Annotated in this window: 48 protein-coding genes and 2 riboswitches (1 of these 50 running past the window's edge); of the genes, 36 read left to right on the top strand and 12 right to left on the bottom strand. The window is 66.6% G+C overall.

The window, feature by feature from the left end:
• The 12 genes from U4Y88_RS32950 to U4Y88_RS33005 form a co-directional block, all read left to right on the top strand.
• Positions 1–563: the 3' portion of an ATP-binding cassette domain-containing protein gene (locus U4Y88_RS32950; protein WP_321789043.1), read on the top strand. The gene continues 283 nt to the left of window position 1, outside the view; 563 of the gene's 846 nt are visible here — the last part of the coding sequence; its start codon lies beyond the left edge, outside the window; it ends in the stop codon at positions 561–563.
• A gap of 11 nt (positions 564–574) precedes the next feature.
• Entirely contained in the window at positions 575–1,855 is a 1,281-nt protein-coding gene (locus U4Y88_RS32955) for an ABC transporter permease subunit (protein WP_321789045.1), read from the top strand.
• 20 nt (positions 1,856–1,875) lie between these two features.
• Complete coding sequence (locus U4Y88_RS32960) at positions 1,876–2,604, top strand: SDR family oxidoreductase (protein WP_321789046.1); 729 nt, start codon at positions 1,876–1,878, stop codon at positions 2,602–2,604.
• A 53-nt stretch (positions 2,605–2,657) separates the two neighbouring features.
• Complete coding sequence (locus U4Y88_RS32965) at positions 2,658–4,280, top strand: FGGY-family carbohydrate kinase (protein ID WP_321789048.1); 1,623 nt, start codon at positions 2,658–2,660, stop codon at positions 4,278–4,280.
• 178 nt (positions 4,281–4,458) lie between these two features.
• Positions 4,459–5,511 (top strand): deoxyribose-phosphate aldolase, encoded by a 1,053-nt coding sequence (deoC, locus tag U4Y88_RS32970; RefSeq protein WP_321789050.1) that lies wholly within the window; start codon positions 4,459–4,461, stop codon positions 5,509–5,511.
• 52 nt (positions 5,512–5,563) lie between these two features.
• Positions 5,564–7,945, top strand: coding sequence for an aldehyde dehydrogenase family protein (locus U4Y88_RS32975; protein ID WP_321789051.1), 2,382 nt, complete (start codon positions 5,564–5,566; stop codon positions 7,943–7,945).
• A gap of 84 nt (positions 7,946–8,029) precedes the next feature.
• Positions 8,030–8,518, top strand: a complete 489-nt coding sequence (locus U4Y88_RS32980; protein ID WP_321789053.1) for an RbsD/FucU family protein — start codon at positions 8,030–8,032, stop codon at positions 8,516–8,518.
• Entirely contained in the window at positions 8,515–9,453 is a 939-nt protein-coding gene (locus U4Y88_RS32985; RefSeq protein WP_321789055.1) for a ribokinase, read from the top strand. The genes U4Y88_RS32980 and U4Y88_RS32985 overlap by 4 nt, the downstream gene beginning before the upstream one ends.
• Positions 9,454–9,493: 40 nt before the next feature.
• A complete protein-coding gene (locus U4Y88_RS32990; protein WP_321789056.1) occupies positions 9,494–10,525 on the top strand; it encodes an ABC transporter permease in 1,032 nt (343 codons plus the stop codon).
• A gap of 143 nt (positions 10,526–10,668) precedes the next feature.
• Complete coding sequence (locus tag U4Y88_RS32995) at positions 10,669–11,673, top strand: autoinducer 2 ABC transporter substrate-binding protein (RefSeq protein WP_321789057.1); 1,005 nt, start codon at positions 10,669–10,671, stop codon at positions 11,671–11,673.
• A 138-nt stretch (positions 11,674–11,811) separates the two neighbouring features.
• A complete protein-coding gene (locus U4Y88_RS33000) occupies positions 11,812–13,332 on the top strand; it encodes a sugar ABC transporter ATP-binding protein (RefSeq protein ID WP_405044983.1) in 1,521 nt (506 codons plus the stop codon).
• 76 nt (positions 13,333–13,408) lie between these two features.
• The gene (locus U4Y88_RS33005; protein WP_321789059.1) at positions 13,409–14,449 is read left to right on the top strand and encodes an ABC transporter permease; all 1,041 of its coding nucleotides are present in this window, start codon (positions 13,409–13,411) and stop codon (positions 14,447–14,449) included.
• 57 nt (positions 14,450–14,506) lie between these two features.
• Here U4Y88_RS33005 and U4Y88_RS33010 read toward each other — a convergent pair whose 3' ends face one another.
• From U4Y88_RS33010 to U4Y88_RS33030, 5 genes are all read right to left on the bottom strand, one after another.
• Positions 14,507–15,286 (bottom strand): DeoR/GlpR family DNA-binding transcription regulator, encoded by a 780-nt coding sequence (locus tag U4Y88_RS33010; protein WP_321789061.1) that lies wholly within the window; start codon positions 15,284–15,286, stop codon positions 14,507–14,509.
• Between the two features lie 177 nt (positions 15,287–15,463).
• Positions 15,464–17,692: a GAF domain-containing protein gene (locus tag U4Y88_RS33015; RefSeq protein WP_310630838.1), complete on the bottom strand. Its 2,229-nt coding sequence runs from the start codon at positions 17,690–17,692 to the stop codon at positions 15,464–15,466.
• Positions 17,693–18,034: 342 nt separating this feature from the next.
• Positions 18,035–19,369 (bottom strand): chloride channel protein, encoded by a 1,335-nt coding sequence (locus tag U4Y88_RS33020; RefSeq protein ID WP_321789063.1) that lies wholly within the window; start codon positions 19,367–19,369, stop codon positions 18,035–18,037.
• A gap of 156 nt (positions 19,370–19,525) precedes the next feature.
• The gene (locus U4Y88_RS33025; RefSeq protein WP_321789064.1) at positions 19,526–20,527 is read right to left on the bottom strand and encodes a helix-turn-helix domain-containing GNAT family N-acetyltransferase; all 1,002 of its coding nucleotides are present in this window, start codon (positions 20,525–20,527) and stop codon (positions 19,526–19,528) included.
• 106 nt (positions 20,528–20,633) lie between these two features.
• The gene (locus U4Y88_RS33030) at positions 20,634–20,900 is read right to left on the bottom strand and encodes a hypothetical protein (protein ID WP_310630841.1); all 267 of its coding nucleotides are present in this window, start codon (positions 20,898–20,900) and stop codon (positions 20,634–20,636) included.
• A 193-nt stretch (positions 20,901–21,093) separates the two neighbouring features.
• Between U4Y88_RS33030 and U4Y88_RS33035 the strand changes: the two genes are divergently transcribed.
• The 5 genes from U4Y88_RS33035 to U4Y88_RS33055 all read left to right on the top strand — a co-directional run bounded on the left by U4Y88_RS33035 (position 21,094) and on the right by U4Y88_RS33055 (position 24,586).
• Positions 21,094–21,348 carry a DUF2934 domain-containing protein gene (locus U4Y88_RS33035; RefSeq protein ID WP_224014734.1) on the top strand — a complete coding sequence of 85 codons (255 nt, stop codon included), beginning with the start codon at positions 21,094–21,096 and terminating at the stop codon, positions 21,346–21,348.
• A 61-nt stretch (positions 21,349–21,409) separates the two neighbouring features.
• Positions 21,410–21,486, top strand: a riboswitch (Fluoride riboswitch).
• Positions 21,487–21,575: 89 nt separating this feature from the next.
• Entirely contained in the window at positions 21,576–21,908 is a 333-nt protein-coding gene (locus tag U4Y88_RS33040) for a DUF190 domain-containing protein (protein WP_224014732.1), read from the top strand.
• Between the two features lie 140 nt (positions 21,909–22,048).
• Positions 22,049–22,444: a DUF190 domain-containing protein gene (locus U4Y88_RS33045; protein ID WP_310630843.1), complete on the top strand. Its 396-nt coding sequence runs from the start codon at positions 22,049–22,051 to the stop codon at positions 22,442–22,444.
• An 83-nt stretch (positions 22,445–22,527) separates the two neighbouring features.
• Positions 22,528–22,599: riboswitch (Fluoride riboswitch) on the top strand.
• A gap of 79 nt (positions 22,600–22,678) precedes the next feature.
• Positions 22,679–24,007, top strand: coding sequence for a voltage-gated chloride channel family protein (locus tag U4Y88_RS33050; protein WP_321789066.1), 1,329 nt, complete (start codon positions 22,679–22,681; stop codon positions 24,005–24,007).
• 99 nt (positions 24,008–24,106) lie between these two features.
• Positions 24,107–24,586 (top strand): pyridoxamine 5'-phosphate oxidase family protein, encoded by a 480-nt coding sequence (locus tag U4Y88_RS33055; RefSeq protein WP_321789068.1) that lies wholly within the window; start codon positions 24,107–24,109, stop codon positions 24,584–24,586.
• A gap of 33 nt (positions 24,587–24,619) precedes the next feature.
• On the opposite strand, the gene U4Y88_RS33060 is transcribed toward U4Y88_RS33055, so the two are convergent.
• On the bottom strand, positions 24,620–25,918 hold the full coding sequence (locus U4Y88_RS33060) for a gallate dioxygenase (protein ID WP_321789070.1): 1,299 nt from the start codon (positions 25,916–25,918) through the stop codon (positions 24,620–24,622).
• Between the two features lie 105 nt (positions 25,919–26,023).
• On the opposite strand from U4Y88_RS33060, the gene U4Y88_RS33065 reads away from it, so the two are divergent.
• Together U4Y88_RS33065 and U4Y88_RS33070 are read left to right on the top strand one after the other, a co-directional pair.
• Positions 26,024–27,040, top strand: coding sequence for a LysR substrate-binding domain-containing protein (locus tag U4Y88_RS33065; RefSeq protein WP_321789072.1), 1,017 nt, complete (start codon positions 26,024–26,026; stop codon positions 27,038–27,040).
• Between the two features lie 96 nt (positions 27,041–27,136).
• Complete coding sequence (locus U4Y88_RS33070) at positions 27,137–27,424, top strand: DUF4148 domain-containing protein (protein WP_224014720.1); 288 nt, start codon at positions 27,137–27,139, stop codon at positions 27,422–27,424.
• 34 nt (positions 27,425–27,458) lie between these two features.
• Here U4Y88_RS33070 and U4Y88_RS33075 read toward each other — a convergent pair whose 3' ends face one another.
• The 5 genes from U4Y88_RS33075 to U4Y88_RS33095 form a co-directional block, all read right to left on the bottom strand.
• The gene (locus U4Y88_RS33075) at positions 27,459–28,640 is read right to left on the bottom strand and encodes a porin (protein WP_321789074.1); all 1,182 of its coding nucleotides are present in this window, start codon (positions 28,638–28,640) and stop codon (positions 27,459–27,461) included.
• 184 nt (positions 28,641–28,824) lie between these two features.
• A complete protein-coding gene (locus U4Y88_RS33080; RefSeq protein WP_415774530.1) occupies positions 28,825–31,257 on the bottom strand; it encodes a membrane-bound PQQ-dependent dehydrogenase, glucose/quinate/shikimate family in 2,433 nt (810 codons plus the stop codon).
• A 444-nt stretch (positions 31,258–31,701) separates the two neighbouring features.
• Positions 31,702–32,016: a high-potential iron-sulfur protein gene (locus tag U4Y88_RS33085; RefSeq protein ID WP_321789076.1), complete on the bottom strand. Its 315-nt coding sequence runs from the start codon at positions 32,014–32,016 to the stop codon at positions 31,702–31,704.
• A gap of 59 nt (positions 32,017–32,075) precedes the next feature.
• Positions 32,076–33,326 (bottom strand): c-type cytochrome, encoded by a 1,251-nt coding sequence (locus U4Y88_RS33090; RefSeq protein WP_321789078.1) that lies wholly within the window; start codon positions 33,324–33,326, stop codon positions 32,076–32,078.
• 79 nt (positions 33,327–33,405) lie between these two features.
• A complete protein-coding gene (locus U4Y88_RS33095) occupies positions 33,406–35,133 on the bottom strand; it encodes a methanol/ethanol family PQQ-dependent dehydrogenase (RefSeq protein ID WP_321789110.1) in 1,728 nt (575 codons plus the stop codon).
• Positions 35,134–35,469: 336 nt separating this feature from the next.
• On the opposite strand from U4Y88_RS33095, the gene U4Y88_RS33100 reads away from it, so the two are divergent.
• The 17 genes from U4Y88_RS33100 (at position 35,470) to U4Y88_RS33180 (ending at position 56,267) form a co-directional block, all read left to right on the top strand.
• On the top strand, positions 35,470–37,803 hold the full coding sequence (locus U4Y88_RS33100; RefSeq protein ID WP_415774531.1) for a TonB-dependent receptor: 2,334 nt from the start codon (positions 35,470–35,472) through the stop codon (positions 37,801–37,803).
• A 304-nt stretch (positions 37,804–38,107) separates the two neighbouring features.
• Positions 38,108–40,117 (top strand): sigma-54-dependent Fis family transcriptional regulator, encoded by a 2,010-nt coding sequence (locus U4Y88_RS33105; protein WP_321789080.1) that lies wholly within the window; start codon positions 38,108–38,110, stop codon positions 40,115–40,117.
• A gap of 266 nt (positions 40,118–40,383) precedes the next feature.
• Positions 40,384–40,458 (top strand): pyrroloquinoline quinone precursor peptide PqqA, encoded by a 75-nt coding sequence (gene pqqA, locus U4Y88_RS33110; protein WP_224015200.1) that lies wholly within the window; start codon positions 40,384–40,386, stop codon positions 40,456–40,458.
• A gap of 60 nt (positions 40,459–40,518) precedes the next feature.
• Entirely contained in the window at positions 40,519–41,442 is a 924-nt protein-coding gene (gene pqqB, locus U4Y88_RS33115) for a pyrroloquinoline quinone biosynthesis protein PqqB (protein ID WP_321789082.1), read from the top strand.
• Positions 41,443–41,541: 99 nt separating this feature from the next.
• Entirely contained in the window at positions 41,542–41,847 is a 306-nt protein-coding gene (gene pqqD, locus U4Y88_RS33120; protein WP_224014709.1) for a pyrroloquinoline quinone biosynthesis peptide chaperone PqqD, read from the top strand.
• 1 nt (position 41,848) lies between these two features.
• Positions 41,849–43,009, top strand: coding sequence for a pyrroloquinoline quinone biosynthesis protein PqqE (gene pqqE / locus U4Y88_RS33125; RefSeq protein WP_321789084.1), 1,161 nt, complete (start codon positions 41,849–41,851; stop codon positions 43,007–43,009).
• Positions 43,010–43,430: 421 nt separating this feature from the next.
• Entirely contained in the window at positions 43,431–43,832 is a 402-nt protein-coding gene (locus U4Y88_RS33130) for a TonB family protein (protein WP_321789086.1), read from the top strand.
• 13 nt (positions 43,833–43,845) lie between these two features.
• Entirely contained in the window at positions 43,846–44,541 is a 696-nt protein-coding gene (locus U4Y88_RS33135) for a MotA/TolQ/ExbB proton channel family protein (RefSeq protein WP_321789088.1), read from the top strand.
• The gene (locus U4Y88_RS33140) at positions 44,538–44,990 is read left to right on the top strand and encodes a biopolymer transporter ExbD (protein WP_321789090.1); all 453 of its coding nucleotides are present in this window, start codon (positions 44,538–44,540) and stop codon (positions 44,988–44,990) included. Before U4Y88_RS33135 ends, U4Y88_RS33140 begins: the two co-directional genes overlap by 4 nt.
• A gap of 141 nt (positions 44,991–45,131) precedes the next feature.
• Positions 45,132–45,941, top strand: a complete 810-nt coding sequence (locus U4Y88_RS33145; protein WP_321789092.1) for a metallophosphoesterase — start codon at positions 45,132–45,134, stop codon at positions 45,939–45,941.
• A 200-nt stretch (positions 45,942–46,141) separates the two neighbouring features.
• Positions 46,142–46,663, top strand: a complete 522-nt coding sequence (locus U4Y88_RS33150) for a sigma-70 family RNA polymerase sigma factor (RefSeq protein ID WP_224014701.1) — start codon at positions 46,142–46,144, stop codon at positions 46,661–46,663.
• Between the two features lie 79 nt (positions 46,664–46,742).
• A complete protein-coding gene (locus U4Y88_RS33155; RefSeq protein WP_321789094.1) occupies positions 46,743–47,846 on the top strand; it encodes a FecR family protein in 1,104 nt (367 codons plus the stop codon).
• 268 nt (positions 47,847–48,114) lie between these two features.
• Entirely contained in the window at positions 48,115–49,233 is a 1,119-nt protein-coding gene (locus U4Y88_RS33160; protein WP_321789096.1) for an efflux RND transporter periplasmic adaptor subunit, read from the top strand.
• A 17-nt stretch (positions 49,234–49,250) separates the two neighbouring features.
• Positions 49,251–52,529: an efflux RND transporter permease subunit gene (locus tag U4Y88_RS33165; protein ID WP_415774532.1), complete on the top strand. Its 3,279-nt coding sequence runs from the start codon at positions 49,251–49,253 to the stop codon at positions 52,527–52,529.
• A complete protein-coding gene (locus U4Y88_RS33170; RefSeq protein ID WP_321789099.1) occupies positions 52,526–54,043 on the top strand; it encodes an efflux transporter outer membrane subunit in 1,518 nt (505 codons plus the stop codon). The genes U4Y88_RS33165 and U4Y88_RS33170 overlap by 4 nt, the downstream gene beginning before the upstream one ends.
• Positions 54,044–54,133: 90 nt before the next feature.
• Positions 54,134–55,594 carry an ATP-binding protein gene (locus tag U4Y88_RS33175; RefSeq protein WP_321789102.1) on the top strand — a complete coding sequence of 487 codons (1,461 nt, stop codon included), beginning with the start codon at positions 54,134–54,136 and terminating at the stop codon, positions 55,592–55,594.
• Entirely contained in the window at positions 55,587–56,267 is a 681-nt protein-coding gene (locus tag U4Y88_RS33180) for a response regulator (protein WP_224014692.1), read from the top strand. The genes U4Y88_RS33175 and U4Y88_RS33180 overlap by 8 nt, the downstream gene beginning before the upstream one ends.
• A 25-nt stretch (positions 56,268–56,292) precedes the next feature.
• On the opposite strand, the gene U4Y88_RS33185 is transcribed toward U4Y88_RS33180, so the two are convergent.
• The gene (locus U4Y88_RS33185; RefSeq protein ID WP_321789104.1) at positions 56,293–56,976 is read right to left on the bottom strand and encodes a TetR/AcrR family transcriptional regulator; all 684 of its coding nucleotides are present in this window, start codon (positions 56,974–56,976) and stop codon (positions 56,293–56,295) included.
• Positions 56,977–57,220 lie beyond the last annotated feature (244 nt).

The raw sequence follows: 57,220 nt of genomic DNA on the forward strand, positions 1-57,220 counted from the left end.
TGTTTCAGGATCTCGCGCTGTGCGAAAACCTCGACGTGGTCGCCAATATCTTTCTCGGCCGCGAGCTGAGCCCGCTGCGGCTCGACGAGGTGCAGATGGAAGTGCGCGCGTGGACGCTGCTCAACGAATTGTCCGCGCGCATTCCGAGCGTGCGAGACGTGGTGGCTTCGCTCTCGGGCGGCCAGCGTCAGACGGTGGCGATCGCGCGTTCGCTGCTGCTCGACCCGAAGCTGATCATGCTCGACGAACCCACGGCCGCGCTCGGCGTGGCGCAGACCGCCGAAGTGCTGAACCTGATCGAGCGCGTGCGCGACAGAGGCCACGCGGTCATCATGATCAGCCACAACATGGAGGACGTGCGCGCCGTGGCCGACCGCATCGTGGTGCTGCGGCTCGGGCGCAACAACGGCGTGTTCTATCCCGATTCCTCCAACGCCGAACTCGTGGCCGCGATCACGGGCGCGACCGAAAACGCTGTCTCGCGCCGCGCGGGGCGCCGCCAGATGCAGCCGCCGCAAGCGCCACAAACGCCACAACAGCACTCGCAACAGGACGTTCAGTGAAAGGCACTCTCATGAGCAAGGACATCCATAGCGCGCCGCCTCCGTCGCCTTCGCCTTCGCAGCCTTCACCGCTGCTCGACCGCAGCGACGTGCGCGTGAAGCACGCGGCCGGTATCGGCGATACCGTTTCCGCTTTCGTCGACCGGGTCCGTTCCGGCGATCTCGGCTCGCTGCCGGTGATCGTGGGCCTCGTCATCATCTGGACCGTGTTTACCAGCCTGAATCCGGTCTTTCTCTCCGCCGACAATCTCGTCAATCTGCTGTTCGACTGCTCGACGGTCGGCGTGATTTCGCTCGGCATCGTCTGCGTGCTGCTGGTGGGCGAGATCGATCTTTCAGTCGGCTCGATGAGCGGCTTCGCCTCGGCGCTCGTCGGCACACTCTGGGTCAATCAGGGCTGGCCCGTGCTGCTCGCCATCGCTGCTGCCGTGGTGGTGGGCGGCATCGTCGGCGCGCTCTACGCGCTGCTGTTGAACCGACTCGGCATGCCGAGCTTCGTCTCCACGCTCGCGGGCCTGCTGGCGATTCTCGGCCTGCAACTCTACGTGCTCGGCACCGACGGTTCGATCAATCTGCCGTATGGCTCGACGATGGTGAACTTCGGACAGCTGATGATCATTCCGGCGATGGTCTCGCACGTGATCGCCTTGCTGCCCGGCGTGGCGATCGTGCTGATCGGACTGCGCACGCGCGAGCGTCGGCGCGCGGCGCGGCTCTCCGCACCGTCGATCGGCGGCCTCGTGGCGCGCGGCGCGATTCTCACCGTGTTTCTCGAAGTCGTCGTCAGCTATCTCGATCGCGGACGCGGCGTGCCGCTGATGTTCGGCCTGTTCCTCGGCCTCGCCGTGGCGATGGATTACGCGCTCAAGCGCACGCGCTGGGGCCGCTCGATGAATGCCGTGGGCGGCAACCGCGAAGCGGCGCGGCGCGCGGGCATCAAGGTCAGCGCCATCTACACGAGCGCCTTCGTGCTGTGTGCGAGCTTCGCGGCGCTCGGCGGCGTGCTCACGGCGGCGCGGCTCGCGTCGGCGAGTCAGCAGGCCGGGACCGGCGACGTCAACCTCAACGCCATCGCGGCGGCCGTGATCGGCGGCACGAGCCTGTTCGGCGGACGCGGCAGCGCGTGGTCGGCGGTGCTCGGCATCATCGTGATCCAGTCGATCGCGAGCGGCCTCACGCTGCTGAATCTCTCGTCGTCGCTGCGCTTCATGATTACCGGCGCCGTGCTGGCGATCGCGGTGATCGTCGACTCGCTCGCGCGCCGTTCGCGTGTCTCGCACGGCCGCGCGTAAATCAACACACCGGAGACTCCATGTCTGAATCGATCAAAGGGAAGGTGGCCGCCATCACGGGCGCGGCCTCGGGTATTGGCTTCGAATGTGCGCGCGCGCTGATCGCGCAGGGCGCGAAGGTCGTGCTGATCGACCGCGCGCAGGAGCGGCTCGCGGCGTGCTGCGCCGAACTCGGCCCGAACGCCTTGCCCTTGCAGGTGGATCTGCTGCAACCGGCGGAAGTCTCGGCGATGCTGCCGAAGATTCTGCAACTCGCGGGCGGTCTCGACATCTTTCACGCGAACGCGGGCACCTATGTGGGCGGCGAAGTGACGACCGGCAATCCCGACGAATGGGACCGCATGCTCAATCTCAACGTCAACGCGGCGTTCCGCTCGGTGCATGCGGTGCTGCCGCATCTGGTCGCGCAGAAGTCGGGCGATATTCTGTTCACGAGTTCGGTGGCGGGCGTGGTGCCGGTGGTGTGGGAGCCGATCTACACGGCCTCGAAGTTCGCCGTGCAGGCCTTCGTGCACACCACGCGCCGCCAGGTCGCGAAGCACGGCGTGCGCGTGGGCGCGGTGCTGCCGGGACCGGTCGTGACCGCCTTGCTCGACGACTGGCCGAAGGCGAAGATGGAAGAGGCGCTGGCGGCGGGCAGCCTGATGCAGCCGGTCGAAGTCGCGGAAGCGGTGGTGTTCATGCTCACGCGTGGGCGCAATGTGACGATCCGCGATCTCGTAATCCTACCGAGCAGCGTCGATCTCTGATCGTCAGGGATGCCAGGTAATTCGCCACGTTCACAATCGCTACTGAATGAACCATGACCTCTGACACCCTGAACGCCGCCACGCGTTACGCGATCGGCGTGGACGTCGGCACGGGCAGCGCCCGCGCCGGTATTTTCGATCCGGCTGGCCGCATGGTGGCCTCCGCGAAGCACGACATCAGCGTCTTTCATGAGAGCGGCGCCATCGTCGAACAATCGAGCGGCGAAATCTGGAACGCCGTGTGCCAGTCCGTGAAGGACGCGCTCGCGCAGGCGGGCGTGGAGCCGGGGCAGATCGCGGGGATCGGCTTCGACGCCACCTGTTCGCTCGTCGTGCTCGGCGAGGGCGGTCAATCCTTGCCGGTAGGGCCGTCCGAACAGGCGGGACGCGACATTATCGTGTGGATGGACCATCGTGCCGTCGAGCAGGCCGAGCGCATCAACGCGACGGATCATGCGGTGCTGAAGTTCGTCGGCGGCAAGATCTCGCCGGAGATGGAAACGCCCAAGCTGCTGTGGCTGCGCGAGCATCGGCCCGCCGTATTCGATGCCGCCTGGCAGTTCTTCGATCTGACCGATTTCCTCACGTGGCGCGCGAGCGGCGACCTCGCGCGTTCGACCTGCACCGTGACCTGCAAATGGACCTATCTCGCGCACGAACAGCGCTGGGACGAGAGCTATTTTCGCGCGGTGGGTCTGGACGTGCTCGCCGACGAAGGCTTCGCGCGCATCGGCGAACGCGTGGTCGAACCGGGCACGCCGCTCGGCCAGGGTTTGACGGCGCAAGCCGCCGCCGAACTCGGCCTGCGCGCGGGCACGCCGGTGGCGGCGGGCGTGATCGATGCGCACGCGGGCGGCATCGGCACCGTGGGCGCGGACGGCGCGCCCGAATCGTGTCTCGCCTACGTGTTCGGCACCTCGTCGTGCACGATGACGACCACGCGCGAACCTGTGTTCGTGCCCGGCGTCTGGGGTCCGTATTACTCGGCGATGGTGCCGCGCACGTGGCTCAACGAAGGCGGGCAGTCGGTCGCGGGCGCGGCCATCGAGCGGCTGCTCGGCATGCATCCGCTCGCGCCCGAGATGCAGCGCCGCGCGGCGGACGAAGGGCAGTCGCTGCCCGTGATGCTTGCCGGTCTCGCGGCACAGCAGTTCAGCGATTTTTCTGGCGCAATTGCGCTCGCAGATGGCCTGCACGTGGTGCCCGAATTCCTCGGCAACCGCGCGCCATTCGCCGATCCTCACGCGCGCGCCGTGATCGCGGGGCTCGGCATGGAGACGGATCGCGCGAGCCTGGTTGCGCTCTATATCGCGGGGATCGCGAGCATCGGTTATGGGCTGCGGCAGATCATCGAGGTGCAGGCGGCGGCGGGCGCGGCGGTCGATCGCGTGGTGATCAGCGGGGGCGCGGGGCGGCTCGATCTCGTGCGCCAACTGCTCGCGGATTCAACCGGCAAACCCGTGCTCGTCACACAGGCCGATGAACCGGTGTTGCTCGGCGCGGCGATGCTCGGCGGCGTGGCGGGCGGCTTGTATGGCGACGTGCGCACGGCGATGTCGGCGATGTCACGGATCGGCGCGACGCATGCGCCGGCCACGGGCGAGATCGCGGCGCTGCACGACGCGCGCTACGACGCGTTCCGGCAATTGCAGAGCGTGGCGCGCGCGATCCGCTGAATGGGTCGATGGGAGCTTGGCGCGAGACAGCTTGCTAACGTTAGCGATACGATTGTAACGAGTATTGTCACGATCGTTTCATCGGTATAGGATGAGTGCAAATAAACCATCACGGTTTGATGTGCATTGCACAAATTTCGCTAGACAGACTTCGCCAGCCTAATCAAGCTCAAAGCGTATGCCCACAGCGTCTGAAGCCTCCAAGCAACCTGTCGTCGCGTTGCGACACGCCACGTCCGCCGCGCCTGCTGCGTCTGTCGTGTCCGGCACGACAGACGTTCACCTCGATCGCAATCCCGGCACGGCGTTCGACACGGCGTGGATCGACGCCTTGCGCGTCAATCAATCCGCCGTCGAACGCCGCACGGCCACGCTCGGCACGCGCCGCGCCGTCAAGAAAGACGCGCAGGCCGCGTGGCTCCTGAAGGCCGTCACCTGCATCGACCTCACCACGCTCAGCGGCGACGACACCGAAGGCCGCGTGCGCCGCCTCTGCGCGAAAGCGCGCCATCCCGTGCGGGCCGACCTGCTCGCCGCGCTCGGCATGGCGCCCGAGTCGATCAAGACCGGCGCGGTGTGCGTCTATCACCGTTTCGTGGCGGCCGCCGTCGACGCGCTCGACGGTAGCGGCATTCCGGTCGCGGCGGTGTCCACGGGCTTTCCGGCGGGGCTCAATCCGCACGCGCTCAAGCTCAAGGAGATCGAAGCCTCGGTCGCCGACGGCGCAAAGGAAATCGATATCGTCGTCACGCGCGAATACGTGCTCACGGGCAACTGGCGCGCGCTCTACGACGAAGTGCGCGAGTTCCGCGCGGCTTGCGGCGACGCGCATCTGAAGGCGATTCTCGCGACCGGCGATATCCGCGTGCTGTCGAACATTGCGAAGGCCTCGATGGTCTGCATGATGGCGGGCGCGGATTTCATCAAGACGTCGACGGGCAAGGAAGGCGTGAACGCCACGCTCGACGTCTCGCTCGTGATGGTGCGCATGATCCGTGAGTATCGCGAGCGTACCGGCGTGCTCGTCGGTTTCAAGCCCGCGGGCGGCGTGTCCACGGCGAAGTCGGCGCTCGCGTATCAGATCCTGATGAAAGAGGAACTGGGGCGGCCGTGGCTCGAACCGGAGCTGTTCCGCTTCGGCGCATCGAGTCTGCTCGCCGATATCGAGCGCCAGCTGGAACATCACGTGAGCGGGCGCTATTCCGCGTTCCATCGCCACCCCGTTGCCTGATCGCGGCGAGCCGCGCGCAGTGATACGCAATCACTTTGACCAGACCACACCGATGAGCGTAGCCGAGTACTTTCGAACGATGGATTACGGTCCCGCCCCCGAGGACGATCAGCCGGTGCGCGCGTGGCTCGCGCAGCACGAAGGCGTGTTTGGCCATTTCATCGACGGCGCGTGGCGTGCGCCCGCAGGCGGCGAGCGCTTCGAAGTGCGCGCGCCCGCGACGGGCGAGCCGCTCGCGCAAGTCGCGCAAGGCAATGCCGACGACGTCGCCGCAGCCGTCGCGGCGGCCCGCGCGGCGCAGCCCGCCTGGCAGGCGCTCGGCGGCGCGGCGCGCGCGCGTCATCTCTACGCGCTTTCGCGCATGGTGCAGCGGCACAGCCGCCTGTTCGCCGTGCTCGAAGCGCTCGACAACGGCAAGCCGATCCGCGAAACGCGCGACATCGACGTTCCGCTGGTCGCGCGTCACTTCCTGCATCACGCGGGTTGGGCGCAACTTCAGGATACCGAACTATCGGGCTGGTCGCCGCTCGGTGTGATCGGCCAGATCGTGCCGTGGAATTTTCCGCTGCTGATGCTCGCGTGGAAGGTCGCGCCCGCCATTGCGCTCGGTAATTGCGTGGTGCTCAAGCCCGCCGAATACACGCCGCTCACCGCGCTGCTGTTCGCCGAACTCGCGCATCGCGCCGGGTTGCCGAAGGGCGTGCTCAACGTGGTGACCGGCGATGGCGGCACGGGCGCGGCGCTCGTCGAGCAGCCGGGCGTCGACAAGATCGCGTTCACGGGATCGACCGAAGTGGGGCGCCACATCCGCACAGCCACGGCGGGCTCGGGCAAGTCGCTCACGCTTGAACTGGGCGGCAAGTCGCCGTTCATCGTCTTCGACGACGCCGATCTCGACGGCGCGGTCGAAGGCGTGGTCGACGCGATCTGGTTCAACCAGGGCCAAGTCTGCTGCGCCGGTTCGCGTCTGCTCGTGCAGGAAGGCGTGGAAGCGCGCTTCATCGAGAAGCTCAAGCGCCGCATGAGCACGCTGCGCGTGGGGAATTCGCTCGACAAGGGTATCGATATCGGCGCGATCGTCGATCCGGTGCAACTCGAACGCATCAGTTCGCTCGTGGAAGCGGGCAAGCGCGAAGGTTGCACGGTATGGCAGCCCGCCGAAGTGGCGTTGCCCGCAGGCGGCTGTTTCTATCCGCCGACGCTCGTGACCGATGTCGCGCCCGCTTCGACGCTCGCGCAAGAGGAGATCTTCGGCCCGGTGCTCGCGGCGATGAGTTTCCGCACGCCCGAGGAAGCCGTGGCGCTCGCGAACAACTCGCGCTATGGGCTCGCGGCCAGCGTCTGGAGCGAGACCATCGGGCGCGCGCTCGATATCGCGCCGCGTCTGCAATGCGGCGTCGTGTGGATCAACGCGACGAATCTGTTCGATGCGAGCGTGGGTTTCGGCGGCTATCGCGAATCGGGATTCGGACGCGAGGGCGGACGCGAGGGCGTCTACGAATATCTGAAGCCCGCCGACTGGAGCAAGCTGCCGATGCGCGCGCCGCGCGCGGAGCGCGCACCGCGCCAGGAAGCGAGTGCCTTGAGCGGATCGCTCGATCGGACTCCGAAGCTGTTTATCGGCGGCAAGCAGGTACGTCCCGATAGCGGTTATTCGCATCCGGTCTACGCGCCGAATGGCGAGTGGGTTGGCGAAGTGGGCGCGGGCAGCCGCAAGGACGTGCGCGACGCCGTGGCCGCCGCGCGCGGCGCGCAGAAGTGGACGCAGGCGAGCACGCACAATCGCGCCCAGGTGCTGTATTACCTCGCGGAAAACCTGAGCGCCCGCGCCGAGGAATTCGCGCGCCAGCTCGTGCGCCGCGCCGGTTACGACGCCCGCGCCGCCACACGCGAAGTGGAGGCGTCCATCGACCGCCTCTTCACCTACGCCGCCTGGGCCGACAAGTTCGACGGCGCGGTGCATACACCGCCGCTGCGCGGCGTGGCGCTCGCCATGCACGAAGCGCTCGGCGTGATCGGCATCGCGTGCCCCGACGAAGCGCCGCTGCTCGCGTTCGTTTCGCTCGTCGCGCCCGCGCTGGCGATGGGCAATCGCGTGGTGGTGCTCGCGAGCGAGACCAGCCCGCTCGCGGCCACGGATCTTTATCAGGTCGTGGAAACCTCCGACGTGCCTGCGGGCGTGCTCAACATTCTGACCGGCGAGCGCGCCGCCTTGCTGCCCGCGCTCGCGAAACACGACGACGTGGATGCGCTCTGGTGCTTCGGCACGGCTGCCGATTCGGCGCTCGCGGAGCGCGAATCGGTGGGCAATCTCAAGCGCACCTTCGTCGATTACGGCAAGCAGTTCGACTGGTTCGATCGCGCGAATGCGGGACTGCCGTTCCTGCGTCACGCGGTGCAGGTGAAGAACATCTGGATACCTTATGGCGATTGATCGTGATTGATTGAGCAGATCACCGGGCGGCCCGCGAACGCATAAAACAAAGCGCGCGCCGCACACTCTACGGAGGAGACATTCATGCTGAAGAATCTGGACCCGCTGCTGAACGCCGACGTCCTGCAGGCGTTGCGCGCGATGGGTCATGGCGACGAACTGATCGTCTGCGATGCGAATTTCCCGGCCGATTCCGTCGCGCGCGCGACGGTGCTCGGCAAGCTGCTGCGCATGGACGGCGCCGATGCGCCGCGTGCCGTGCGCGCCATTCTCTCGGTGCTGCCGCTCGACACCTTCGTGGAAACGCCCGCGATGCGCATGGAAGTGGTCGGCGAACCGAGCACGATTCCCACCGTGCAGCGTGAGGCGCAAGCCGAAGTCGATGCCGCCGAAGGCCGCGCCGTGCCGTTCGCCTCGATCGAGCGTCATGCGTTCTACGCCCGCGCGCGCAAGGCCTATTGCGTGATCGCCACGGGCGAGGCGCGCGGCTACGGCTGCTTCGTGTTCACGAAGGGCGTGATCCTCGCGCCCGATGCGCCCGGTGCCACGCACACGCAGGAGCCGGGACGATGAGCGAGCGCGTCGTCATCCTCGGGATTTATGTGACCGATCTCGCGTTTCGCGCGCGTCGCATGCCGGTGATCGGCGAGACCATCGCGGGCTCGGCGTTCGCGATGGGGCCGGGCGGCAAGGGCTCGAATCAGGCGGTGGCGGCGGCGCGTGCGGGCGCGGACGTGGTGTTCTGCACGCGTCTGGGCAACGACGCGTTCGGCGAGATCGCGCGCGCGACCTGGGCCGCTGAAGGCATCACCGCGCGTGCTCCGGCCATCGACGGCATGGCCACGGGCGCGGCGCATATCTTCGTCGACGAAACCACGGGCATGAACGCGATCATCGTCGCGCCGGGCGCGGCGGGCACGATGGAAGCCGCCGATGCCGAAGCGATCGAAGCCGATATCGCGGCCTCGCGCGTGTTCGTCACGCAACTCGAACAGCCGCTCGACGCCGCGCGTCGCGGGCTCGAAATCGCGCGCCGCCATGGCGTGACGACGGTGTTCAATCCGGCGCCCGCGATGGCGCTGCCCGACGATATCTACGCGCTCTGCGATTACGTCACGCCCAACGAAACCGAAGCCGCCGCGCTCACCGGCATCGCCGTGCGCAACGCCGACGACGCGCGCCGCGCCGCCGACGTGCTGCTCGCGAAGGGCGCAGGCGCGGTGGTCGTCACGCTCGGCGAGGCGGGCGCGCTGCTGCACACGCGCGACGCCTCGGTGCTGCTGCCCGCGTACCAATGCGGGCCGGTGGTGGAAACGGCGGGCGCGGGCGATGGCTTCACGGGCGGTTTCGCGGCGGCGCTCGCGCGCGGCGACGACGCACTCGCGGCCACGCGTTTCGGTTGCGCGCTCGCGGGCATTTCGGTGACGCGTCCCGGCACCGCGCCGTCCATGCCCACGCGCGCGGAAGTGGACGCGATGCTCGCGCGCGCGCCCGTGGCGGCGCATTGAAACGCGGCGCGCGTTGACGAACTCGCACAGGATGATGTCCATGAAGGCTTCGTTTTTGGCTCGATGTTTCGGCGACCGGCAACTGAATTTTCTGCTGGCCGTGAATCTGCTCGTCGTGCTGGTCGCCATTGCGCTCTCGCACGGCCAGTTCGTCGGCATCGATAATTTGCAGTCGATGGGTTCGCAGTTGCCCGAGGTCGCGCTGCTCGCGCTCGGCATCATGCTCTCGATGCTCTCAGGCAACGGCGGCATCGATCTCTCGGGCGTGGGGCTCGCGAATCTCTCGGGCATGATCGCGGCGCTGATCGTGCCGCATGTCGTGAGCGGCGACGATTCGCCCGCGCTCTACACCGCGCTGTTCTGCGCGATCGTGGTGGGCATGGGATTGCTCGGCGGGCTGCTCAACGGTGTCGTGATCGCGCGGCTCGGCCTCACGCCGATTCTCTGCACGCTCGGCACGCAACTGCTGTTCACGGGCATTGCGGTGGCGCTCAGCAACGGCGCATCGGTGCACGTCGATTATGTCGAACCGCTCGCCGATATCAGCAACGGCACGTTCTTTCAGGTGCCGATCTCGTTCCTGCTGTTCGTCGCGGTGGTGATCGTGCTCGGCTGGCTGCTGCGGCGCACGCCGTTCGGCTTGCGCCTCTATCTGATGGGCACGAACCAGCGCGCCGCGTTCTACGCGGGTATTCCGCGCGCGCGCATGCTGATCACCACCTACGCGATGTGCGGCGTGATGGCCTCGCTCGCGGGTCTCGTGAGCGTCTCGCACACGCTCAGCGCGAAATGGGATTACGGCAATTCGTATCTGCTGATCGCGATCCTGATCGCGGTGATGGGCGGCGTGAATCCGTCGGGCGGCTATGGACGCATCATCTGCGTGTTTTTTGCCGCGACGGTGCTGCAATTCCTGTCGAGCCTGTTCAACCTGATGGGTGTGTCGCAATTCTTCGGCGATTGCGCGTGGGGCTTTCTGCTGCTGCTCTCGCTCGCGTTCGCGGGCGCGGAACGCGTGCGCTCGATCTTCGGAATCGGCGCGGCGCCGGGCGCGCGCAAGCGGCCAGGCTGAAGCCGGTTTTCGAAGGTACATCGTCGAAGGTACATCGTCGAAAGCACATCGTCGAAAGCACATCGATACAGCGCGCGGACATCGAGCCTCGGACGTCCGCCGCCAGACATTTCGGGGCGACAGCGAACAACAAAGGAGACAAGATGAAGCTCAAACGACTCAGCATCGCGCTCGCGGCTGGCGCACTCGCGGCGGGCACGTTCGCCGTGGCGCAGGCCCAGGACAAGCAGACCATCGTCACGGTGGTGAAGGTGACCGGCATTAGCTGGTTCAACCGCATGGAAGAGGGCGTGAAGGAGTTCGGCAAGGACAATCCGAATATCACCGTGTATCAGACGGGTCCGGGCCGCGCCGACGCCGCGCAGCAACTGAAGATCATCGACGACCTGATCGCGAAGAAAGTGAGCGCGATTGCCGTGGTGCCCTACGATCCGCCGACGCTCGAACCGGCGCTCAAGAAGGCGATGGATCGCGGCATCAAGGTCGTCACGCACGAAGCGGACAACGAGAAGAACACGATGGTCGACGTCGAGGCCTTCGACAACAGCGCCTATGGCGCGGCGCTCAACGACCGCCTCGCGACCTGCATGCACAGCGAAGGCAAATGGGCGACGCTGGTCGGCTCGCTCGGCAGCCGCTCGCAGGTGCAATGGGCCAATGGCGGCATCGACAACGCGAAGAAGAAGTATCCGAAGATGCAGCTCGTCGAGACCAACCTCGAAACCAATAACGACGGCGAACGCGCTTATGAAGTCGCGAAGGAAACGCTGCGCAAGCATCCCGACCTGAAGGGCTTCCAGGGCTCGTCGTCGCTCGACGTGATCGGCATCGGCCGCGCGGTCGAGGAAGCGGGCCTGCAAGGCAAGATCTGCGTCTACGGCACGGGTCTGCCGACCGAGGCCGGCAAGTACCTCGAAAGCGGCGCGATCAACGGCATCGCGTTCTGGGACCCGAAGCTCGCGGGCATGGCGATGAACAAGATCGCCAAGCTGCTGCTCGACGGCAAGACCGTGGAGAACGGCGCGAATCTCGGCCTGCCGGGTTACGAGAAGGTGACGGTGTCGAAGGGTCCGGGCAAGGGCATCATCGTGCGCGGCCAGGGCTGGGTCAGCGTCGACAAGTCGAACTACAAGCAATACAACTTCTGATCGCGTGAAGGCGTCATGAAGGTGTCGTGAAGCGCGGCGCGTGTTTTCGCCATGAAGCGAAGCGCGCGCCGCGCGATCGAAGCGGGTCACTTGATTCAACTTGAAGCAACGGAACGCACTGTCGGGATGAGTGAGGATATGGCTTCGGAACCGTTATTGCAGGTGCTCGGCGTGCACAAGCGCTTCACGGGCGTGCATGCGCTGCGCGGCGTCACGCTCACGTTCGAGCGCGGGCAGATCTATCACCTGCTCGGCGAGAACGGCTGCGGCAAGAGCACGCTCATCAAGATCATTTCGGGCGCGCAGCCGCCCGATGAAGGCGAGATCGTGATCGACGGCGCGCGTCATGCGAGTCTGTCGCCGCTCGAATCGCTCGCGGCGGGCATCGAGACCGTCTATCAGGATCTCTCGCTGCTGCCGAACATGAACGTGGCCGAAAACGTGGGCCTCACGGCGGAACTCGCGGAACACGGCGGGCGTCTCTCGCGCACCTTCGACCGGCGCGAACTCGCGCGCACGGCGGCGCGCGCGCTCAACGCGGTGGGCCTGCCCGGCGACGCCGATTTCCAGGCCACGCTGATCGAACAACTGCCGCTCGCGACGCGCCAGCTCGTGGCGATCGCGCGCGCCATCGCGAGCGAGGCGAAGTTCGTCATCATGGACGAGCCCACGACCTCGCTCACGCAAAAGGAAGTGACGAACCTGATCGCCGTGCTCGCGCAATTGCGCGCGAGCGGCGTGACCGTGCTGTTCGTGAGCCACAAGCTCGACGAATGCTATGCGATCGGCGGCGAGGTGATCGTGCTGCGCGACGGCCAGAAGGTCACGCAAGGGCCGATCACCGATTACACCAAGGCGCAGTTGAGCGAACTGATGACGGGACGCTCGCTCTCGACCGAACGCTACCGCGCGGCCTCGGCGGCTTCGAACGTGCTGCTCGACGTGCGCGGGCTGGGCCGCGCGGGCGCGTTTCGCGACGTGTCGTTCACGCTGCATCGCGGCGAGATTCTCGGCATCACGGGCCTGCTCGATTCGGGCCGCAACGAACTCGCGCGTGCGCTCGCGGGCGTCGCGCCCGCGCAAAGCGGCAGCGTCACGCTCGAAGGCCAGCCCATCGTGCTCGCCACGCCCGCCGACGCCAAACGCGCGCGCATCGGTTACGTGCCGGAAGACCGCCTGAACGAAGGGCTATTTCTCGACAAGCCGATTCGCGACAACGTGATCACCGCGATGATCTCGAGCCTGCGCGACCGCTTCGGCCAGATCGACCGCGTGCGCGCCCGCGCGCTCGCCGAGGACACCGTGAAGGAATTGCAGATCGCCACGCCGAACGTGGAGAAAGCCGTGCAGTCGCTCTCGGGCGGCAACCAGCAGCGCGTGCTGATCGGCCGCTGGCTCGCCATCGACCCGCACGTGCTGATTCTGCACGGCCCGACCGTGGGCGTGGACGTGGGCTCGAAGGACATCATCTATCGCATCATGCAGCGGCTTTCGGAGCGCGGCATCGGCATTCTGCTCGTGAGCGACGACTTGCCGGAACTGCTGCAAAACAGCGACCGCGTGCTGATGATGCGTAAAGGCCGCATCGCCGAGGAGCATCGCGCCGAAGGACTGACCGAAGCCGAACTGTATCGCGCGCTGCTTGCCGAGGCCGCGTGATGTACGCGCCGCACGTGATGTACGCACCGCACCCGATGCCGTTTCGCCCGATGACACGAACGCAGCAGGCCACCGCATGAGCATGAATCAGACCATGAGCACGTCCAATACCGTCAAAGTCGCGCGTCAATCGCCGCCGCTGAACTGGCGCGCGAAGCTCGCGCGCAATCCCGAGTGGTTCACCGGCACGCTGATCGTCATCACCTGCATCGTGGTCGCGTCGATCAATCCGCGCTTCTTTCAGTGGGCCACGCTGTTCGACCTGCTGCATTCGGCGACCACGACGTCGCTGTTCGCGCTCGGCACGCTCGTGGTGCTCGCGTCGGGCGGCATCGACGTGTCGTTCACGGCCATCGGCGCGCTCACGATGTACGCGATCACCAAAGCCGTGTTCGCCTGGTGGCCCGACGCGCCGTTCGCGCTGATCCTGGTCGCGGGCGCGGTGGGCGGCGTGTTGCTCGGCATGGTCAACGGGCTGCTCGTGCATCGTTTGCAGGCGCCTTCGCTGATCGTGACGATCGGCACGCAGTATCTGTATCGCGGGGTGCTGCTGACTTTCGTCGGCACGGTGTTCTTCATGAATATCCCGCACAGCATGGATCATTTCGGACGCATTCCGCTGATCGCCTACAAGACCGCCGACGGGCTCAACGCGGTGCTGCCCGCATCGGCGATTGCGCTTGTGCTGGCCGCGCTGCTCACATGGTGGCTGCTCAATCGCACGATGATGGGACGCGGCGTCTACGCGATGGGCGGCAGCACCGCGATTGCGGAACGGCTCGGCTTCAATCTGCGCGCGATCCGCCTGTTCGTGTTCGGCTATACGGGTTTTCTGGCGGGCGTGGCGGGCATCCTGCACGTGTCGAACACGCGGCTCGCCAATCCGTTCGATCTGGTGGGTTCGGAACTCGACGTGATCGCCGCCGTGATTCTGGGCGGCGCGCGCATCACGGGCGGCAGCGGCACCGTGGTCGGCACGCTGCTGGGCGTGGCGCTCGTCACGCTCATCAATAACGTGCTGATTCTGATCGGCGTGCCGAGCACCTGGCAGAAGGTGGTGATCGGCGCGTTCATTCTGGTCGCGGGCACGCTGTTCGCGCTGCGCCGGCGCGGCTGAATTCGTTGCTGCTTCGAGACGGGCGGCCGCGTTTTACGCGGGCCGCCCGTTGTGCATTCAGGCCTTGCTGCGCTTGCGCGGCGCGGCGCCTTTTTCGCCAACCTTTTCGACACCCTTTTCGCCACGTTGCTCGCTGCCTTTCTCAGTGATGATCGACGCGAAGTCGCCCATCTGCGCGAAACGCCACGCCTTTACAACGCCGAATTTGCTTGCGTCCACAACGAGATGACTTTCGACGGCGCTCGCCATCGCGGCCTGCTTGAGCGCCACTTCGTGGAAATTCCAGCACGTCACGCCGCGCGCCTCGTCGATGCCGCCCGCCGAAATAAACGCCTTGTTGATGCCCATGCGGCGCAGCATCTCCAGGCTTTCGTCACCCGCGAACGAGTCCGACGACGGCACATACACGCCGCCCAGCAAGATCATGCGCACGTTGGGCATGCGCCGCAGCACCTCGGCCACGTTCAGCGAATAGCACACGGCCGTGATCTGCAGATGCGCGGGAATCAGGCGCGCGAAGGCGGCGAGCGTGGTGCCGCAATCGATGAAGATCGTGTCGTTCTCGGCGATCAGTCGCGCCGCGTGCGCGGAGGCCTGCGCCTTGGCCGCCGCGAAGTGATCCTTCTCGTGTTCGAGCGAATAGCCCGCGGCGTTGGGCACGTGCTCGGCGCTGACGATATAGCCGCCGAGATAGGTGAAGCGTTCGGGATTGGCGCCGATGTCGCGCCGCACGGTCATTTCGGACACGCCGAGCAGCGCGGCCGCGTCCTTGAGATGCATGACGTTGTGTTGGGCGAGCGCGTCGGCAAGCGCTTGCAGCCGGTCGGGTTTGGCCATGTGATCGTCCGCCTTGCCGCGCCGGGGAGGGGCGCAACATCCGTTAGATTTGTATCGATTACGTGATCGGATTATAACAAAGCGCGATGGGCGTGTAACCGGCGAAGCGGACGCGCGCGGGTTTTTACCGGCGTTTTATGCGTGTTTTATGCGTGTTATGAGCTGGGCGTGGCCGTGTTACGACGTGTGTCGCGGCAGCGCGGAAGCCGCGGGCAACACGATGCGGATGCAGGCTTCGTGGTCGCTGAAGCTGCCCACGAGCGTGCCGTCGTGGCCCTTGACGATCGCGTGCGCGATATAGAGCCCGAGGCCGAGGCCGCCGCGATTGGACGGATTGTCGAGCGAGCCGCTCTTGAACGGATCGAGCAGGCGCTCGAACGGCACGGCCGGACGCTCGAGCAGGCGATTGCGGATCTCGATGCGCGGTCCTTCGGGCGTGAGCGTGGCGGCGAGCGTGACGCTTGCGCCCGCGTCGCCGTGCTTGCGCGCGTTGCCGAGCAGATTGGTGAGCGCCTGGGTGAGCCGGTCGGGATCGACGTAGGCGTTGCCGAGATCGTCGGCGAGCTGCACGTCGAGCACCATGCCCGGATAGGCGAGGCGCGTCTGTTCGGCGACCGATTCGAGCAGCTCGCGCAGCGGCGCGTCCTCGCGCTTGAGGCCGAGCCCCATGCCCGAGCGGATGCGGCTCACGTCGAGGATATAGCCGATCAGCGACTGCATGCGCCGCGTCGAGCCTTCCACGCGCTTGACCGTGTCGTTGCCGGTGGCGAGGCCGCGTCCCATCAGCAGCATCGCCATGTTGATGGTCTGGATCGGGTCGCGCAGATCGTGGCCGAGCGTGGCGAGCAGCGTGGTCCGCGCGCGCTCCGATTCGCGCATCTGCACGAGCGCGATCTCCTGGAGGATCGAACGCAGTTCGCGCGCCGCGAGCTGATCGAATTCGCTCCAGTCGCGGCAGCGGCCCGTGACGGTCTGCTTCCAGACTTCGAACGAGCCGCGCGGCGTGAGGCGCGGGCCGTTCGGGCCTTGCGCCACGACCTTGTCGGGCGGCCCGGCCCAATGAATCGTCTCGACCAGTTCGTCGCGCAGCCAGACGATCGTGATGCGGCTGTCGCCCTGCATCTGGATCGCGAGACAGCCTGCCGCGCGGTTCGCGGCGAGGCCTTGCGCGAGCGCTTCGGGCAGGGCGTCGGCGGTGCTCGCGCAGGCGAGATGCTCGACGCGCGTGCGCGCCATGTGCTGCGCGAGTTCGAGCAGCGTCTCGCGGCTCACGGTGCTGGCGTCGGCGCGTTTGCCGCGCAGCACCACTTCGTTGTCGACCACGAGCGCCACCGTTTCGCAATCGACGAGCGCGGCGATATCGGGCGCGGCGCGCACGAGTCCGGCGAGCGGCGAATCGGCTTGCGCGAGTTCGCCTGCGATATGCGTGCGCAGATCGTGGATGCGGCGGTCGGCGTCGGCGCGCTGGGTCGCCTCGATCTGGCCGATCAGGATCGACACGACCTGCGTGAGCACCGTCGACGAAAGCCGCACCGCGTGCGAGGCGCGGTAGGGCGTCACGTGATGGCAGGCGAACAGGCCCCAGAGCTGGCCGTCGCGGATGATCGACACGCTCATCGAAGCGGCCACGCCCATGTTGCGCAGGTACTCGATATGGATCGGCGAGACGCTGCGCAGCACCGAGTGGCTGAGGTCGAACGGCATGCCCGACTGCGGATGCGTGGGCGGCTCGATCGGCACCGGCCCGGCGTTGACGTCGGCGATCTGGCGGATCGGATTGAGCACGTAGAGGCGGCGCGCCTGCTGCGGAATATCGCTCGCGGGATAGCGCTGGTGCAGATAGGCGGGCAGGTCGTCGCGCTTCGCTTCGGCGATCACTTCGCCGCTGCCGTCGGCCATGAAGCGATAGCCCATCACGCGGTCGAAGCCGGTCATCGCGCGGATCGCTTCGGAGGCGGCTTGCAGCAGTTGCCGCACGTTGTCGTGGCGCGCGGCCTGCAAGCGCTGGATCGCGCGCTGCGCGAACAGCGCGAATTGCGTGGCGGCCGGCGACTTCAGGCTGATCTGTTCGAACTCGACGACGAGCGTGTCGTCGGCCCAGTGCATGATGAGGTCGAAGCGCTCGCCCGTCGCGCCCTTGCACTCGACGCTCTCGCTCGTCATCTCGCGGTCGGCGAGCGCGGCGCGAATCGTCTGGCGAGAGAGCGGGCTCAGATGGAGGTCGGTGATCGGCTCGCCGAGGCCGGGCACGGCCCCGAGCCATTCGCACGCGTTGGCGCTGCGCGCGATCAGGCAGCCTTGCGCGTCGAAGCACAGCAGCGCGCCATGCGGCTGGATGCGGCCCAGCAGATGAATCGGCTCGCGGTCGCAGTTCGCGACGATTTCGGCGATTTCGGGCTTGTTCAAGGTCGGATGGCTTCGGCTCGGACGCTCGCGCGCAGAGGGCCTGCGGCTTTCGCGTGACTTTCGCATTGTCCGCGAAGCCTGGGCGCGATGCCAAGGAGAATCGTGGCGCGAATGCGGCCGCGATGCGGGGTGGGTGGACGGCGGCGGCGGGGCGTCAGGTCGTGCCGCGATGAGGTGCGGGGCGCGAGGGTGCGTATTCGTCGTCCGCTGCGTTGCGGGTGCGGGTTCGGTGTGGGTTCGGTGTGGGTTCGATTACGTTTGCGACTGTGTGCGACTGTCCACGAATCCGCGCGAACGTGGCGCGCGTGCAGGCTCGCGCGCCTCATGCAGCCGCGCCGGAACTCAGGCGCTCGTGCGCTCCGTCTGCCGGGCGACCAGCGCCTCGGCCTGGCGCGCGGGCGTCTTCACGCGCAGCGCGAGCAGCGCGGGCAGCGCGCGGAAGGTCAGCACCGAACCGGCCACGGCGAGCAGCAGCGGGAACAGCAGGTCGTGGCTCGCGTGCGTGAACTCGACGATCAGCACGATCGCGGTGAGCGGCATCTGCATCGAGGCGGCGAGGAACGCGCCCGCGCCGATCAGCGCGCACGCACCGGGCGCCATGCCGGGCAGGAAGTGATTCCAGATGCCGCCGAGCACGACCGCGAGCAGCGCGCCATTCGTCAGACCCGGCGTGAGCAGGCCGCCTTCGGCGCCCGCGCGCAGCGTCGACGCCTCGATCGCCACCTTCAGCACGAGCAGCGCTGCCGCGAGCCCGATGCCCAGTTCGCCGCCGAACGAGAGCGACGCCGCGCCCTTGCCGTTGCCCGCGAGTTGCGGAAAGACCATCGTGAGCGCGCCGATCGCCGCGAAGTTCAGCACCGAGAGCACGACGAGATTCACCCCGCGCGGCGCATGCGAACGCGCGCTCGACGTGAGCTGCACGAAACCATAGGCGGCGAGACCGAACAGCGGTCCGCAGACGGCGGCCCAGATCAGCAGCGGCGCGCTCGACACGAACGCGGGCACGACATATTGCTGCTCGTTGCCGAGGCCGCTCCAGGCGACCACGGCGGCGACCGTCGAGGTCACGAGCGCCGCGATCAGCGCGCGCGGCGCGAAGGTGCCGAGCAGCACTTCGAGCACGAACACGGCGCCGCCGAGCGGCACGTTGTAGACGGCGGCGAGGCCCGCGCCCGCGCCGCAGGCCACGATCAGGCGGCAGTCGTCGCTGGTGAGACCGGCGCGATGCGCGAGACGTCCGGCGAACAGCGAGCCGATTTCGCGCGGCGCGACTTCGCGGCCGAGCGGCGAACCGAGCGCCACGGTCACGATCTGCAACAGCGCGTGCACGACGGTGCTCACGAACGGCATGCGCGGATCGGCCGAGCCGACCGCCTTGCGGATGCTCACGAGCGGCTTGCCGTAGCGATAGAGCGCGGCCCAGCCGAGACCAGCGACGAGCCCGCACGCGCTCAGCACGATCAGCCGGCGCAGCGGCGCGGCGGCGCTCACGCCGTCGAGAAAGCTTTCGTGGCCGACGAGCTGCCCGAGGCTGTAGCCGTAGGCGACGTGCTGGACGAAGTGCAGCAGCAGCGCGAGCGCCATGCCGCCCAGGCCCGCGCCGACGCCCGTCAACACGGTGACGAGCGCGAAGGCGAGCGGTTTGCTGGGTGCGGCGGTGGCGGGACGAGCGTTCATGGCAGCCTGCTTGAGGTCTTCGGGTTATTGATTACGGGATAACCCGAATGCTACCGGCTCGTCGCTATGTTTGTGGTGACTTATTTTGATGCATTGATGAGTTGGGCGCATGTTAGACGTCTGTTAGACGCCTGTCACATGCAAATCAGGCGCAAATCAGCTGCCGCGCAGGTTCCGGCTGAAGCGCTGCTCCGTGACCTGCGTGCCCCACTGATCGCCCTCGGCTTCGCTGACGAGGCCGAACCCGAACGACTCGTACAGATGCCGCGCGGCGTGCAGGCCTTTGAAGGTCCACAGATACGTTTCCGTGAATCCCAGCTCGTCGACGAATTGCATCGCCTGCGTCATGAGCTGACGGCCGACGCCCGAGCCGCGCAGGCTGTCGTCGACGATGAACCAGCGCAGGTGCGCGATGCCGGTCGCCGTGTCGCCGTCGATGGCCAGCGACGCCAGCGCGCGGCCGTTTTCCACGTAGAGCCAGAGCGCCTTGCCCGTGGCGGGCAGCGCGCCCGCGAACGCGGCCAGTTCGGTCGCCACGCGTTGCTCGAAAAACGCGCCGAAGCCCCAGTGCGCCGCGTAAAACCGTGCGTGCAGGCTCGCGATATCGCCGATGCAGCCGGGCTGGTAGCCCTCGACGATGGCGCCGCCGCGCGGGGTTTCGGGCGCTTTTGTCGCGAGGCTCGAATCGGGCGTCTGGTTCGGGTTGTCCTGCGAAAGCGCGTCGGCGTAAAGCGCGAGCGAGCGCACGAGGGCGTGCTGGTCGGACGGCACCATGCGCCGCAACGCGTGCGAGACCTGATCGGTGGCGAAGCGGTCGATGCGCTTGCGCAGCGTTTCGCCCGCGGGCGTCAGGTGCAGCAGCGACGAGCGCGCGTCTTCGGTGGAGGCGGTGCGCTGCACGAAACCGGCCGCTTCGAGCCGCGCGACCTGGCGGCTCGTGTTCGACTTGTCGAGACGCAGGATCTGGCCGAGATCCTTCGCGCTGATGCCGGGCGTGGCGCCGATCTCGATCACGGCGTGGACGGCCGAGGGCGCGAGGTCGCTATCGGCGAGTGTTGTGCGCATAAAGCCCAGTTCGCGCACCAATTTCCGCGAAAAATCGCGGATTTCGAGAATCGTGCTGTCTCGGGGCGTGGCGGGAACGTCGACAAAATCCATGGTGCGGCTCGCAGTGATTGGCTGAATTGCCAATATAGTTGCGAGTCGCAACCAAATCAAGACCCATGGCCGACCGTCGATGCCCAGGACGGGCGATAGCCGTGTGTCAGCTTTCGCCCGAACGGCGCAGGCGCTTGAGCACGAGCACGCAGAGCGCGGGCAGATGGACCACGCCCATGCCCGTCGCGATGACGGCCCACGGCGGCGCGGCGGGGCCGGCCAGCATCGCGGACATCACGCCGAACGCGAGGCCGACGAGCAGCAGCACCGCATGGGCGATCACGCGTTTGCGCAGCCCGGCCGTGTAGCGTGGAAGGGTCACGTGAACCCAGGCGACGATCAGCAGGGCGACGGTGGTTACGGCGGGAAACATACGATTTTTCTACCTTCGATAAAGAGGGCGGCGAGGCGGTCGCCGCGCGGCGCATTCAATGGAGCAACGAGCGCAACAATCAACGAAAACACCCACGTATAGCGTGTTCCGCGCGATGCCGCAACGCACGCAGCCGGGCATCGGGCTTGCGATGGGAGCGAATGTCGTGCGCTTTCAACGGAGGACCACCAACATGAACGACGAACGCGAAGCACGCATCCGCCAACGCGCGTATCAGCTATGGGAAGACGACGGCGCGCCCGAGGGCAGGTCCGACGAATACTGGGGCCGCGCCGAAAAGCAGGTCGCCGCCGAATACGACGCCGAGGGCGAAGTCCCGGACATCGCCACCGATCAGGCCGGCAAGCGCCGTCACCCCGGCGTGCCGCTCCAGGAGGCGGACCTCATGCCGCCCGCCGAACTCGCTCGCGACAAGCGGCGCGGCTGATTCCGGCGTCCGCGCGCCTGCCGCCCGGCCCGCGCGCGGGCGCGGGACACGAGTGCTAGACTCGAACGCGGGAGATGGCATTCCTCCTGCGGTTTTTCCAACCGCCGGCTTTGTCCGGCTGATGATGCCTACGTGTCCTGGGCCGGGACGCCGTAGGCATGTTGCTTTGGCGTTCCGCTGCCCGGTTTGTCGAGCGCGCCAACCTCGCGCACGCGGCGGAGAGAGCCATGCAAGGCAGCCAGCTGACCATTTACATCGCGAACCAGAACCATCGCGTTCATCACCGTCCCATCGCCGACTGGATTCTCGACGAGGCCCACCAGGCCGGGATTGCCGGCGCGACCGTCGTCGCGGTCGCGGAGGGCGTCGATACGCAGGGGCGCTATCACGCGGCCCGTTTTTTCGAGCTCGCGGAGCAATCGGTGGCGATCACCGTGATCGCCGAGGATGCGCGCATCGACGCGCTGCTCGAACGCCTCGCGGGCGGCGGCGCGCGGCTTTTTTATACGCGCGCGCCGATCGAATTCGCGTCGCTGGGCGGCGGCGATACGGCGCCCTGAGTGCGCGAGTTGATATGGCATCCTGAGCATTTCGGCGACGAATTTTGGCGACGTATTGAGGTAACTTAAGCCCGCGCGCCGTTGAACTAGAATGGAAACGAATCCCCGCAGGCAGTTCCGCCACGCGGCGGAGGCACGACATGCACGGCTACCAGCTCACGTTCTATACCGAACAGAATTGCCATCACGGTCATCGCACGGTGTGCGAGTGGCTGCTGCACGAGGCGAAGCAGATGGGCATTCAGGGCGCGACCGTGATTCATTGCGCGGAGGGCACGGGTCACGCGGGTGCGCATCACGCGGCGCATCTGTTCAAGCTCGCCGATCAGCCCGTGCAGATCATTCTCGCTGTCACCGAGGACGAAGCCGGGCGCCTGCTCGATGCCGTCAAGGCCGCCAAGGTCCATGTGTTCTACACGCGCGCGCCGGTTGAGTTCGGCGTGATCGGCGCAAGCGATGCAAACGATGTAAGCGATGAGCACGCGCCGCCCGGCGAGACCAGACGCTTCGCGCTGTTCGGACGCAAGCCGCACTGAGTCCGCCGATCCAGCCGATCGCGCCGCCGCTTTTGCCGGCCTTTTGAGCAGTTGCGGCGCGCAGGCTTGTCGCATAAAATCGCCGGACGTTTGGAGATGGCATTCCTCCCGTAACCGCACCGCTTCCCGGCGGCGCTGATGATGCCTACGAGTTCCTGGGTGCAGGAGGTCGTGGGCCGTCCATGCGACGTCTCCTGTCGCCCGGGTTTGACGTCGACTCAAACCTGGATCGCAATGAAATACCTGAAGTCTCTCGAATCGTTCGCGATGGTCGTGTACCTCGCGCGCTGGCTGCTGCTTTCGTGCGTGCTCGGCGCGCTCGCGGGCACCGCATCGGCGGTTTTCCTGTTCGCTCTCGATCTCGCGACCGGCACGCGCGTCGCCCATCCGTGGCTCCTGTGGCTGCTGCCGTTCGCGGGCCTCGCGACCGGCTGGGTGTATCTGCGCTTCGGCCAGTCGGTCGAAGGCGGCAATAACCTGCTCATCGACGAAATCCACGATCCGCAAAAAATCGTGCCGAAACGCATGGGGCCGCTGGTGCTGGCGGCGACCGTCGTCACGCATCTGTTCGGCGGCTCGGCGGGGCGCGAGGGCACCGCCGTGCAGATGGGCGGCGCGCTCGCCGATCGCGTCACGCAGCTGTTCGGCCTCGGCCGCGAGGATCGCCGCGTCTTGCTGATGGGCGGCATCGCGGCGGGCTTCGCGTCGGTGTTCGGCACGCCGCTCGCGGGCGCGATTTTTGGGCTCGAAGTGCTCGCGATCGGGCGGCTGCGCTACGACGCGCTGCTGGTCTGCCTGGCGTCGGCGCTGGCGGCCGATCAGGTGTGCCGCCTCTGGGGCATCGAGCACACGGTCTATACGATTCCGTTCGTGCCGCACGCGTCGGCGGCCGGGTTAGCGTCGGCGATCGTCGCGGGCATCGCGTTCGGTCTCGTCGGCATGCTGTTCGCGGATTCGACGCACGCCTTGTCGGCCTTCGTGAAGCGCAAGATCGCCTGGGCGCCCGCGCGGCCTTTCGTGGGCGGCCTCGTCGTCGCGGTCGGGGCGACCGTGCTCGGCGTGCCGCAGTTTCTCGGCCTCGGCATTCCGACCATCGTCGAGGCGTTCCAGCAGCCGTTGCCGGTCTACGACTTCGCGGGCAAGTTCGCCTTCACGGTCGTCACGCTCGCGTCGGGTTTCAAGGGCGGCGAGGTCACGCCGCTGTTCTATATCGGCGCGACGCTCGGCAATGCGCTCGGCCACGTGCTCGCGCTGCCGATGCCGGTGCTGGCCGGGCTCGGTTTCGTCGCCGTGTTTGCGGGCGCGGCCAATACGCCGATCGCCTCGACGGTCATGGCGATCGAACTGTTCGGCGCCGATATCGGCGTGTATGCGGCGCTGGCCTGCGTGGTCGCGTATCTGTTTTCCGGGCACACGGGCATTTATCGCGCGCAACGCGTGGGGCAGGCGAAGCATCCGCTGCTGCCGGCGGGCGTGCGGCTTTCGGAGATTCCGGCGCTGCGCCGCGCGCGTCGCGCAGAGGCGCGTGCTGGGAGCGAAGCGAAAGAAACGCCGGGCGTTTGAAGCGGCGGGCGGTTTGACGGCGCGGGGTTTGACGTTACGGCAAGCGTCGCGTCAAATGGCGCGTGCAATGACGCAGGACCGTCAGCAAGGAGAGACTCGATGGACAAGCAGGAAGCGCCGCAAGCCACGAACAGGCTGCCCGACGCGTTGCGCGCGCATTTCGACGGCACGCAACTCGATGCGGCGATGGGCGAGGCGATCCGCCTCTCGACGGTCTCCGCCGAGGGCTGGCCGCATGGCGCGCAACTGAGCGTCGGCGAGATTCTGGCGGTGGACGCGAGCGAGTTGCTGATCGCGATCTGGCCGCAGTCGAACACCACGGCCAATCTGCGGCGCGACGGCCGCCTGACGCTCTCGCTGGTCCACGACGGCGCGATGCTGGAAATACGCGGCGAGGCGCGCGAACTCGCCGATCCGCCGCTCGATCTCGCGGTGTTTCGCGTGCGCCTCGTTTCGGTGGACGTGCATCGCGCGAAATACGCGGACGTGCTCAACGGCGTGACGTATCGGCTTCACGAACCCGAGAGCGTGCTCGCGCGCTGGCGCGCGCAGATCGCCGCGCTGCGCTCGATCGTCTGAGCGCGGCGCAGCGGGCGGCAGCCGGTCAGCGGTTTAGTCCTGCTTGTCCGCCCCGGTCCACGAATCGGCTTCCTTCGTGTCGCCGGCCACCGAATACAGCACCTGCGTGTTGCGCGTCTTGAGGAAATCCTCGAGCGCTTCGCCGCGCATGGCCGCGTAAATGTGCAGATTCGAGGTGCCGACCACCGCGCCGAGCTTCTCCAGCATGAAGAAGATCACGCCGAAGTGAATCAGCCCGCGCCAGTCGCGGCGGCGCACCAGATCGCGCTCTTCCTCGCTCAGACCGGCGGCCTCGAAGGTGCTTTCAGGATCGTCGAGGAAGGCGCGGCGATGCGATTCGTCGATCAGCTCGTGCAGATACTTGTTGAGCCGATACGCCTTCACGCTCGTCGCCAGATCGAACGGATAGGTGCCCGTGAGCTTCTGCGCGCCGTCGAGCTGCCGCGCCATGTGCGCGCGATGGCGCGCCTGCGCCTCGCCGGGCAGCGCCGCCGCCGTGTTTTCGAGCACGAGCGTACCGATGCCCGTCATCGACGGCAGGTAGTAGCCGCTGTGCACCTTCTTCACGTTGGCCGCGAGCGCGCCGCGCATGATCAGCCACATGATGACTTCCGCGCCTTCGAGCCCGCCCAGTTCGGCGTACTCGGCGTGCGTCAGTTCCGCGAGCGCCTCGGGGTCGTTCGCGATGGCGTCCATGAACTGATGGTCCCACGGCACGTTGTTGAAGCCCGCGCGCTCGCCGTGGACCTGGTGCGAGAGACCGCCCGTCGCCATCACGACCACGCGCAGATCCTCGGGATAGCTTTCGACCGCGCGGCGCAGCGCCTGGCCGAGCCGGAAGCAGCGCCGCGCGCTCGGAATCGGGAATTGCAGCACGCCGACCTGAAGCGGCACGACGCGCACGGGCCAGCCTTGGGCGTCGTGGTCGAGCAGCGCCGACATCGGCGAGAAGAAACCGTGGTCGAGCGGCTTGTCCTGGAAGAACGCCATGTCGAACTCGTCGGCCACGAGGCTGCGGGCGATGTGCTGCGCGAGCCGCGTGTCGCCGCCGATGGCGGGCAGGGCGCGCGCGCCGCCGCCTTCGTCCGCGACTTCGTAGCGGTCGCCGATGCCGAGTGCGAACGCCGAATAGTGATCGAAGAAGAACGAGGTGACGTGGTCGTTGTAGACGTAGACGATGACGTCCGGCTTCTGCTCGCGCAGCCAGCGCTTGACCGGCTCGAAGGTCGCGAAGATGGGCGCCCAGGCCGGGTCGTCCTGTTTGTGCGCGTCGAGCGCGAAACCAATGGTGGGCGTATGCGAAACGGCGATGCCGCCGACGATCGTGGCCATGAGTCTCCTCCTGCTGGCGGTTTCTTTGGGTGAATGCGCCGACTCTAAACTTGCGCGCAGGTTATGTAAATTGACTTTCAGCGCGAGTTTCCATAACCTGAGGTGATGGATTTCGACGAGACATTCGACCCCGACTGCGCGCCCGGCACGCCTGCCGCGACGCGTGCGCTGATTGCCGCGCGGCTGCGTCTGCGGCACCTGAACTGCATCGTGGCGATCGCCCAGGAGCGCACGCTCGCGCGCGCCGCCGCGCGTCTGAATCTGAGTCAGCCCGCGGTGTCCAAGACGCTCGCGGAGCTGGAGCAGTGGGCGGGCGCGCGGCTCGTCGAGCGGGGCCGCAACGGCGCGGCGCTCACGGCGGCGGGCGAGCATTTTCTGCGTTATGCGCTCGATGTGCGGCGCGCCGTGGAGGCGTCGGCGTCGGCGCTCACGCGCGAGGATCTGGCGCGCGCGCAAACCGTGCGGCTCGGCGCGCTGCCCACGGTCGAGGCCGCTGTTTTACCGCCCGCGATCCTGCGTGTGCAGGCCGTCATGCCGCATCTGGGCGTGAAGATCCATTCCGGGTCGAACACCGAATTGCTGCACGCGCTGAAGGCAGGCGAGATCGACCTGATGATCGGGCGCATGGCCGAGCCCGCGTCGATGCAGGGCGTCTCGTTCGAATATCTCTATACGGAGTCGCTGGCGATGGCGGCGCGCGCCGGGCATCCGCTCGCGCGGACGGGCGCGGCGCCCGCGCTGGAGGACGCGCTCGCGTATCCGCTCGTGATCGCGGGTGAGCAGACCGCGCCGCGCCATCACACCGAGGCGTTTTTCGAGTCGCGCGGGTTGGCCTTGCCGCCGGGCTGTATCGAGACGCAGTCGGCGGCCGTGGCGCGCGCGGTGGTGCAGGCGTCGGACGCCGTGTGGATCGTGCCGCTGCGCGTGGTCGAACAGGATTTGGCGTCGGGCGCGCTGGCGCGCATCGAGGTGCCCGCGCCGCATGGCGTGGAGCCGGTCGGCATGCTGCGGCGTACGACCGTGCCGCTTTCGGAAGCGGCCCTCGCGTTCATGGAGGCGCTGCGCGAAGACGCGGGGAAGGGCGCGGTAAAGGGCGCCAGGAAAGGCGGCGGGAAAGACTAAAAGAAATTACATCTGGCGGATAGCGTTCGGGTAGCGCGCATCGCTTAATCTGCGTGCATTCCATCACGGAGCCGCGATGCTCATGCGGATAAGCCCATGCGACGTCTCTCCCGAATCCTGGTCGCGCTGATTGCGACGTGCTGCAGTGTGTCCGCCTTTGCCGCGCCGCGTTTGACGCCGCAGCAGTGCGCGGATTATCCGTTCAAGCCGGTCGCCGCCGGCAAGGTCACGCATAAGCAACTGATGCGCGAACTCGGCGAACTGGAGGCCCGGGGTTACGAACCGGGCTCCGATGACGCCATCTATCCGAGCGATCTGCAAGCCGCCGAAAAGCAGCTGCATATCGATTACCGCGCGCAATGCCGTCCGGCCCGCGGGACCTGACGGCTTGCTCGTCACGCATTGCGCGTGACGGCGTTTAGAACGCGATCGCCACGCCGAACATCGCCACGAACTGATTCCCGGTCGACGAGGGCGTCGTGTTCTGCGAGTCGCCGACTGCCGCCTGCGCGTCGATGATGTCGCCCGCGCCGTTCGCGCCGAGCGTCTTGCCCGAGGCGTGCTGGTACGCCTGGATCGTGTAGAGCGTGGTGCGCTTCGAGAGGTGATACAGCTCGCGCAGCGAAATCTGCTGATAGCGCGCCGCGTCGTGAATGCCGTTCGCCGCCGATGCGCGCGTGTAGCTGTAGCCGCCCGACACTTCGAACGGCGTGCTCACGCGATAGCTGACGAGCGCGCCGTAGGTGTTGAACACGGCGGTGTCGGTGAACATCGAATGCGAACCGGGGCGATAGAGCACGTTCGAGTAGTTCACGCCGAACAGCAGGTTGCCGACCGTGTACGTCGCCAGCGCCGCGAAGTGCTGCACCGCGCGCGCCGAGAGATAGCCCTGGTTCACGACCGAATGCGGGAAGGTCGCGCTCGCGGACGTATCGAAACCGCCCGTGTATTCGCTCGTGTTTTCCATCCGCAGATAACCGGCCGCGACCGACAGCGAGCCGCCGTCGTAGCGCAGCGCCGCGCTGATCAGGTTGCCGCTCTGCATGCTGCCGGGCTGGCCGCCGAAGCCGTACTGCACGCTGCCGCGCACGCCCGCAATGGTCGGCGAGGTATAGGTGACCGAACTGTTCGCGCGGATGTCCGTGTCGAAGCCGTCGATGTCGCCGGGGTGCGCGCCCGTCGCGCCGGTCAGGTAGGTGACCGGGCCGAGCGTGCCCGCGAGCAGGTAATACGGCGTGTACTGGCGGCCCATCGTGAGCGTGCCGAGATGGCTGTCCTGCAGGCCGACGAACGCGTAGCGATTGAACGCGAGGCCCGCCGACTGCTGCGCGCCGGTGCCCGGATCGAAGCCTTCCTGCAGATCGAAAATCGCATTGAGCGTCGAGCTGAGCGCCTCGGAACCCTTGAAGCCGAACTTCGAGGCGTAGAGGTTGCCGTTACGCATATAGACGTTCGAATGACCGCCCTGGTTGTTCGCGTAGGAGATGGCTTCGTCGACGTTGCCGTACAGCGTCAGGCTGCTTTGCGCATGCGCCGTTTGCGACAGCATCGCCGCGCACATCAGGAGCGAGCCGCTCCAGAAAAGGTGTTCTGTTTTCATGACTATGGTCGCGAAGTTTGCGATACCGCTGTCTTCGTCGTGTTTTTGAGGGTGTCTTCACGCGCAAGCCCCCGCCGGTCCGGTCGACGGCGGGGGCTCGCTATTTCATTTTGAACCGAGTGGTTAAAAGCAGGGCGGCAAGTCTCACTGACGCCCCGCTTCGATGTCCGGCTCGCGGCTCAGCTTAGTGGCTGTCCGGCAGTGCGTAGGCGATCACATAATCGCCGCGATCCGGCGACTGGCGTGCGCCGCCCGCCGAGATCACGATGTACTGCTTGCCGTCGATCGTGTAGCTCATCGGCGTGCCCTGGCTGCCCACCGGCAGACGCGCCTTCCAGACTTCCTTGCCGGTCGAGCTGTCGAACGCGCGCAGGTAGTAGTCCTGCGTCGCCGCGAAGAACACCAGACCGCCGCCCGTCGTCAGCGAACCGCCGATGGTCGGCATGCCGATCGGCGTGGGCATGTGCATCTGCACGCCATACAGACGCGTGTCCTTGACCGTGCCGAGCGGCACTTGCCACGCGACGCTGCGCGTCTTCAGGTCGACGGCCGTGAGGCTGCCGAACGGCGGCTTCTGGCACGGAATGCCCAGCGGCGAGAAGAAGCGGTCCTTGGTGACCGAGTACGGCGTGCCGCCGAGCGGCACCGCGCCCATGCCCGCGTTGACGGCTTCGTTACCGTCCGAGGGGCCGCCGCGCTGCTTTTCCTTCACGAGGTGCACCCAGAGGCCGAGGCGCATGTCGTTCACGTAGATCATGCCGGCGTTCGGGTCATACGACAGACCGCCCCAGTTCATGCCGCCGAGCGAGCCCGGGAAGCTGAGCGCGTAGTCGGTGTCCGGCGCGGTGAACAGGCCGTCGTAGCGCATGCCGCGGAACGTGATGCGGCACATCAGCTGGTCGATCGGCGTGACGCCCCACATGTCGGCGTCCTTGAGCACTTCGGCGCCGATCTGCGGCATGCCCACGGAGAGCGGCTGCGTCTTCGAGTACGGCTCGTTCGGGATCGTCGCCGGCTTGACCGGATGCTCGACGACCTTCGTCAGCGGCTTGCCGGTCGCGCGGTCGAGCACGAACAGCTGGCCCATCTTGGTGCCGACGATCAGCGCCGGAACCTTCTTGCCGTCTTCCATCGGGAAGTCGATCAGCGTCGGCTGCATCGGCACGTCGTAGTCCCAGAGGTCGTGGTGGACGGTCTGGAAGTGCCACTTTTCTGCGCCGGTGCTGGCGTCGAGCGCGAGGATCGAGCCGCCGTACTTCTCGTCGAGCGCGGTGCGCTTGACGCCCCACAGGTCGATCGCCGCGTTGCCGACCGGCATGTAGACGGTGTTCGAGGTCGCGTCGTAGGTCATCGGCGCCCACACGTTCGGCGTCGAACGCGTGAAGGTCTTGCCCGTGGCCGGTGCGGCGTGGTCTTCCGGCTGACCCGGATCGAACGCCCACTTCATCTTGCCCGTCATGACGTCGAAGCCGCGGATCACGCCGCCCGGCATGTCGAGCGAGACGTTGTCGGCCACGCGGCCGCCCACGACCACGGTCGTGCCCGCGACGGTCGGCGCCGAGGTGAGCTGGTACAGCGGGCTCTTGGCCTTGCCCAGACCCGCCTTCAGGTCGATGATGCCGTGATCGCCGAAGTCGTCGCAGAGCTTGCCGGTGTCGGCGTCGAGCGCGACGAGCTTGGCGTCGATCGTGTTCATATAGATGCGGCGGCGGCACACGGCCGGATCGCCCGAAGCGGCGATCGGCGTGACCGGCGTCGAGCCGGCGACCGTCGGCTGCACCAGCGGCAGGCTCGCGTCGAAATACGCGAGACCGCGGCAGCGCACCCAGACCGTGGTCTTGGTCGGGAATTCATGGCGCCACTTTTCGGTGCCGTTGGCGGCGTTCACCGCGATCACCGTGTTATGCGGCGAGCACAGGAACAGCGTCTTGCCGACCTGCAGCGGCGTTTCCTGGTCTTCCGAGCCGCCGCCGTCCGGGCTGAGCGGCGTGTCGCCGGTGTGGAAGGTCCACGCGACCTGGAGGTCCTTGACGTTGTCGCGCGTGATCTGCGTGTAGCCCGCGAAGCGGTCGCCGCCGTCCGAGTGGCCGTACGCGGTCCAGTCGCCCTTGCCCGCAGTGCCCGCGACCGGCGCGGTTTCCACGCCGAACTTGCCGTGCGGCACGAACATGCCCCAGACGAAGCCGCCGTTTACGACCAGCAGCAGGGCCGCGATGCCCCAGGCCGCGCCGCGCGCCGGCGACTTGCCTTCGCCCTTGCGCAGCACCGGCCAGATCGGCGCGAGCAGCATGCCGATCATCGAGAACATGAAGACGCGCGTGTTGAGCGGCCAGAAGTCGAAGCCGACTTCCCACAGCGCCCACAGCACGGTGGCGATCAGCATGACGAGGTAAATCGGGAACGCGCTGGCGCGGCGGCGCGCGAGCTGGACGCCCGTTGCGCAGAGCGCGAGGCCGGCGAGCAGGTAATACCAGCTGCCGCCGCGCGCGATCAGCATGCCGCCGCCGATCGTGAAATACAGGCCGAGCACCAGCCCGACGAGGCCCGCGAGGGTCAAGCCCACGCGCACCGCTTTGCACATCTTTTGTTTATCTGAATCTGAAGGTTGCTTCGACATCGCTCTTTCTCGTTGTGACGCTCAAGTTCATCCGCGCCAGGCTTCGCAAGGTCCGACGTCATTGAGGGACAAAGCGTCGCACCGACTTCTAGATTAACTACTTGGTACATTTTATTGCTAAAATCGAAATCTTGCCGGGAAACGCGCAGGGGTGTCGGGGTATTGGTACACCGACGCGCGTGAGCACGCTGCGTATCGGGTCTGATGAATGGGGCGGGGAGCGTGTCGATCCGGCTTTGGTGGCCGATCGCGGCGGTGTGTTGTGGCGGCATCGTGGTAGCGCACGCGGGCATTGATCAGTCATCCTGATGGTGTTTTCGCGGGAAAACACGGTGCCAGCCGGGGCGAATCTGCGAAACTGAAATTCAGAATGCGTAATAAAAAAGGCGCGACCGCATGAGCGGCCGCGCCTTTTTTTGCGTTACGCGTGCGTTGGAGGGAGCCTCACGTGCGCTGCGCGTAGACGTTGCACCAGGCATCGGCGGCAACCGACTTGCCGGGGAACATCGGGCACGGTCCGGCGGCGTCGGCGGCCGCGCCCGTATAGAAGCGGCAGTTCGCGCAGCGCTGACCGGCCTGATACTTCGGGAATTTCGCGGCATCGACGCTCGCGGCCTTGCTGCGGTAGCCGAGCGTTTTCGCGGCGCTGTCGTTTTCGTCGACGAGGGCGGGCGCGGCGAACGCGGGCGCGCCGGTGGCGAGCGCGGCGCACAGGCCCGCGGCCTGAAGCAGAAAAATCCGGCGATGAGGGTTGGGCATAGCGTGATCCTGAAAAGACGTGGGGCGTATCGTGGGTTGATCGTGGGCGAATAAGGGCGTCAGTGGCGCGGGCCCGCGTTGAGCGGCGTGGTCGAGCCGAGCGCGGCGTCGGACGTGAGCTTCGCGCTGCTCGCGTCATAGCCGTTCGTGTAGAGCAGGAAGGCCATCAGATCGGCGTAATCCTGATCGCTCATCTTGCCGGGGCGGTCGGCGGGCATATTGGTCGACATGTACTGATAAATGCCGCCGATCGTCAGATGCGAATTCGCCGCCGGCGCGAACGCGGGGCCGCTCAAGGCGGGCGCGTTGATGCCTTCGAGTTGCGCGCCGTGGCACTTCGCGCAGGAATCGGCGTAGAGATGCTGGCCGTGCGCGACCTGCTCCTGGTCGAACGACGGCGCGGCGCCGCCCGTGCTCGCCGAGACCTTGACGATCATCGGCGCCATGCCGCCGCGCGCGGCGCGCATGACGGGCCAGGCCGCCGTCGCCGTGCGCAGCGTAGCCGGAGCGGGCGCAGGCGATCGCGCGGAGGAGGCCATCGCGTCGGGCGGCAGCGTCCAGCCACGCGTGATGGCCGCGAGGCGGCCGTCGCCCTGCAACTGCGCGAGCGCGGCGTCGATGCGCGTCTGCAACGGACGCATCGCGGCACCGGCGGCGAACACGAGGTTCCAGTCGGCATACGGCGAGGGCGCGGCGGCGACGTCGAAGCGCGCGCCCGGATGCGCGCGCTGATAGGCGACCACGGCTGGATACCAGACGATCGCACGCTGCGCGCGTCCTTTCGCCAGCGCCTCGACGGTCAGCGCCGAGGTGTTTTCCAGATCGAAGCGCGCGTTCTTCTGCTGCACGGCGATCAACTGTGAAGGGCTCGAATACGTGGCCGCGATGGTTTCCTTGCCGTCGGCGGCCGGGGCGGCGTGAGCGTGGCGCAGCGTGACGCTCACGTAGCCCGAGCGCAGATAACCCTGCGAAAAGACCATCTGCGAGCCCGAGGCGTCGGCGATGCTGGAGCGCGGGAAGCCCGCGACCACGTCGCAGTCGCGTCCGAGCGCGGCGGACAGTTCGTGGGCGGAGATGCCGTCGTCGCCGCCGTCGTCGTCGATGCCGCGCGCGACGAAGGTCGCGTCGACACCGGCGGTCTTGAGCACGGCGCGCGCGACGGCCTGGTCGAGCGCCGCCGAGGGGCTGCCGGGCAGCGTGCAGACGCGCACCGGTTGCGCGGCCCGCGCCGAAGTTTGCGCGCCCGCGGCGAGAGCCGCGAGCAGGGCCAGCGTCGTCGCGTGGGCGAGAGGGGGAAGTCGGGTGGTCATGGTCGTGCGTTCCAGAGAAGGCGGGAGCGCCGCGCGCGACGTCGAACGTCGGTGTGCGCGCGGCGCGGTCAGGCCGGGTTTAGCCGCGATCGAGTGCGAACACGTAGAGCGTGCCGCCGCGCGGAACGTCCTTCGCGATGTCGGCCATCGGGCCGCCCCAGATCGGATTCGCGCCGCCGTAGCCGGCGAGCACCGCGACGTATTCCTTGCCGTCGACTTCGAACACGGACGGCTGCGCGATGATGCCGCTCGCGAGTTGCGGGCTTTCCCACAGCACCTTGCCCGTGGCGATGTCGAACGCGTAGAGGTGGCCGTCGAGCGAGCCGCTGAACGCGAGGCCGCTCGCCGTGGTCGCCACGCCGCCGTTCCAGGGCATCTTGCTCCAGTGGCCCCAGATCTTCTTGCCGGTATTCACGTCGATGGCCTGCAACTCGCCATAGCCTTCGCTGCCCGGCTCCGGCTTGATCTCGAAGCCTTCGCCGAGATAGGGTAGCCCCTCCATATAGCTGACCGATTTGCCCGAGAGGCTCATGCACGCGTGCAGCGACGGCACCACGGCGATATGCCGGTCGGGGTCGTAGGACACCGACCACCAGTTCTTGCCGCCGAGGAAGCTCGGGCAGGTGTCGATCGTGGTGCCCGCTTTCGGATACTTCGACGCGTCCTGCACGGGTTTGCCATCGGCCGTATAGCCCGTCACCGAGGTCGCCTTCACGAACGGCTCGGCGTAGATCAGCTTGCCGGTCTTGCGGTCGATCGCGTGGAAAAAGCCGTTGCGGTCGGCGTGGATGATGGCGTCGTAGTCCTTGCCCTTGTACTGGATGTTGGCGAGCACCGGCGTATTCACGCCGTCGTAGTCCCAGGTGTCGTTGCTCGTGTACTGGTAGTGCCACTTGAGCTTGCCGTTCTTCGGGTCGAGCGCGAGCAGCGAGTCGGAGTAGAGGTTGTCGCCGGGACGCAGCGCCGCGAGCCACGGGCCGGGATTGCCCACGCCCCAGTAGAGCGTCTTGCTGGCGGCGTCGTAGGTGCCGGTCAGCCAGGCCGCGCCGCCGCCGTGCGCCTGCATGCCGTCGGGCCAGGTGTCGGCGCCTTTCTCGCCGGAGCCGGGCACGGTGTAGCGCTTCCACACGATCGAGCCGTCGTCGGGACTGAGCGCCGCGATATAGCCGCGAATGCCGTATTCGCCGCCCGAGGTGCCGACCACGATCGAGCCGTCGAGTGCGAGCGGCGCGAGCGAGAACGCGTAGCCGAGGCCCGGCTCGAACATCTGCTTCTTCCACACGACGCTGCCGGTCTGCGCGTCGAGCGCGGCGATTTCGCCGTTCAGCATCGCCACGTAAACGTTCTTGCCATACAGCGCGACGCCGCGATTGACCACATCGCAGCACGCCGTCTTGAACGACTCCGCACCGAGCTTCGGCTCGTATTTCCAGAGCTGCGTGCCCGTCTTCGCATCGAACGCATAGACGTTGTCCTTCGGTGTGCTGACGAAAAGATAGTTGCCGTTGATGATCGGCGTGGCCTCGAAACCCTGCTTCAGTTCGGCGGGGAACTGATAGCTCCAGGCCTGTTTGAGCTGGCCGACGTTCGAGGCGTCGATCTGCTTGAGCGGCGAATGCGACTGGCCGCTGTACGTGCGGTAGTAGGTGAGCCAGCCCGGATCGCTCTGCGCCTGGGTCAGCCGGTCATAAGTCACGGGCGGATAGTCCGAGGCGGCATCCACCGCGCCCGCAGTCAGGGCCATCGCCGCCGCGATGCCCATCGAGCAGGTCGCCAGCCGGCTTGCCGCAGCCGAGCGTCTCTTCATCATCGTCTCCAGAAGTATTTGTGGGCGCACGGCCGGTAGCGGGTGGGTCGATGTGAAGAAGTCGGTGCCGTTCCGGGTGCGCAGCCCGTTTTGCAAGTCGTGTGCCATTGCGCCGGAAGCCGCGTGTGGCTTGCGTTGCGCGCGGATCGCGCGGGGCTCGCGCGCGGCGGCGGCGTGCGCCGATGTGTTGCATTCCGCAACACGTGTGTGCCGGAGGTGTTGGAGAACGTGACAGTCGCGGCGGCGCGTATCGGCTTGGCTTCGCGCGGGCGCGGTTGCGCGCGCTGGCACGGTCCTGGCTAGATCACGGCGGCGCATGGGCGCGAACACACAGGCATGCAACGACATGCACACGACAAGACGGAGACGATGTTGATCACCACGCGGCAGGAGAACAGGCGCTGGCGCGCGAGACGCCGCGTGCGCGCCGCGCTCGGCGTCTCGCTGGCCTTAGGCGCGGGCGCGAGCGAGGCGCAATCGACGCAGACCGATACACCGGCCGCCGCGCCCACGATGCTGCCGGGCATCGTCGTGATCGGCACCACGCCGCTGCTCGGCATCGGCACGCCGCTCGCGAAAGTGCCCGCCAACGTGCAGACCGTGCGTGCGCAGGACATCGCGACGCAACACCGCGAAACGCTCACCGATTACTTCGCGGCCAATCTGCCGGGCGTGAGCGTGTCGGATGCCCAGGGCAACCCGTTTCAGATGAACCTGAACTATCGCGGCTTCACGGCCTCGCCTTTGCTTGGGACCCCTGAGGGTATTTCCGTATTCGTCGATGGCGTGCGCGTGAACGAGCCGTTCGGCGATATCGTCAACTGGGATCTGATTCCTGTCCTCGCCATCGACAAGGTGCAATTGATTCCGGGCTCGAATCCCGTCTACGGACTCAATACGCTCGGCGGCGCGGTGGCGATCACGACGAAGAACGGCCGCGCGAATCCCGGCGGCGGCGTCGATGTGTCGGGCGGTTCGTGGGGACGCAAGAGCGCGCAGATCGAGCAGGGCGGTATGCTCGGCCCGCATCTCGACTATTACGCCGCCGCGAACGTGACCAACGATAACGGCTGGGCCGATCACAACGCGAGCCGCGTGCGCCAGGGCTTCGGCAAGCTGCGCTACAGCGACGACGACACGACGCTCGCGCTCTCGGCCAGCGGCGCGGACAACCAGCTGTACGGCAGCCAGACGATCCCGCGCTCGTTCCTCGACAATCCGCGTCAGGCCTACACGTTTCCCGATCTCAACCGTAACAGCGCAGGCACGCTCACGCTTTCGGGCGAACATTTCTTCAACGACAACGTGGAGCTGAGCGGCAACGCGTACTACCGGCATCTGCGCAGCGAGAACATCAGCAGCAACAACAACACCGACTACGGTTCCATCGACGACGACGGCAACGTGAACACGCTACAGGGCAGCAACGTCGATTCGATCGTCAGCACGGACAGTTACGGCGCGAGCCTGCAACTCACGCTGCTCGGCAAGCTGGGCGGCATCGGCAGTCAACTGGTCGCGGGCGTGGCCGCCGACTTCGCGAATTCGCACTACACGGCGTCGTCGCAGGATGCGTATTTCACGGCCGACCGCGCGGCCGTCGGCATCGGCGGCTTCGCGCCGCAAACCGATGCGAAAACGCGCAATGCGAACTACGGTGTCTATCTGAGCGAGACGCTCTCGCTCACGCCGCAATGGACGCTCACGCTCTCGGGCCGCTACAACTGGTCGAGCGCGCGTATCGGCGACGAAAGCGGCGTGCAGCCGCTGCTCGACGGCTATCACACGTTTTCGCGCTTCAATCCGGCGGTGGGGATCAACTGGAATCCGCTTGCGTCGGTCACGTTTTACGCGGCCTATAACGAAGGCATGCGCGCGCCTACGGCCATTGAACTGGCTTGCGCCGATCCCGCCGCGCCGTGCTCCTTGCCGAACGATTTCGTCGCGGATCCGGCGCTGCAACCGGTCGTCTCGAAGACCTTCGAAGCGGGCGCGCGCGGCCATTTGGGCGCGGCCACGACGTGGAGCGCGGCGGTCTACAGCACGACGCTGTCCAACGATATCGAGTTCGTGAGCGTGGCGGGCAGTTCGCAGGGCTATTTCCAGAACGTCGGCAAGACGCGGCGGCAGGGGCTCGAACTCGCGGGACACACGGTGATCGGCCGCGTGGGCATCGGTCTGAACTACACCTATGTGGACGCGACCTATCGCTCGACGTGGACCGAGCAGAGCCCCGCGAATTCCGCCGCCGACGCCAACGGCATCGTGACGGTGCATCCCGGCGATCACGTGCCGGGCATTCCCACGCAGATGCTCAAGCTGCGGCTCGATTACGCGGCCACGGCGCAGTGGGACATCGGCGCGAATGTCACGTGGCGCAGCGGTGTGTACGCTCAGGGGGATGAAAATAATCAGGATTCCAATGGAAAAATCGCGGGCTATGTGCTCGTCGATCTCGATACGCGCTATCGCGTGACAAAACGCCTGGAGGTCTATGCGAACGTGACGAATCTCTTCAATCGCCATTACGCGAGCTTCGGCGTGCTCGGGCAGAACTTCTTCAACGGGCCGGGCCATGCGTTCGACGGCGCGAATCCCGTCAACGAGCAGTTCGTCGGGCCTGGTGCGCCGCGCGGCGTGTGGGTCGGGCTGCATTACGCGTGGGATTAAGCAGGCGATCGACGAAGCACGCGCTGGCGTTATGCATATCCCGCTATGACGCTGCGAGCGCGCGAGTGGGGGTGAGTCCGCATATCGGCATGCGGGCTTTTTGCGGTATTACACAGGCTGGCGAACGCGCGCCGCCGGTGTCCTCTCGCACCGCGTCGCGAAACATACAGTTCGCTTACGCAATGCGTTGCGCGTCGCGCGCGTGTTGGATCACGAGGTCGCTGGCCGCCATACGATGGCCCGGACCTTGCTAAAGAAACCACCAGAATGCCCGGCAACGCACCGGCAAATCCTGGAGGAGACAATGCGCGACGACGTAGACCCGGCCGCTTCTCGCGCGGCCACGCGACCGCACGGCGGCAATGGCTGGCCGGCTCCCACGATCGAGAAAGCTCACGAGCGTTCGGAGACGTTCGGCCTGCGCGTCTCGGGACGCCCGGATTACGACGTGCTTTCAGGCGCGGGTCTCGAACTCAAGCGCGAGCAGAACCGCGTGCTCTGCATGCACGCCACGCCGGTCATGGAGACGCTGCACGAGCAGATCGTCAACACGCAAAGCATGATCGTGCTGACGAATGCCGAAGGCCTGATCCTGCATTCGATCGGCGACGACGACTTTCTCCAGCGTGCCGAAAAAGTCGCGCTGCGCGCGGGCGCGAACTGGGCCGAGGACCGCCAGGGCACGAATGCGATCGGCACGGCGCTGGCCGAGCGTTGCGCGATGGTCGTGCACGGCGATCAGCATTACCTCGCCGCGAACCGTTTTCTGACCTGTTCGAGCGTGCCGATTTTCGATCCGTACGGCGACGTGATCGGCGTGCTCGACGTGACCGGCGACTATCGCAGCTACCATCAGCACACGATGGCGCTCGCGCGCATGTCGGTGCAGATGATCGAGAATCATCTGTTCGCGACCACGTTTCAGGAGACGCTGCAGGTGTCGTTTCATGGACGCCAGGAATTCCTCGGCACGCTGATGGAAGGCATCGTCGCGTTCACGAGCGACGGGCGTTTCCTCTCGGCGAACCGCAGCGCGCAGTTCCAGCTCGGCATGCCGCTCGCGGCGTTGCGCGCGCATACCCTGTCGTCGCTGTTCCAGACCACGAGCGCGGAACTGATCGACCGCATGCGCGCGAGCGCCGCGCCGCATCTGATGCTCAATCTCACGGGCGGCGCGGTGGTCTGCGCGCGCGTGCAGTTCCGGCGCGCCACGCTCGCCGAGGGCAGCCGGCCCGTGGCCGTGCACGACGCGGCCGCCGGGCGTGCGCTGACGCCGGCCGCGTCGGCTTCGATGCCGTGCGCGGGACTGTCGAGGCTCAGCTATCTCGACACCGGCGATCCGCAGGTCGAACTCGTGATCGCGAAAGTGCGCAAGGTCATCGGCAAGGACATTCCGGTGCTGATCACGGGCGAAACCGGCACGGGCAAGGAACTGCTCGCGCAGGCGATCCACAACGATTCGCCACGCCGCGACAAGCCCTTTGTGGCCGTCAATTGCGCGTCGATTCCCGAGACGCTGATCGAGTCGGAACTGTTCGGTTATGAAGAGGGCGCGTTCACGGGCGCGCGGCGCAAGGGCGCGGCGGGCAAACTGTTGCAGGCCAATGGCGGCACGCTGTTTCTCGACGAAATCGGCGATATGCCGTATCCGCTCCAGGTGCGGCTGCTGCGCGTGCTCCAGGAGCGGCTCGTGAGTCCGCTGGGCTCGGCGAAAAACATTCCCGTCGATGTCGCGATCATCTGCGCGACGCACCGCGATCTGCGCGAGATGATCGCCCAGAACCGTTTTCGCGAGGATCTCTATTACCGGCTCAACGGCCTCGTGGTGCGCCTGCCGCCGCTGCGCGACCGCACCGACCTCGCGGTGGTGATCCAGAAGATGCTTCAGCGCGAATCGCAATGCCGCGCGGGCGCGCAGGCGCTCAGCGTCGCGCCCGACGTGATGGCGCTGTTCGAGCGCTGCGCGTGGCCGGGCAATTTCCGGCAGCTCGGCAATCTGCTGCGCACGGCCGCCGCGATGGTCGACGACGACGGCGAGATCCGCCGCGAGCATTTGCCCGACGATTTCTTCGACGACGTGCGCTGCCGCGCCGTGCAAACGCCGACGCAAGCGCAAGCGCTCGGGACGGCGATGGCCGCAGAGCCGGTCGTGCAGGAAGACGCGCGCTTGCAGGACGTGGCGGCCTCGGTGATCGCCGCGACGCTCGCGCGCCATGGCGGCAACGTGTCGGCCACGGCGCGCGCGCTCGGGGTTTCGCGCAACACCATTTATCGCAAGCTGCCCGCCGCCGATGGCGGTACCGGCGACGCCTGACCGTTCCCCTCGCTGCCCTGGCTGTTGCATCGTGTAGCAGTCGTGGCGCACTCCTGTTCCAGAACGCAACACTTCACGCGCGGCGTCCCTCGCCGCGCGTGCGTTTGCGTGGCGTCGATCGGGACGACATCGCGCATCGACCGTTTCCACGGGTGCGAATCGTGCCGCCGCCGCGTGCTTCTTGCATCGGCATATCCCTTGCTTTGACGTTAGCGGCCGCAGATCCCATGCGGTACTTCCACCATCAATTCATCAGGAGACACGTCATGCAATGGACCACGCCGTCGTATACCGACTTGCGCCTCGGCTTTGAAATCACGATGTATATCGCCAACCGCTGAACGGAGGCGCATGGCGCGTGCGGGCTTCGGGACCGCGCGCGGCATGCGCTGCGAGCCATCATGAAGATCAGGATACTGGGATCGGGCGCGGGCGGCGGACTGCCGCAATGGAACTGCAATTGCCTCAATTGCCGCCGCGCGCGCCATCGTAGCGGCGATGTGCTGCCGCGCACGCAATCGTCGATCGCGGTCAGCGCCGACGGCGTGGAATGGGTGCTCGTCAACGCCTCGCCGGACCTGCTCGCGCAACTGCGCGCGCAGCCCGATCTGCAACCCGCGCGGGCGCTGCGCGATAGCGGCATCGCCGCCGTCGTGCTGACCGACGCGCAGATCGACCATGTCACCGGCCTGCTGATGCTGCGCGAACGCACGACGCCGTTGCCGGTCCACGCCTGCGCGCCCGTGTTCGACGATCTGTCGACCGGTTTGCCGCTGGTGCCGCTGCTCGGCCACTATTGTGGTGTGCGTATGCACACGATCGAGCCCGGCGTGCCGTTCGGCATCGCGGGTTGCGCGGGCATCCGCTTCACGGCGATGGCGGTCGCGAGCAAGCCACCACCTTATTCGCCGCGCCGCGAACACGCGTCGCCGGGCGATAACATTGCACTCCTGATCGAAGATGACGCGAGCGGATCGCGCGTGTTCTACGCGCCGGGACTCGGCGGCATCGACGCCGACGTGCTCGGCACGATGCGCGGCGCGCAACTCGTGCTGGTCGACGGCACCTTCTGGACAGCGACGGAAATGATCGAGCTAGGTTTGTCGACGCAGCGCGCGGCGGACATGGGTCACCTCGCGCAATGCGGCGACGACGGACGACCCGGCATGATCGACTGGCTCGAAACGCTGCCGCGCGGCACGCGCAAGGTGCTCACGCACATCAACAACACGAACCCGGTGCTCGATCCGCATTCGGTTCAGCATGCGCGTCTGCGCGCCCACGGCATCGAGGTGGCGCACGACGGCATGGAGTTTCAGGTATGACGACGAACGCACCGCATCCGTGCGCTGTGAACGGCATGCGGCCATTCCAACCCGACATCCTCTGGTCGATGCCCGTCGCGATCGACAAGCGTGGCCCGCATGAATACGAATGACGCAGCGAGTGATGCAGCGAATGACGCAGGCCGTGGCGTGCCGCTGCGCCCCAGGTTGCGCGGCATGTACCGCCTGCAGTGGGAAGCGGTGCAGGGCGCCTACGTGCTGCTTTATCCCGAAGGCGTGGTGAAGCTCAATCCGAGCGCGGGCGAGATACTCGCGCGCTGCGACGGTGACCACGAACTCGACGACATCATCGGCGAACTCGAACACCTGTTCAGCACCTCGGAACTCGCGCCCGACGTTTATCGCTTTCTCGATCACGCGCGTCTGCGCGGCTGGCTCGACTGACATGGCCGACTCGTCCATCGCTTCTGCCAGCGCGACTTGTTTCGCGCCTTCTATCGCGCCTTCCATCGCGCCGCCGCTGTGGCTGCTCGCGGAGCTGACTTACCGCTGTCCGCTGCATTGCGCGTTCTGCTCGAATCCCGTCGATTTCGCGCATCACGGCGCGGAACTCGATACGCAAGCCTGGCGCGCGACGATCTCCGCGGCGCGCGAACTGGGCGCCGTGCAGATCGGTTTTTCGGGCGGCGAACCGCTGTTGCGCGACGACCTCGAAACGCTGGTCGAGCACGCGCGCGGCATCGGCTTCTATACGAATCTGATCACGTCGGGCGTGGGGCTGACCGCTGCGCGCATCGCCGGGCTCAAGTCGGCCGGGCTCGATCACATTCAACTGTCGATGCAGGATTCGACGCGCGAACTCAACGATTTCCTCACGAGCACGCGCACCTTCGAACTCAAGCGCGAGGTGGCGAAGCGGATCAAGGCGCAGGGCTATCCGATGGTGCTCAACTGCGTGCTGCATCGCTATAACCTGCCGCACGTCGCGCAGATCATCGAGATGGCGCTCGAACTGGGCGCGGATTATCTGGAGCTGGCGAACACGCAGTATTACGGCTGGGCGCTGCTCAATCGCGAGCAGCTGATGCCGACGGCGGAGCAATTGCGCGACGCCGAGGCGGTGGTGGAGCGCTATCGCGCGCGCATCGGCGGGCGCTGCCGGATTCTGTTCGTCGTGCCGGATTATTTCGAGTCGCGGCCGAAGGCCTGCATGAGCGGCTGGGGCGCGGTGTTTCTCGGCGTCGCGCCCGATGGCACCGCGCTGCCGTGTCATGCGGCGCGCTCGCTGCCGGGGCTTGCGCTGCCGAACGTGCGCGACGCGTCGCTGCGCGACATCTGGACCGATAGCGCGGCCTTCAACGCGTTTCGCGGCGACGCATGGATGCGCGAGCCGTGCCGCAGTTGCGACGAACGTCATGTCGATCACGGCGGCTGCCGCTGCCAGGCCTGGCTGCTGAGCGGCGACGCGGCCGCGGCCGATCCGGTCTGCGCGAAATCGCCGGATCATGGGCGCGTCGAACAGGCGGTGCGTTTCGCGCGGCGTGCGGATCGAGGCGACGAACACCCGCTGGTGTTCCGCAGCCGCGCGAATTCGCTGGCGCGGTGAGTGGGGCGCGGTCATGGTTGCCGGCGTCGCGTGGTTCGATCGTGAAGTGAGCGCGGAGGCGAGCCGCGAAGCGGGCGCATCGCGCGTGCAAACGGAGTGGCGAAGCCGGATTGGCGTGATGGCTATCGTGTTCGCGGTGGGGGCGATGCATGCGGTGTTGCTGGGTTTTGTGCTTCAGCGTGTGCCTCAGCCACGCAAGGCGCTTGCGCCGGTGATAACGATAGACGCGAGATTGATTGCGCCGATTTCACCGATTTCGCCGATTGCCACGGCTTCCGCACAGCGTGATGCGCGAATCGAAGCGCATCCGCATGAAAGCCCGCGAGCGGCCGCGCGAATGTCGGCCGCTTCGCCGACGCGTCGCGTTAGCGCGGCAAGCGCGATCGCGACGCGTGCGCTGAATGCGTCGAAAGCCGCTTCCGTGGCAACCGACGCACCGCCGCAAGATCAGCACGCAGAAACCGCCCATGCCGAACCGCCGCAAAGCGCGACATCGGCTTCAACAGACGCATCGGCGCCCGCGTCCGCCGAAGCCACCGACGCCCCGCATCGCGTCGCGCATCTCGACTGCACGCTCGCGCATCCCGACTATCCCGAGCAGTCCTTACGACGTGCGGAATCCGGCACCGCCGTCATCGAAATCGATACGGCGCTCGACGGCCGCGTCGTCGCGGCGCGCGTGGCGTCGAGCAGCGGTTACGCGCGCCTCGACGCGGCCGCGCGTGCCGCCGCGCTCGCGAGCCATTGCCAGCCTTACGCGGAAAACGGCGCGGCGCGGCGCGCGCGCGCCGATGTGCCGGTCACGTTCAACCTCAGCGAGTGAAACGGAGGGCGTCATGCCAGCTTCAGGAATCATGCATCTGTGGACGCAGGGCGATGCGATGACGCGCGCCGTGGCGGCGCTGCTCATCGCCATGTCGGTCGCGTCGTGGTCGGTGATGGCGATGAAGGCGGTCGAGCTGGCCGCGCTGCGCCGCCGCGCCGTGTTTGCGCGCGCGGGTTTCTGGCGCGCGAGCGCGATGCGCGAGAGCATGCCGCGGCTCGGGCGGCCCGGCTCGCCGTTCTTCGAACTCGCGGCCGCCGGTCAGCGCGCGCTGACGCATCACGCGTCGGAGCGCGCGCCGCGTATCGATCTCGACGACTGGATGCAGCGCAGCCTCAGGGCCTCGATCGGCGAGAGTGCCGTGCGGCTGCAACGCGGGCTGGGCGTGCTCGCGTCGATCGCCAGCACCGCGCCGTTCGTGGGGCTGCTCGGCACCGTGTGGGGGATTTATCACGCGCTGCTCTCGCTCGGCGCGGGCGGCGACGCGAGTCTCGAACACGTGGCCGGACCGGTGGGCGAGGCGCTCGTCATGACGGCGCTCGGGCTGTGCGTGGCGATTCCGGCGGTGCTCGGGCACAACGCGTTCGCGCGGCTGGCGCGCGATGTCGTCGCGCAACTGAATCGCTTTGCGTTCGCCCTGCACGCGCAGTTGCTGAGCGCATCCGCGCCGCACGCCGACGCCGAACTGAACGATCCGGTGCGGCCATGAAACACGATGCCGATTGGGACTCACAAGCGCTGCCCGCCGCCGACATCAACATGACGCCGCTGATCGACGTGATGCTCGTGCTGCTGGTCATTTTCATGGTGACGCTGCCGGTGCTGCGCCACGAGGCGCGCCTCGCGTTGCCGCGCGTGGCAGCGGCGAGCCCGATCAGCGCGGCGCCGCACGTGGATCTCGCCATCGACGCGGACGGACGCGTGAGCTGGGATGCGCGCGCGATCACATCGGCGAGTCTCGACGCGCGTCTCGCGCAAACGGCGCGTCAGGCGCCGCAAACGGAGATCCGCCTGTTCGTCGATCGCGCGACGCCTTATGAGCGCGTGGCGGCGCTGCTCTCGGCGGCGAGCGCGGCCGGGCTCACGAAGATCGGTTTCGTGACCGAACGTGGCGAATATGCAGAACACGCGGATCACATCGGCCACGCAGCGCCGTAAAACAAGCGCTAAAAAACCGCATGCTGCGCGTAAGGTTGGGCGGCTTCCGACCCCTTACCACTGGTTACACATCTCACAGACGCGCTCGCATTTTCTCTGTCGGCCTGAAATAAGATGTGCCGTTGCCGACAAGAGACGAGCATGGGTCCAAACAGCCATCCGCAACCCCTATTGAAGCGCCTGGGATTTCTCGGCATCCACGGCTTGGGCCATGGTGCGGAGCCGGGCGGCGCGGCGTTTGCCGAACCGTCCGATCCCGATGTCGTGCGGCACGACGCCAATCTGCATGGCCGCGATTTCGTGGTCGGCGATCTGCATGGCTGCGTGAGCGCGCTCGAACAGCTGCTTGCGGCGGTCGAGTTCGATACCGGGCGCGATCGTCTGTTTTCCGTCGGCGACCTGATCGACCGCGGCGAGCAGAGCGAACGCGCGCTGGCCTTGCTGGAACACGACTGGTTTTATCCGGTGCTCGGCAATCACGAAGAGGCGCTGTGCGCGGTCGTCGACGGCAGGCTGCCGCGCGAGCGCTGGTACGAAGTGGGCGGCGACTGGGCGCGTTCGCTTTCCGATGGCGAACTCGCGGGGCACGCCGCGCATCTTCGTCCGCTGCCGCTCGTGCGGATCGTCGGAGAAGGGCACGCGCGCTTCAATATCCTGCACGCCGAGTTTCGCGGCAGCGACGAACAACTCGCGGCCGGGCGCTTCGAAGCCGCCGTGAGACGCCGGCTGCTCTGGGGCCGCGATCTGGCGTTCAGCGTCTCGCCTTCGCAGCAAGCCTTGTCCATCACTTACTGTGGACACACGACGATGCGCGAAGTCCGCCGCATCGGCGCGCATGTGTTCATCGATACGGGCGCGTGCAGTCCGGGCGGCAAGCTCACGCTCGTCGAGGCGGGCACGAGCCGCGTCTGGTCGAGCGTCACGCCGGGCCGCATGGCGGCGCCCGCGTAAGGTCCGCGCGCCACGGCGCTTCGCTTTGCGCGCCGCTGCGTTATCACGCTGTCGCGCGCCCGCCACTCCCCACATCCACTGTGCATCATTTGTCTTGCCAGTCCTGTGCCACTGAATGATAATAATTATCATTCAGACCCAATCGCGGGCCGCTTGCCGGCGCCGCACCGATTGGACAGAGCTCAATACATACCGATTCAGTGGTCGAACGCTATTACCGCGAACTGTTGCGTTTTCTTTCCCGGCTGGTGAAAGACGGTGACACCGCCTCGGATATCGCACAGGAAAGCTACGTTCGCGTGCTCTCGCTGCGCGACTCGGGCGCGACCATCAGCGATCCGCGCGGCTTGCTCTATCGCACCGCGCGCAATCTCGTCATCGACACGCATCGCCGTGCTACAGTCCGCGCTCAATCGGTCGTCGACGAGCTGGATGCGATCGACGAGCCCGCCGCGCATGTGTCGAGCCAGCCCGAGCAGGTGTGGGAGTCGTCGCGCCGCACCGAGGCGCTGGTCGCCGCGATCGACGCATTGCCGCCGCGCTGCCGCGAAGCGTTCGTGCTGCACAAGTTCGACGGGCTGAGCCACGCCGAAGTCGCCGAGCGCATGGGCATTTCGCGCAATATGGTCGAAAAGCACATCATTCGCGGCGTGCTCGCCTGCAAGCAGCGCATGACGGCGTTCGAGAGCGTGTCCGGTCGAGCGAGCGGCGCCGCCGAATAAAAAACGATGCAAGGTTCTTCGATGTCAGGTTTTGGCTTCGTCGCGCGTCTTCATAGAGGTACGCGCTGACGATATGACGATGGAACGACCCCACCTCCCTGAGACGACCGATGCCGCTGTCGATGCCGCTGTCGATGCCGCTGTCGATGCCGACGCCGACGCCGACATCGAGACGCAGGCCGCGAGCTGGCTCGTGCGGCGTCAGAACGGCTTGAGCGCGCGCGACGAAGCGCACTGGCAGGCGTGGCTCGCGCGCAGCCCGGCGCATCGCCGTGCCTATGAGCAGATCGACGAGATCTGGCAGGCGCTCGACCATGTGCCGCAACAGGATCTCGCGCGTTATCGCGCCGAAATTGCGCGCTCGTCTGCGACGGCGCGACAGGCGGACGGCGCGCGCGGCGTGCTCGCATCGCCGGGACGTCGCGCGTTCATGCCGCGCTTCGCGCTGGCCGGGACCGCGTTCGCGGCGGCGGGCGCGGGCGTGATCGGCTGGGAATACTGGCAGCGCACGCCGACCTTCAGCGAGAGCTTCACCACGCGGCGCGGCGAACTCCAGACCGTTTCGCTGCCCGACGGCAGCACCATCGAACTCGATACCGACACGCATGTCGAGGCGCGGCTGTTCCGGCATCGGCGCGAAGTGCGGCTGGTGCGCGGCCAGGCGATGTTCGCCGTGCAATCCGATCCAGGCTGCCCGTTCAACGTGCTGGCGCGCTCGGTGACCGTGACGGTCGTCGGCACGCGCTTTTCGGTGCGTTGCACGGAGACCGGGCTCGAACACGGCAACGTGCGCGTGGAGGTGGAAGAAGGGCGCGTGCGCGTGGCCTCCGCACCGCAGCCGGACACCGTGCCGCGCAGCGTCGAACTCGCGGCGGGCCAGGCCGTGACGAGCGGCGCGGATGGCCTGCTCGGCGAGATCGAGCCGATTGCGCCCACGGCGGTGGCGGTCTGGCGTCAGGGCCGCGTGGCTTTCAACGACACGACCGTGCTGCGCGCGTTGCAGGAATTCGCGCGCTACGGCGCGATCAACGTGGTGGTCGACGACCCCGTGGTGGCGCAGATGCGTCTTACGGGCAGCTTCGACGTGCATCAGCTCGACCGCTTCGCGCACGCGTTGCCGCGCGTGCTGCCGGTGCGTCTGCGCGCGCGCGGCAATCTCGTCGAGGTCGTGCGCGCCGCGTAGCGTGGGCGGGTCTGGGCTGCTCCTGGCTGCGAACGCCGTTTCCGCGGCAGCCGCTTTCGGCCCTTTCAGACCCTTCCGCCGTTCCTAATTTCTTGCGAATTTGGTTTGCATAATCCCTCGATCGGGCGTGGACCGCGCTCTCGGCATTGGGGCCAACATTATGCAAATCCGGCTTTTCGCGCGTCGGCGCACGGGCGCTTTCACGGGCGTTTTGTTTCTCACCTGCATCACCTGTGCGCTCGCGGCGTGCTCGCACGATCAAAAAAGCGTGCAGAAAAAGGTGCAAACGGTGACCGTGGAAACGGTCAAGACCGTGCCGTACGCGCAATCGTCGTCGATGCCGGGGCGCGCGACGTCGTTCCTGACATCGCCGGTTACGCCGCAAGTCACGGGCGTGATCCAGAAGCGGCTGTTCACCGAAGGCAGCGTGGTGCGCGAAGGGCAGGTGCTCTATCAGATCGATCCCGCGCCCTATCAGGCAACTTACGACGCCGATAAAGCCGAGCTGGAAAAAGCGCAGGCCGCGCTGCTTTCCGCGAAGCCGATTGCCGAGCGCGACCGCTCGCTCGCGGCCATCGACGCGATCAGCAAGGAAACGCTCGAAGAAGCCGAGGCGACGCTCAAGCAGGACGAAGCGACCATCGACGCCGACAAGGCCGCGCTCGAAAGCGCGCAAATCAATCTGGGCTACACGCGCGTGACCGCGCCGGTCGCGGGCACGATCAGCGCCTCCGCGTACACGCCCGGTGCGCTCGTGACGGCCGATCAGACCACGGCGCTCGCGACCATCTACGCCTACGACCCGATGTATCTGGACGTGACCGAGTCGAGCACGGACGTGCTCGCGCTGCGCAAGAAGTTCGCGAGCGGCGAGTATAAAACCGACGCGAACGGCAACGCCAAGGTCAAGATCACGCTCGAAGACGGCACGACCTACGCGCACGAAGGCACGCTGCAATTCGCGGGCGTGGGCGTCGATCAGACCACGGGCACCATCACCTTGCGCGTGATCGTGCCGAACCCGGACAAGCTGCTGCTGCCGGGCGAATATCTGCACGCGGTCATCGATCAGGGCGTGAACCAGAGCGCGATGCTGGTGCCGCAGCAGGCGGTCGTGCACGATCAGCGCGGCAACGCGACGGCGCTGATCGTCGATGCGCAGAACAAGATCGAGTCGCGCACGCTGATGCTCGCGGGCACCGCGAACAATAACGAATGGGTCGTGACGGGCGGACTCCAGACGGGCGATCGCATCGTCGTGGCGGGTTCGCAGTTCGTGAGCGTCGGCGATACGGTGAAGGCGACGGAAGCGGCTGAAGCGACTGAGGCGACCGACACGACCGAGGCTGCTGCGGCGTCGCCGTCTTCGTCGCCTGCGGCGAACTGAGGGGCGAGTGCATGCGTATCGCTCATTTCTTTATCGACCGTCCGGTCTTCGCTTGGGTGCTCGCGATCCTGGTCTCGCTGACCGGCGCCTTCGCGATCACCCAGTTGCCGCTCGACCAGTATCCCGACATCGCGCCGCCGACCATCCAGATCACGGCGACCTATAACGGCGCGTCCGCGCAGACCAATCAGGACGCGGTCGTGCAGGTGATCGAGCAGCAGATGGTCGGTCTCGACAATCTGATGTACATGTCGTCCTCGGCGAACTCCGAGGGCAATATCTCGATCAAGCTGACCTTCTCGGCGGGCACGAATCCCGACACCGCCCAGGTGCAGGTGCAGGATCAGCTGCAATCGGCCAACGCGCTGCTGCCCGAAGAGGTGCAGGAAAGCGGCGTGACCGTGCGCAAGGCGTCGCCCGATACCTTCCTCGTCTTCAACCTCGTGTCCGAGGACGGCAAGATGAGCAAGGCGGCCATCGCCGACTATCTGTACAGCAATCTCGAAGAGCAGATCGAGCGTCTGCCCGGCGTCGGCCAGGCGCAGCAGTTCGGCTATGAGTACGCGATGCGGATCTGGCTCGATCCGAACAAGCTGCAAAAGTATGCGCTGATGCCATCGGACGTGGTCACGGCCATCGACGCGCAGAACAACGACGTGGCCGCCGGCGAAGTCGGCAACACGCCCGCCGTGAAGGGCCAGGAACTCGACGCCACCATCACGGCGCGCAGCCGCCTGACCACCGCGCAGCAGTTCCGCGACATCGTGCTCAAGACCGAGACCAACGGCTCGCAGGTGCTGCTCGGCGACGTGGCGCGCGTCGCGCTCGGCCCGCAGGCGTACACGGTCGAAACGAACTTCAACAACAAGCCCGCTTCGGGTCTCGGCCTGCAACTCGCGCCGGGCGCGAACGAAGTGCAGGTCGACAAGGAAGTGCACGACTTCCTGAACAAGCGCGCGGCGAGCTTTCCGGCTGGGTTGAAGGTCGAGTATCCGTACGAGATGGTGCCGTTCATCAAGACGTCCATCACCGAAGTGGTCAAGACGCTCGCGGAAGCCATCGTGCTGGTCGTCGCGATCATGTTCCTGTTCCTGCAGAACCTGCGCACCACGCTGATTCCGGCGATTGCGGTGCCGGTCGTGCTGCTCGGCACCTTCGGCATCCTCGACGTGTTCGGCTATTCGATCAACATGCTGACGATGTTCGGCGTGGTGCTCGCCATCGGCCTGCTCGTGGACGACGCGATCGTGGTGGTCGAGAACGTCGAGCGTCTGATGACCGAGGAGCATTTATCGCCGCGCGAGGCCACCAAAAAGTCGATGACGGAAATCAGCAGCGCGCTGGTCGCCATTGCGATGGTGCTCTCCGCCGTGCTGTTGCCGATGGCGTTTTTCGGCGGCTCGACGGGCATCATCTACCGGCAGTTTTCGGTGTCGGTGGTGTCGGCGATGGCGCTTTCGGTGGTGGTGGCGCTGACCTTCACGCCCGCGCTCTGCGCGACGATTCTCAAGGACGGCCACGAGAAGCCGAAGGGCCGTTTCTTCAGCGGCTTCAATCGCGGCTTCGATGCGTCGACCAGCAAGTATCGCCGCGTCGTCGACAAGATGCTGCATCATCGCAAGCCCGCGATCATCGTCTATGCGCTGCTCGTGCTGGGCGCGGGACTGCTGTTCGTGCGCCTGCCCACGTCGTTTCTGCCGACCGAGGATCAGGGCGTGCTGATGGTGACGGTGACCGCGCCCGTGGGCGCGACGCGCGAGCGCACCGAAGCGACGATGGCGAAGGTCGAGGACTATCTGCTCAAGCAGCCGGCGGTTTCGGAGGTGTTCAACGTCGCCGGTTACGCGGTTGGCAGTAACGGCCAGAACGTCGGCATGATGTGGGTGAAGCTCAAGGACTGGGATCAGCGCACGGCGGTCAACGATACGGCGCAGGGTTTCGTCGCGAAGGCTTCGCGCGATCTCTCGCAGCAGGTTCGCGACGCCAAGGTGTTCGTGCTGCAGCCGCCGACGGTGCGTGGTCTCGGCATCAGTTCGGGCTTCGACATGGAGCTTGTCGATGAGGGCGGGCTCGGTCACGCGGCGCTCGCCGCTGCGCGCGACAAGCTGATCAAGATGGCGAATCAGAGCGGCGTCGTGCGCCAGGTGCGCTTCAACGGTCTCGCCGATACGCCGCAACTCTCGCTCGATATCGACGACCGCAAGGCGAGCGCGATGGGTCTCGCGCCCGCCGACATCAACTCGACCGTCGAAGACGCGCTCGGCGGTGAATACGTGGACGAATTCCTCGACAACCAGCGTATCAAGAAGGTCTACGTGCAGGGCGACGCGCCGTTCCGCATGACGCCCGAGTCGCTGGAGCAATGGTATGTGCGCAATACGTCGGGGACGATGGTGCCGTTCTCCGCGTTCGCGACGTCGCACTGGACCTACGGGCCGCCCGAACTCGACCGCTACAACGCGGAGTCGTCGTTCGAGATCGTCGGCGATCCGGCGCCCGGCGTGAGTTCGGGCCAGGCGATGCAGACCATGGAGCAACTGGTCGCGAAGCTGCCCAAGGGCATCACCTATGCGTGGACCGGGCTGTCGTATCAGGAGCAGTTGTCGGGCGGACAGGCGCCGTATCTCTACGCGGTCTCGGTGCTGTTCGTGTTCCTGTGCCTCGCGGCGCTGTATGAAAGCTGGTCGGTGCCGCTGGCGGTGCTGCTGATCGTGCCGCTCGGCGTGTTCGGCGCGGCGCTCGGCACGACGTTGCGCGGGCTGTCGAACGATGTTTACTTCCAGGTGGGCCTGCTGGTGACGGTGGGTTTGTCGTCGAAGAACGCGATTCTGATCGTCGAGTTCGCGACCATGCTGGAGAAGCAGGGCGCCAGTACGCTCAAGGCCATCGAGCAGGCCGTCGCGCTGCGGATTCGTCCGATCGTGATGACGTCGCTGGCGTTTCTGCTGGGCGTCGCGCCGCTGGTGATCGCAACCGGCGCGGGCGCGGCCGCGCGTCAGTCGATCGGCACGGGGGTGTTCGGCGGCACGCTGGTGGGAACGGTGCTGGCGATTTTCTTCACGCCGCTCTCGTATTTCCTCGTGCGCAAGCTGAGCGGTAAGGGCGCGTCGCCGAGCGGTCCGGGCGGTCGCGGCGGTGCGGGTGCGCCCGCAGGCGATTCCGGCTCGACCGGTGCGCAGGCGGAGCAGAGCGTGCCCGAGCACGCGGAGCAGGAAGCCGGGGAAGATGCGTATGCGTTGCCGGATGGCGCGATGAATGCATCGACGCACGAGTCGAAGAATGGAGGTGCCGCATGAAGCGCGTAGTCCACTGGATGCTGGCCGGCGCGGCCGTCACGGCGCTGAGCGCGTGTATCGATCTGTCGCCGTCGTATCAGCGGCCCACCGCGCCGGTGGCGGCTGCGTGGCCCGATGCGGCTTCGACAACCGGCGCTGCAAACGCACAGCCTTCGGCCACGCTCGCCGCCGATATCGGCTGGCGCAGCTTCTTCGTCGATCCGCGTTTGCAGCGCACGATCGCGCTCGCGCTGTCGAACAACCGCGATCTGCGCATCGCGATTCTTGATATCGAAAAGGAGCGCGCCGAGTACCGCATCGAACGCGCGTCGCTGTTCCCGGAAATCGATCTGGGCGGCTCGCAGGAGGCCGAACGCACGCCGACTTCGGTGCGCAACGCGCAATCCAGCGGGTCCGCGACCACGACCACCGCGAGCGGCGAGACCACGCACGTCTATAGCGCGAATCTGGGCTTCACGTCCTACGAGATCGATCTGTTCGGCCGCGTGCGCAACTTGAGCAAGGCGGCGCTCGAAACCTATCTTTCGTCGATCGAAACGCGCCGCAGCACGCAGATCAGCCTCGTTTCCGATGTGGCGAGCGACTGGCTCACGCTGGCGTCGGACAAGCGCTTGCTGGCGATCGCGCAGGAAACCCAGGCGAGCCAGCAGCGCACTTTCGATCTGGTCGATCGCGAGCACACGCTGGGCGCGGCTAGCGCGCTAGACGTGGAGCAGGCGCAGGCGAGTCTCCAGTCGGGGCGCAACTCGGCGGCGCAGGCGCAGACCACGGCCGAGCAGGCGCGCAATGCGCTCGAACTCGTCGTGGGCGCGCGCGTGCCCGACGCCGATCTGCCCGATGCGCAGGTCGATCCGGTCGCGAGCATCACGTCGATTCCGGCGGGCATTCCGTCGGCGGTCCTGCAACGCCGTCCCGATGTGCTGGCGGCCGAGCACACCTTGAAAGCCGATAACGCCGATATCGGCGCGGCGCGCGCGAACTTCTTCCCGACCATCAGCCTGACGGCGGCGCTCGGCTTCGAAAGTCCCGCGCTCGCGCAGTTGTTCACGGGCGGCAATCGCGCGTGGTCGTTCGAGCCGTCGGCGGTGATTCCGATTTTCGACGCGGGCCAGAACCGCGCCACGCTCGACGCCGCGAAGGTGACGCTCAAGATCGACGTCGCGACCTACGAGAAGACGATCCAGACCGCGTTCGAGGAAGTCGCGAACGCGCTGGCGACGCGCGCGACCATCGACGAACAACTCGACGCGCAGACGCGCACCGTCAAGGCCGATCAGCACGCCTACGATCTGACGATGGCGCTCTATCAGCAGGGCAGCGACAGCCTGATCGACGCGTTGACCGAGCAGCGTCTGCTTTACACGGCGCAGCAGTCGCTGGTCGCGACGCAGCTTTCGGCGCAGACCAGTCTGATCACGCTGTATGCGGCGCTGGGCGGCGGCGTGGAGGCCGATTCAGCATCGAGTGCTGCGAACGCGGCATCGGCGGCGTCTGGCGCTTCGGTTACGCGCTGAGCGGTGAAGCCGGGCGCGAGGCAGTATGATGACCGAACGTTTTCAGAACCAGGGTTGAGGTAGCAAGGCCATGTGCCCGGAATCGAAGTCATGCCGCAAACGCTGATCCGCGTGCTGCGCGAAATCCGCCGCGCGAGCCTGACCGGCAAGCTGTTTGCCGCGATGCTGGTCGTCAACGTGCTGGTGATCGGCGCGATGGCGCTGGGCGCGCGGCTCAGTTTCGAGCGCGGCTTTCTCGGCTATCTGGAGCAGCAGGAAATCAAGCGGCTGGAGTCGAGCGTCGGGCCGCTGGGCCTCGCGTATCGCGATCACGGCAGCTGGGATTTCCTGCTCGAAAACCGCAGCATTTGGCACGAGATCATGCGGCCTTACGCGCCGGCCTCGTATCCTGTGACGAGCCGCGCGCCGCTGCCGCGTCTGCCGGTTTCGTCGCTGATCGGCACCAATACGCGCTTCACGCTGCTCGACGCGAAAGGCGCCTACGTGTTCGGCAATCCGGCCTTCGCGGATACGTCGCCGCGCCGTCCCATCGTCGTCGACGGCAAGACGGTCGGCTGGCTGCTGATGGTGCCGTTCGAGCGCGCGACCGAGGCGGGCGATCTGCGCTTCCAGAAGACGCAGCGCGAGTCGAGCTGGATCATCACGATTGCGGCCACGCTGCTCGCGATTCTCACGACCTTGTGGATGGCGCGTGCGCTCGCCTCGCCGCTGCGCCGCATCGCGAGCGCGACGCACACGCTCGCGGGCGGCGATCTGAGCGCGCGCGTGCCGACGGTGTCGACCGGCGACATCGGCCAGCTCGAACACGATTTCAACCATCTCGCGCAGACGCTGGAGAGCACCGAGCGCATGCGTTCCGCGCTGGTCGCCGATATCTCGCACGAACTGCGCACGCCGCTCGCGGTGATGAGCGGCGAGATCGAGGCGATCGAAGTGGGCGTGCGCCCGGTGAGCGTGGAAGCGGTGCGCTCGCTCGGCGGCGAAGTGAAGCGCCTGAGCCGTCTCGTCGACGATCTCTACGATCTCTCGCTCGCCGATGTCGGCGCGCTGCGTTATCACCACGAACAACTCGATGTCTGCGAGACGCTGCGCTCGGCGTTGCGCCGCAGCGCGCGGCGGCTCGGCGACGCGGGTCTCACGCTGCGCACCGATCTGCCCGACGCGCCGCTCTGGGTGCGCGGCGACGAGCGCCGGCTTCAGCAGGTCTTCACCAATATTCTCGAAAACGCGGTGCGTTATGTCGATGCGGGCGCAACAGTCTGCGTGACGGCGCGCGAGGATGCGCGCACCGTCTACATCGATTTCGACGACAGCGGCGCGGGCGTGCCCGAGGCCATGCTGGCTTCGCTGTTCGAGCGCTTCTATCGCGTGGAGGCGTCGCGCAGCCGCGCGACCGGCGGCGCGGGGCTCGGCTTGCCGATCTGCCGCGGCATCGTCGAGGCGCACGATGGGCGTATCGACGCCGCGCGCGCGCCGCTCGGCGGCTTGCGCATTGCCATCGCGCTGCCGCGCAGCACGGAAACCTTCAGGAACCGACGTGACCATGAGTAACGAAACGCCGATCGACATTCTGATCGTCGAGGACGAGCCCAAACTGGCGAGCGTGATGGCGGACTTCCTGCAAGCCGCGGGCTACACCACGCGCTGCGTGGACGACGGCCGCGAAGTCGCGAACGAAGTGGCGCGGCGCATGCCGGGCCTGATCGTGCTCGACCTGATGTTGCCGGGCCGCGATGGCCGCGACATCTGCCGCGATCTGCGCACCTATAGCGACGTGCCGATCATCATGGTGACGGCGCAGGTGGAGGAGGTCGACCGCTTGATCGGCCTGGAACTCGGCGCCGACGACTACATCTGCAAGCCGTTCAGCCTGCTCGAACTGGTCGCGCGCGTGAAGGCGATTCTGCGCCGCTCGCGCTTCGAGCGCTTTCCCGAGAGCGTGCCGCTGCAACTCGACGAAGAACGTTTTCTCGCGACTTTTCGCGGTGTGGAAATCGAATTCACGCCGATCGAATTTCGCTTGCTGCGGACGCTGGCGGCGCGGCCCGGCCGGGTCTTTTCGCGCGACGTGCTGATGGACCGGCTGTATCCCGATGGCCGCATTGTCGAGGACCGCACGATCGACAGCCACGTGAAGAAAATCCGCCGCAAATTCGAGGCCGTCGCGCCCGATGAAGACGTGATTCAGTCCGTCTACGGCGCGGGATTCCGGCTGGCTTTATAGCGTTTGATTGGCTTTGCGTGCGCGCTCACGCGCCTTCGGGCCGCTTGACGAACGCGTGCACGAAGGTCTGCACGGACGCTTCCACCCAGCGGTCGAGCTGCGCCTCCGAGGGCCGCGAAGTCGGATGCGTGAGGCATTCGAGTTGCGCCTCGCCGCGCACGATGCTGATGAACAGCATGGCGGCCGTGGTGTAGCCCACGGCTTGCACGTCGATCTGGCCGCGCGCCGCCGCGCGTTCGAGAAATTGCCCGACGATGCTCGCCACCACTTCCGGCCCCGCCGCATAGAACGCGCGCCCCAGCTCGGGAAAGCGCGGCGCTTCCGAGACGATCACGCGATACAGCGCGAGCCCCATCGGCGACACCACCAGATCGAGATACGCGCGTGCGAGCCGCGTGAGCGAGCGCGTGATGTCGTCGGTTTCGAAGTCCATCTTGCGCAGCGAATTCGCGAACTGCCCGCATTCGCGCTGGATCACGGCGGCGAACAGCGCTTCCTTGGTCGGCCACGCGGCATAGACCGTCGACTTCGAGACGTGCGCCTCGCGCTGGATCATGTCGGTGGTGGCGGCGCTGAAGCCGTGCGCCAGAAAGATGTCGCGCGCGGCGTTCAGGATCGTGTCCGCCTTGCTGGGGGCGGGCACGATGTCGGGCTTGCGGGGAGTGGGGGGACGGCGCGCCGGTGCGCCGGTTTCCTTCTGCGTCGCCATTTGTTCTGGATCGGTAGCGATAACGGTGTCGCCGGATCGTAACACAGCGCACGGGCGGGATTCCCGGCTGCGCACAGCTTCGTTTCGAATAGTACCGATCGGTTCGATTTTTATTGACGTGGCAATCTTGTGCTCTTATCATCCAGTACCGTTCGGTACTATCCCGCCTGGATGATCCTCCCCTCATTGACGGTTTTCGCCGCGTGAACGTGCGCGGCGCGGGGTCGTTTTTTCTCGCGCCAAG

Source organism: Paraburkholderia sp. J94, assembly GCF_905220285.1.
Lineage (GTDB): Bacteria > Pseudomonadota > Gammaproteobacteria > Burkholderiales > Burkholderiaceae > Paraburkholderia > Paraburkholderia tropica_A.

What these genes read in the sequence shown, in the direction of transcription:
- U4Y88_RS33105 (WP_321789080.1), top strand. Translation starts at nt 38,108, where the DNA reads ATGCGCGACGACGTAGACCCGGCCGCTTCTCGCGCGGCCACGCGACCG.
- U4Y88_RS33030 (WP_310630841.1), bottom strand. Translation starts at nt 20,900, where the DNA reads ATGTTTCCCGCCGTAACCACCGTCGCCCTGCTGATCGTCGCCTGGGTT.
- U4Y88_RS32955 (WP_321789045.1), top strand. Translation starts at nt 575, where the DNA reads ATGAGCAAGGACATCCATAGCGCGCCGCCTCCGTCGCCTTCGCCTTCG.
- U4Y88_RS33065 (WP_321789072.1), top strand. Translation starts at nt 26,024, where the DNA reads ATGGATTTCGACGAGACATTCGACCCCGACTGCGCGCCCGGCACGCCT.
- U4Y88_RS33060 (WP_321789070.1), bottom strand. Translation starts at nt 25,918, where the DNA reads ATGGCCACGATCGTCGGCGGCATCGCCGTTTCGCATACGCCCACCATT.
- pqqB (WP_321789082.1), top strand. Translation starts at nt 40,519, where the DNA reads ATGAAGATCAGGATACTGGGATCGGGCGCGGGCGGCGGACTGCCGCAA.
- U4Y88_RS33095 (WP_321789110.1), bottom strand. Translation starts at nt 35,133, where the DNA reads ATGAAGAGACGCTCGGCTGCGGCAAGCCGGCTGGCGACCTGCTCGATG.
- deoC (WP_321789050.1), top strand. Translation starts at nt 4,459, where the DNA reads ATGCCCACAGCGTCTGAAGCCTCCAAGCAACCTGTCGTCGCGTTGCGA.
- U4Y88_RS33155 (WP_321789094.1), top strand. Translation starts at nt 46,743, where the DNA reads ATGGAACGACCCCACCTCCCTGAGACGACCGATGCCGCTGTCGATGCC.
- U4Y88_RS33055 (WP_321789068.1), top strand. Translation starts at nt 24,107, where the DNA reads ATGGACAAGCAGGAAGCGCCGCAAGCCACGAACAGGCTGCCCGACGCG.
- U4Y88_RS33090 (WP_321789078.1), bottom strand. Translation starts at nt 33,326, where the DNA reads ATGACCACCCGACTTCCCCCTCTCGCCCACGCGACGACGCTGGCCCTG.
- U4Y88_RS33010 (WP_321789061.1), bottom strand. Translation starts at nt 15,286, where the DNA reads ATGGCCAAACCCGACCGGCTGCAAGCGCTTGCCGACGCGCTCGCCCAA.
- U4Y88_RS33085 (WP_321789076.1), bottom strand. Translation starts at nt 32,016, where the DNA reads ATGCCCAACCCTCATCGCCGGATTTTTCTGCTTCAGGCCGCGGGCCTG.
- pqqE (WP_321789084.1), top strand. Translation starts at nt 41,849, where the DNA reads ATGGCCGACTCGTCCATCGCTTCTGCCAGCGCGACTTGTTTCGCGCCT.
- U4Y88_RS33025 (WP_321789064.1), bottom strand. Translation starts at nt 20,527, where the DNA reads ATGGATTTTGTCGACGTTCCCGCCACGCCCCGAGACAGCACGATTCTC.
- U4Y88_RS32990 (WP_321789056.1), top strand. Translation starts at nt 9,494, where the DNA reads ATGAAGGCTTCGTTTTTGGCTCGATGTTTCGGCGACCGGCAACTGAAT.
- U4Y88_RS32980 (WP_321789053.1), top strand. Translation starts at nt 8,030, where the DNA reads ATGCTGAAGAATCTGGACCCGCTGCTGAACGCCGACGTCCTGCAGGCG.
- U4Y88_RS33050 (WP_321789066.1), top strand. Translation starts at nt 22,679, where the DNA reads ATGAAATACCTGAAGTCTCTCGAATCGTTCGCGATGGTCGTGTACCTC.
- U4Y88_RS33040 (WP_224014732.1), top strand. Translation starts at nt 21,576, where the DNA reads ATGCAAGGCAGCCAGCTGACCATTTACATCGCGAACCAGAACCATCGC.
- U4Y88_RS33075 (WP_321789074.1), bottom strand. Translation starts at nt 28,640, where the DNA reads ATGAAAACAGAACACCTTTTCTGGAGCGGCTCGCTCCTGATGTGCGCG.
- U4Y88_RS33185 (WP_321789104.1), bottom strand. Translation starts at nt 56,976, where the DNA reads ATGGCGACGCAGAAGGAAACCGGCGCACCGGCGCGCCGTCCCCCCACT.
- U4Y88_RS33140 (WP_321789090.1), top strand. Translation starts at nt 44,538, where the DNA reads ATGAAACACGATGCCGATTGGGACTCACAAGCGCTGCCCGCCGCCGAC.
- U4Y88_RS33035 (WP_224014734.1), top strand. Translation starts at nt 21,094, where the DNA reads ATGAACGACGAACGCGAAGCACGCATCCGCCAACGCGCGTATCAGCTA.
- U4Y88_RS33000 (WP_405044983.1), top strand. Translation starts at nt 11,812, where the DNA reads ATGGCTTCGGAACCGTTATTGCAGGTGCTCGGCGTGCACAAGCGCTTC.
- U4Y88_RS33070 (WP_224014720.1), top strand. Translation starts at nt 27,137, where the DNA reads ATGCGACGTCTCTCCCGAATCCTGGTCGCGCTGATTGCGACGTGCTGC.
- U4Y88_RS33080 (WP_415774530.1), bottom strand. Translation starts at nt 31,257, where the DNA reads ATGTCGAAGCAACCTTCAGATTCAGATAAACAAAAGATGTGCAAAGCG.
- U4Y88_RS33100 (WP_415774531.1), top strand. Translation starts at nt 35,470, where the DNA reads ATGCAACGACATGCACACGACAAGACGGAGACGATGTTGATCACCACG.
- U4Y88_RS33170 (WP_321789099.1), top strand. Translation starts at nt 52,526, where the DNA reads ATGAAGCGCGTAGTCCACTGGATGCTGGCCGGCGCGGCCGTCACGGCG.
- U4Y88_RS32995 (WP_321789057.1), top strand. Translation starts at nt 10,669, where the DNA reads ATGAAGCTCAAACGACTCAGCATCGCGCTCGCGGCTGGCGCACTCGCG.
- U4Y88_RS32975 (WP_321789051.1), top strand. Translation starts at nt 5,564, where the DNA reads ATGAGCGTAGCCGAGTACTTTCGAACGATGGATTACGGTCCCGCCCCC.
- U4Y88_RS33135 (WP_321789088.1), top strand. Translation starts at nt 43,846, where the DNA reads ATGCCAGCTTCAGGAATCATGCATCTGTGGACGCAGGGCGATGCGATG.
- U4Y88_RS33180 (WP_224014692.1), top strand. Translation starts at nt 55,587, where the DNA reads ATGAGTAACGAAACGCCGATCGACATTCTGATCGTCGAGGACGAGCCC.
- U4Y88_RS32960 (WP_321789046.1), top strand. Translation starts at nt 1,876, where the DNA reads ATGTCTGAATCGATCAAAGGGAAGGTGGCCGCCATCACGGGCGCGGCC.
- U4Y88_RS33175 (WP_321789102.1), top strand. Translation starts at nt 54,134, where the DNA reads ATGCCGCAAACGCTGATCCGCGTGCTGCGCGAAATCCGCCGCGCGAGC.
- U4Y88_RS33045 (WP_310630843.1), top strand. Translation starts at nt 22,049, where the DNA reads ATGCACGGCTACCAGCTCACGTTCTATACCGAACAGAATTGCCATCAC.
- U4Y88_RS32985 (WP_321789055.1), top strand. Translation starts at nt 8,515, where the DNA reads ATGAGCGAGCGCGTCGTCATCCTCGGGATTTATGTGACCGATCTCGCG.
- U4Y88_RS32965 (WP_321789048.1), top strand. Translation starts at nt 2,658, where the DNA reads ATGACCTCTGACACCCTGAACGCCGCCACGCGTTACGCGATCGGCGTG.
- pqqD (WP_224014709.1), top strand. Translation starts at nt 41,542, where the DNA reads ATGAATACGAATGACGCAGCGAGTGATGCAGCGAATGACGCAGGCCGT.
- U4Y88_RS33145 (WP_321789092.1), top strand. Translation starts at nt 45,132, where the DNA reads ATGGGTCCAAACAGCCATCCGCAACCCCTATTGAAGCGCCTGGGATTT.
- U4Y88_RS33020 (WP_321789063.1), bottom strand. Translation starts at nt 19,369, where the DNA reads ATGAACGCTCGTCCCGCCACCGCCGCACCCAGCAAACCGCTCGCCTTC.
- U4Y88_RS33005 (WP_321789059.1), top strand. Translation starts at nt 13,409, where the DNA reads ATGAGCATGAATCAGACCATGAGCACGTCCAATACCGTCAAAGTCGCG.